At 34.6% G+C, this 57,671-nt stretch carries 34 protein-coding genes (2 of these 34 only partly in view); 20 read left to right on the forward strand and 14 right to left on the reverse strand.

Annotation, left to right across the window (positions count from 1 at the left end):
- The 9 genes from GQ47_RS17665 to GQ47_RS17705 all read right to left on the reverse strand — a co-directional run.
- A protein-coding gene (locus GQ47_RS17665; RefSeq protein WP_035651184.1) for a glycoside hydrolase family 2 protein crosses the window boundary here: on the reverse strand, window positions 1-1,572 show its 5' portion. It extends 261 nt beyond the left edge of the window; only the first 1,572 of its 1,833 coding nucleotides appear in the window; the start codon lies at window positions 1,570-1,572; the stop codon falls past the left edge of the window.
- 115 nt (window positions 1,573-1,687) lie between these two features.
- The gene (locus GQ47_RS17670) at window positions 1,688-4,102 is read right to left on the reverse strand and encodes a glycoside hydrolase family 2 protein (protein ID WP_035651187.1); all 2,415 of its coding nucleotides are present in this window, start codon (window positions 4,100-4,102) and stop codon (window positions 1,688-1,690) included.
- 99 nt (window positions 4,103-4,201) lie between these two features.
- Window positions 4,202-5,380 (reverse strand): glycoside hydrolase family 88 protein, encoded by a 1,179-nt coding sequence (locus GQ47_RS17675; RefSeq protein WP_035651190.1) that lies wholly within the window; start codon window positions 5,378-5,380, stop codon window positions 4,202-4,204.
- A 396-nt stretch (window positions 5,381-5,776) separates the two neighbouring features.
- Window positions 5,777-9,886 carry a two-component regulator propeller domain-containing protein gene (locus GQ47_RS17680; RefSeq protein ID WP_035651193.1) on the reverse strand — a complete coding sequence of 1,370 codons (4,110 nt, stop codon included), beginning with the start codon at window positions 9,884-9,886 and terminating at the stop codon, window positions 5,777-5,779.
- 115 nt (window positions 9,887-10,001) lie between these two features.
- Window positions 10,002-11,633: a hypothetical protein gene (locus GQ47_RS17685; protein ID WP_035651195.1), complete on the reverse strand. Its 1,632-nt coding sequence runs from the start codon at window positions 11,631-11,633 to the stop codon at window positions 10,002-10,004.
- 100 nt (window positions 11,634-11,733) lie between these two features.
- Complete coding sequence (uxuA, locus tag GQ47_RS17690; protein ID WP_035651198.1) at window positions 11,734-12,918, reverse strand: mannonate dehydratase; 1,185 nt, start codon at window positions 12,916-12,918, stop codon at window positions 11,734-11,736.
- A 17-nt stretch (window positions 12,919-12,935) separates the two neighbouring features.
- Window positions 12,936-13,748, reverse strand: a complete 813-nt coding sequence (locus GQ47_RS17695; protein ID WP_035651201.1) for an SDR family oxidoreductase — start codon at window positions 13,746-13,748, stop codon at window positions 12,936-12,938.
- Between the two features lie 8 nt (window positions 13,749-13,756).
- The gene (locus GQ47_RS17700; protein WP_035651203.1) at window positions 13,757-14,422 is read right to left on the reverse strand and encodes a bifunctional 4-hydroxy-2-oxoglutarate aldolase/2-dehydro-3-deoxy-phosphogluconate aldolase; all 666 of its coding nucleotides are present in this window, start codon (window positions 14,420-14,422) and stop codon (window positions 13,757-13,759) included.
- Between the two features lie 2 nt (window positions 14,423-14,424).
- Window positions 14,425-14,874, reverse strand: a complete 450-nt coding sequence (locus GQ47_RS17705) for a NanQ anomerase/TabA/YiaL family protein (protein ID WP_035651206.1) — start codon at window positions 14,872-14,874, stop codon at window positions 14,425-14,427.
- A 438-nt stretch (window positions 14,875-15,312) separates the two neighbouring features.
- On the opposite strand from GQ47_RS17705, the gene GQ47_RS17710 reads away from it, so the two are divergent.
- Window positions 15,313-16,434 carry a LacI family DNA-binding transcriptional regulator gene (locus tag GQ47_RS17710; RefSeq protein ID WP_081909376.1) on the forward strand — a complete coding sequence of 374 codons (1,122 nt, stop codon included), beginning with the start codon at window positions 15,313-15,315 and terminating at the stop codon, window positions 16,432-16,434.
- A gap of 121 nt (window positions 16,435-16,555) precedes the next feature.
- Here the strand turns inward: GQ47_RS17710 and GQ47_RS17715 are convergent, their stop codons facing one another.
- Window positions 16,556-17,725, reverse strand: coding sequence for a DUF4861 family protein (locus tag GQ47_RS17715; protein ID WP_035651209.1), 1,170 nt, complete (start codon window positions 17,723-17,725; stop codon window positions 16,556-16,558).
- A gap of 330 nt (window positions 17,726-18,055) precedes the next feature.
- Here GQ47_RS17715 and GQ47_RS17725 point away from each other — a divergent pair, with 330 nt between their 5' ends.
- The 9 genes from GQ47_RS17725 to GQ47_RS17765 all read left to right on the forward strand — a co-directional run bounded on the left by GQ47_RS17725 (window position 18,056) and on the right by GQ47_RS17765 (window position 37,585).
- The gene (locus GQ47_RS17725) at window positions 18,056-18,976 is read left to right on the forward strand and encodes a YybH family protein (protein WP_035651215.1); all 921 of its coding nucleotides are present in this window, start codon (window positions 18,056-18,058) and stop codon (window positions 18,974-18,976) included.
- Between the two features lie 48 nt (window positions 18,977-19,024).
- A complete protein-coding gene (locus tag GQ47_RS17730) occupies window positions 19,025-19,489 on the forward strand; it encodes an NUDIX hydrolase (protein WP_035651217.1) in 465 nt (154 codons plus the stop codon).
- 92 nt (window positions 19,490-19,581) lie between these two features.
- Window positions 19,582-20,229 carry an HAD family hydrolase gene (locus tag GQ47_RS17735; RefSeq protein WP_035651221.1) on the forward strand — a complete coding sequence of 216 codons (648 nt, stop codon included), beginning with the start codon at window positions 19,582-19,584 and terminating at the stop codon, window positions 20,227-20,229.
- A 299-nt stretch (window positions 20,230-20,528) separates the two neighbouring features.
- The gene (locus tag GQ47_RS17740) at window positions 20,529-23,456 is read left to right on the forward strand and encodes a triple tyrosine motif-containing protein (protein ID WP_035651224.1); all 2,928 of its coding nucleotides are present in this window, start codon (window positions 20,529-20,531) and stop codon (window positions 23,454-23,456) included.
- A 207-nt stretch (window positions 23,457-23,663) separates the two neighbouring features.
- On the forward strand, window positions 23,664-27,620 hold the full coding sequence (locus GQ47_RS17745; protein ID WP_035651226.1) for a family 16 glycosylhydrolase: 3,957 nt from the start codon (window positions 23,664-23,666) through the stop codon (window positions 27,618-27,620).
- 114 nt (window positions 27,621-27,734) lie between these two features.
- Window positions 27,735-30,392, forward strand: coding sequence for a beta-1,3-glucanase family protein (locus GQ47_RS17750; RefSeq protein WP_035651229.1), 2,658 nt, complete (start codon window positions 27,735-27,737; stop codon window positions 30,390-30,392).
- 185 nt (window positions 30,393-30,577) lie between these two features.
- Window positions 30,578-32,218 (forward strand): glycosyl hydrolase family 18 protein, encoded by a 1,641-nt coding sequence (locus GQ47_RS17755; RefSeq protein ID WP_035651232.1) that lies wholly within the window; start codon window positions 30,578-30,580, stop codon window positions 32,216-32,218.
- Window positions 32,219-32,356: 138 nt separating this feature from the next.
- Window positions 32,357-35,218 (forward strand): carbohydrate-binding protein, encoded by a 2,862-nt coding sequence (locus GQ47_RS23795; protein ID WP_238568008.1) that lies wholly within the window; start codon window positions 32,357-32,359, stop codon window positions 35,216-35,218.
- Between the two features lie 441 nt (window positions 35,219-35,659).
- The gene (locus GQ47_RS17765) at window positions 35,660-37,585 is read left to right on the forward strand and encodes a metallophosphoesterase family protein (protein WP_035651235.1); all 1,926 of its coding nucleotides are present in this window, start codon (window positions 35,660-35,662) and stop codon (window positions 37,583-37,585) included.
- A gap of 236 nt (window positions 37,586-37,821) precedes the next feature.
- On the opposite strand, the gene GQ47_RS17770 is transcribed toward GQ47_RS17765, so the two are convergent.
- The gene (locus GQ47_RS17770) at window positions 37,822-38,877 is read right to left on the reverse strand and encodes a phosphatidylinositol-specific phospholipase C1-like protein (protein ID WP_035651238.1); all 1,056 of its coding nucleotides are present in this window, start codon (window positions 38,875-38,877) and stop codon (window positions 37,822-37,824) included.
- A gap of 266 nt (window positions 38,878-39,143) precedes the next feature.
- Between GQ47_RS17770 and GQ47_RS17775 the strand changes: the two genes are divergently transcribed.
- The 7 genes from GQ47_RS17775 (at window position 39,144) to GQ47_RS17805 (ending at window position 48,256) form a co-directional block, all read left to right on the forward strand.
- Window positions 39,144-39,668 (forward strand): RNA polymerase sigma-70 factor, encoded by a 525-nt coding sequence (locus GQ47_RS17775; protein WP_035651241.1) that lies wholly within the window; start codon window positions 39,144-39,146, stop codon window positions 39,666-39,668.
- Between the two features lie 83 nt (window positions 39,669-39,751).
- Window positions 39,752-40,675: a FecR family protein gene (locus GQ47_RS17780; RefSeq protein WP_035651243.1), complete on the forward strand. Its 924-nt coding sequence runs from the start codon at window positions 39,752-39,754 to the stop codon at window positions 40,673-40,675.
- A 74-nt stretch (window positions 40,676-40,749) separates the two neighbouring features.
- Window positions 40,750-44,031: a SusC/RagA family TonB-linked outer membrane protein gene (locus tag GQ47_RS17785; RefSeq protein ID WP_035651246.1), complete on the forward strand. Its 3,282-nt coding sequence runs from the start codon at window positions 40,750-40,752 to the stop codon at window positions 44,029-44,031.
- A gap of 6 nt (window positions 44,032-44,037) precedes the next feature.
- A complete protein-coding gene (locus tag GQ47_RS17790; RefSeq protein WP_035651249.1) occupies window positions 44,038-45,807 on the forward strand; it encodes a RagB/SusD family nutrient uptake outer membrane protein in 1,770 nt (589 codons plus the stop codon).
- A 690-nt stretch (window positions 45,808-46,497) separates the two neighbouring features.
- Window positions 46,498-47,151, forward strand: coding sequence for a porin family protein (locus GQ47_RS17795; RefSeq protein WP_035651252.1), 654 nt, complete (start codon window positions 46,498-46,500; stop codon window positions 47,149-47,151).
- Between the two features lie 30 nt (window positions 47,152-47,181).
- Window positions 47,182-47,670, forward strand: a complete 489-nt coding sequence (locus tag GQ47_RS17800; RefSeq protein WP_035651258.1) for a hypothetical protein — start codon at window positions 47,182-47,184, stop codon at window positions 47,668-47,670.
- 214 nt (window positions 47,671-47,884) lie between these two features.
- Window positions 47,885-48,256 (forward strand): SpoIIAA family protein, encoded by a 372-nt coding sequence (locus GQ47_RS17805; protein WP_035651260.1) that lies wholly within the window; start codon window positions 47,885-47,887, stop codon window positions 48,254-48,256.
- A 101-nt stretch (window positions 48,257-48,357) separates the two neighbouring features.
- Here the strand turns inward: GQ47_RS17805 and GQ47_RS17810 are convergent, their stop codons facing one another.
- Genes GQ47_RS17810 through GQ47_RS17820 form a run of 3 tightly spaced genes read right to left on the reverse strand, consistent with a single transcriptional unit; the run spans window position 48,358 to window position 49,562 of the window.
- Entirely contained in the window at window positions 48,358-48,627 is a 270-nt protein-coding gene (locus tag GQ47_RS17810; RefSeq protein WP_035651261.1) for a hypothetical protein, read from the reverse strand.
- A gap of 37 nt (window positions 48,628-48,664) precedes the next feature.
- Window positions 48,665-49,063 carry a hypothetical protein gene (locus tag GQ47_RS17815; RefSeq protein ID WP_035651263.1) on the reverse strand — a complete coding sequence of 133 codons (399 nt, stop codon included), beginning with the start codon at window positions 49,061-49,063 and terminating at the stop codon, window positions 48,665-48,667.
- Between the two features lie 16 nt (window positions 49,064-49,079).
- Window positions 49,080-49,562 carry a hypothetical protein gene (locus GQ47_RS17820; RefSeq protein WP_035651446.1) on the reverse strand — a complete coding sequence of 161 codons (483 nt, stop codon included), beginning with the start codon at window positions 49,560-49,562 and terminating at the stop codon, window positions 49,080-49,082.
- Window positions 49,563-49,929: 367 nt separating this feature from the next.
- Here GQ47_RS17820 and GQ47_RS17825 point away from each other — a divergent pair, with 367 nt between their 5' ends.
- From GQ47_RS17825 to GQ47_RS17835, 3 genes are all read left to right on the forward strand, one after another.
- A complete protein-coding gene (locus tag GQ47_RS17825) occupies window positions 49,930-50,334 on the forward strand; it encodes a hypothetical protein (RefSeq protein WP_035651447.1) in 405 nt (134 codons plus the stop codon).
- A 231-nt stretch (window positions 50,335-50,565) separates the two neighbouring features.
- On the forward strand, window positions 50,566-50,955 hold the full coding sequence (locus GQ47_RS17830) for a helix-turn-helix transcriptional regulator (RefSeq protein ID WP_035651265.1): 390 nt from the start codon (window positions 50,566-50,568) through the stop codon (window positions 50,953-50,955).
- 130 nt (window positions 50,956-51,085) lie between these two features.
- A protein-coding gene (locus GQ47_RS17835) for an HYR domain-containing protein (protein ID WP_193745233.1) crosses the window boundary here: on the forward strand, window positions 51,086-57,671 show its 5' portion. Its footprint extends 32 nt past the window's final position; the window shows 6,586 of its 6,618 coding nt (coding positions 1-6,586); the start codon lies at window positions 51,086-51,088; its stop codon lies beyond the right edge, outside the window.

Here is a 57,671-nt window from a genome sequence, read left to right on the forward strand (position 1 = left end):
CTCATTTTTTTCTCCGTGAAAGCCTGCTTTTGCATCACCTCCAAATTCAGAAACAACTACGGGTTTGTTATAAGGCGTTTTCCAAAGATTCTTTTCTGCATCTTCAAGTTTTCCACCATACCAACCTAAATATTGATTGAAGGCGATAATGTCAAGTGATTCACCAATTTTATCATCAATTACTCCAAAACCGTCTACATGTCGTGTTAGTAAAGCTGCACTGATTAATCTTGTGTTATCTAGCGATTTTGTGTGCGTTGCTAAATTCTGGATAAAAGTATTTCTGGCGTCAGAAACGGGAGTTTCATTGGCCATCGACCAAATAATAATACTCGCTCTGTTTTTATCTCGGGTAATTGCTGCCGTCAATTGATCTTGGGCATTTTGGTAGGTATTTTTATTAGCAAAATCCACCGTCCAGTAAACCGGAATTTCCTCCCAAACCATTAATCCCAATTTGTCAGCTTCGCGAATAATGTTTTCGTTATGTGGATAATGCGCCAAACGAACATAATTACAGCCTAATTCCTTTGCCCAATTCAGTAAGCGTAAAGCATCTTCTTGCGAATTGGCACGTCCGCCTTTTGCATTTTCTTCGTGAATCGAAATTCCTCTTAAAAAGATTTGTTTTCCGTTTAACAGAATTTTGTCTTCCTGAGTTGCAATAGTTCTGAAACCAATTTTATCGTTTAATTTTTGTCCATTAAAATCAATCGTAACATCGTATAATTTCGGATTTTCAGGCGACCAATAGGAGATTTTTTTAGCAGGAATTTCAAAATTTAAGATTCCGTCAGCGCCAACTTTTCCTTTATAATTGATTTTTAATTCAGGGATTGAAATAGCAACTGCATTTTGTGCGATATCTAAATTATTGATTTTGATGAAACCCGAAATACTATTTGCATTACCTTTCTTAAGTTGAATATTATAATCTTCTATAAATGAAGCTTCTTCTTCAATCAAAGTTACATCGCGTGTTATTCCGCCATAATTCCACCAATCTGTGTTTACGGTCGGAACATCTTCTTTATGGCGTGTATTATCAACCTTTATAACCAAATAATTGCCATTTGGTTTTACGATCGAAGTGACTTCATAATTAAACGGAGTAAATCCGCCTTCATGTGTTCCTAGTTTTTTCCCGTTCAAATAAACATCAGCTTTATAATTTATAGCTCCTAAATATAAAAACAGACGTTTTTTGTCTTTTAAATTATAATCAAAAGATTTCTTGAACCATGCATTTCCTTCATAATATTTTAATTCAGGAACTTGCGAATTCCAATCGCCGGGAATAGTAATTGTTGCCGATTTATCAAAATCATATTCTACCAATTCTTGTTTATTGACAGCATGATAATTACTATAAAATGCCGATTTTGGTGCTTTTTCCTGTTTATCATATTGATCTAAATGGAAACTGTAAAACCCGGTTTGGTAAGGGTCGATAATGTAATTCCAAACTCCATTTAAAGAAGTTGTATTTCGGTTTGGAACGTTTGAAATCAAACCTTGAGCAAAACTGAATAAGGTTGAGGTTAGGAACAAACCTGTAATTAGCTTTTTCATTTTTATTAATTTATTTTTTATTATAAAAAGCGCAGGGATTTACGCAAAGTTCGCAAAGCTTATAATTGACTTTGCGAACCTGGCGAATTTGTATTTGCGTACTTTGTGGTTAAATTTAATTCACGGGAATCTTCAAATATTCTCCCTTAAAACTTTGGTTGAGTGCCGTCATTTCGATTGGGTTGCCTGAACCATCTGGAATTACTTCAATTGAAGCTTTTCCGTTTGCCATTTTGATAGATTCACTTCCCGTTGGTGTTCCTTGATTTTTCAAAGTTTTTCCGCCTTTTAGGCATTGGAAATAAACACTCGCTTCATAATCCAGACAGCGTAAATTATTGTTGTCAATTGCAATTGCAGTTACAAGATAATTCCCGTTTTTTAGTTTTTCTGAGGACAATTGAAGCGAAGTTGCGGCTTCATTTTTCTTAAAGCGATAATTCACTTTTAAAGTATCAGAAACTGTTATTCCTTCTTTATTTTTTCCAATGGCAATCAGAATGTTTTCTCCTTTTTTGAAATTCACATCCCAAGTCAGCCCATTTGCAGGATAAAGAGCAAGATTGCGTTGTTTTTCGCCCAATGACTTTCCGTCGTGATATAAAGTTACTTTCTCACAGTTACTGAAAACATTAATTGTTCTTGGCGTATTTTCAGGACCTTGACGTTCTGTCCAGGTATGTGATTCAATGTAAGTAAATGGCTTTTTAGCCCAATAGCTTTTAAAAACATAATAAGCATCTTTCGGATTTCCATTTCGATCGGTAAGCCCTTTTTGATTCATATACGGAATATCATCTTCTGGACGCAACGGCGTTGCAAAATCCTTGAATGCCCATTGAATATTTCCCACAAAATTTGGGTCATTCTCGGATATATGCAAATGCCAGTCAAACAAATCAACAATGTAATTTTCGCTCCAATCACCAATTTGTGCAATATTGGCAATTTTAGTTTGTACAATAGCTTCTTCCCAGCCTTCGGCTTTAATTACATTCTCGCCATTAACAGGGTTTTCACTATGACGGCCAACATGGCTGTCTCCACCATATTCGGCGTGAATAAAATGTTTGTATTCTTTTTTGTAAACATCAATCGCTTTTTGATAGCTTTTGTAACTTCCTGAATACCAGCCTGACCAGATAGAAGGGGAGAAGACATCAACAATATGTGAGCCTTCATAATATTTTCTGATTGCCGTTTTTCTTGTTGGATCAAGTTTGTGAGCAATATCATTTAATTCGGCTAAAAAAGCATTTGTTTTTTCCGGATTATCGCCATCAGGAAAATCTGGAAGCCAGTTCATTTCGTTTCCTAAAGACCAAATTATAATACTCGGATGATTGTAATTTTGATTGATAATTTCAGCCAGCATATTTTTGGCATTGGTTTTCCAAACCTCATTTCCAATTCCGCCACGGCACCAAGGCAATTCATCCCAAACCAATAATCCTGATTCATCGCAAGCTTTATAAACTTCCGGATCTTGAGGATAATGTGCTAAACGAACGAAATTTGCTCCCATTTCTTTAATCGATTCCATATCAGCACGATGTTGGGCATTTGTCATGGCGGCACCAACTCCGGCTTGTTCTTCATGACGATGTGTTCCGCGAAGAAGCAGGCGTTTTCCGTTAAGGAAAAATGGTCCGTGATCTTTAAATTCAAACCATCTAAATCCAACTTTTTCTGTAACGCTATCTTTTACTTGATTTTTTTCAGATAAAGAAGCAGTTAGTTTATACAAATTTGGATTATCTGTATCCCAAAGTTCTGGGTTTTTGATGTTTTCGAAAGTGATTGTTGAAGTTTTATCCGAAACTGAAATTGTTTTGCTAGCGATTTTTTTTCCTTTTGGCGTTTTTAAAGTAACTGTTAATGATAAATCTTTTGAATTATCTGGATTTACAATTGAAGATACAATTTGTACAGAAGCTTTTTTAGCCGAAACTTCAGGGGTTGTAATTTTTAAATTTTCAATATGGTTTTTGTATTTCGAAACCAACCAAACATCGCGCGTAATTCCGCCATAAATATAGAAATCACTTTTTTGAGACGGAATAATTTCGATATCATAACTATTATCAACGCGAACAAAAATATCATTATTTCCTTTTTTAATAAGATTCGTAATGTCAATTGAAAATCCAATATAACCGCCAATATGAGATCCGGCTTCTTTACCGTTTACATATACTTTTGTGGTAATATTTGAACCTTCGAAATACAACGAATAACGCTGATTTTTATCAATCTGCGGAATATTTAATTTTTTTTGATACCAGCTGGCGTCACGTCTGTAGCCCGGATATAAGTCGGTTGCATCTTCAGCATTCCAGGTATGAGGCAAATTTAAAGAAACCCAATTTTGATTTTTTTGAGCTTCGTTCAAGTTTGAAGTATGGTTTTCTAAATATAGCCAATTGTCATTAATATTCATCTTTGTCTGAGCAAAACTGCTGCTCAGACAAATCTGAAAAAAAACAAAAAGCGCAAAATTTGAAAATGTATTGTTATAGTATTTTTTCATAAATTAAAAAGGTTCAGAGGTTCAAAGGCTCAGAGGCTCAAAGGCAAAGGATGAAAACCTCTGTCACTTTGTACCTTTGTAACTTTGTACCTTAGATTATTACTTTCTTCTGAGCAAAGCTTCCAGAAAATAATAATCAGCGTAAATTATAGGTTCGTCAATTTCATCGTGTTTTGGCCAGTTTCCTGTGCTGTGATCGAGTAGGAAAGGAGCTTTGATATTGGCATTTAAAATATATTTATCAGATTGTACCGAAGTCATTAATTTATCGGCGAAAGCCAAATAACTTTTATTTTTGGTATAACCGTACAATTCATATAATCCTGATGCCATGACCATTGCCGCAGAAACATCTCGCGCAGCATTTGGAATGCTAGGATCTTTAAAATCCCAATACGGAATTCCGTCTTCTGGCAGGTTTTTATTCGTCATAAAAAACTTTGCAGTTGCTTCGGCTTGTTTCAAATAGGCAGGATCTTTTGTATATCGGTATGACATTGTGAATCCATAAACCGCCCAGCCTTGACCGCGAGCCCAAACAGAATCATCATTATAACCCTGAAGTGTAGTTTTCTTTCTGACATTTCCTGTTTTCGGATCGTAATCAATAACGTGGTAACAGCTGTTGTCTTCTCTAAATTGATTTTTTAAAGTTGTATTGGCATGCTGAATTGCAACTTCACGATATTTTGGATTTCCAGATAATTTTGAAGCTTCAAAAAGCAATTCCAAATTCAGCATATTGTCAATAATAACTGGGAAATCCCAGATTTCTTTATTGAAATCCCATGAACGAATCGAACCTACTTTTGGATCAAATCTTGTGCATAAAGTTTCGGCGCCTTTAATAATTACATCTGCAAATTCTTTTTTGTTTTCGACTTTAAGCGCTTCTCCAAAACTGCAATACACTTTAAAACCTACATCGTGAGAATTACGGTTGACACTTTCTTTTTTGCTGAAAGCGGTCCATTTTTCAGCTTGTTCTTTGTATTTAGAATCGCCGGTAAGTCGGTATAATTGCCAAAGATTCCCGGCAAAAAAACCGCTTGTCCAGTCTCTCGACGGCACTTTATGTATTTCATTAGTTTTGACATTCATGCTGCGAGGCATCGACAGAGAATCGATCGGATAATCGAGCAACATTTTATAACGTGTATCCAACAGTGTTTTTGTCGTTGGAGAGACAATTGTTTTTTGAGACTTAATTCCGGATTTGCATGCCGTTGTCAGCGATGCAAACCCTAGAATCAAAGAAATGAAACTAACTTTATTCATATTTACTAATTAATCATTTTTAAAAAACCACAATTACTTGGTTTTAAATTTGGGTTTGGGATCATTTCTATTTTTTTATTAAATGTAATTAAACTATATAAGTTCTTGCGTTTCTATGTGTCAAAAACACACATATCAAAAACACATCATGTGTAGAATTTGATTTTTTGGTTGGTGAACATTCATTGTTTTGGTTTAAGGTTAAGGTTAGATAAAATAGAAAAGCAAAAGACTCATTCCGATTATGATGACGACAAATAAAATTTGAAGAAATAAATAGTTCGGTATTTTGATTTTCATATGGCAAATGTAGATGCCGAAAACGATATAGAAATACAAAAAAGGGTATCTAAAAATACAGATACCCTTTTTTAAGCCCATAAAACAGTGGGATTGCTAAATTACAACAGTAGTTTTGTAAAATTTGTCAGCATATTGTGATGGCGTTTCGCCGTACTTTTTCTGGAAGCATTTACTGAAATATTTCGGATTATTGAAGCCCACTTTATAGCTGATTTCAGAAACAGTTAACTTGTCTTGTTCCAATAATTGAGCGGCACGTTTTAATCGAATTTCATGAATAAATTCGTTTGGCGTGCAATTTGTCCAGGCTTTGATTTTTAAAAACAACATCGTTCGGCTGACACCTAATTCAGTACAGAAAAACGGAACATCAAATTGTTCATTCGAAATATTCTCTTCAACAATTTTAAATGCTTTTTTCAATAATTCTTCATCTATTGAAGAAACTGTAATTTCCGACGGAATAAAATTATCTTCACTTGAAAATTTGATTTTTAAGCGCTCGGTTGTATTCAAAAGATTTTTGACACGAAGCTTAAATTCCATTAAATTGAATGGTTTACTGATATAATCATCGGCACCACTTTCAAGTCCTTCGAATTTATAAACCAATGAAGATCTCGAAGTCAGCAAAATAACCGGAATATGACTGGTTTTAATGTTTTCTTTTATTTTAGCACACAATTCAGTTCCAACCATTTCAGGCATAATAACGTCGCTGATAATCAAATTCGGAACAAATTTTAATGCTTTGTCTAGAGCGATTTTACCATTTTCAGCTTCAATAATATTGTAATCTTTTTTGAGTAAGTTTTTCATGAACTTTCTCAAAACCTTATGATCTTCAACGATTAAGATTGTCTGTTTTTCTTCGTTTACGATTAAATCTTCAATATCTTCATTTTCTATCGCTTCAGAAGATTCAAGTTGAGCGTTATATTGTTCAATATCATCACTGATTTTAAAATCAGAAATAATTTCGCTATCCAAAAGATGTTCGCGTCCAAGCGGTAAAGTCACTTTGAAAATAACACCGCCAGTTGGTTTGTTCGTAACATCGATTTTTCCTTTGTGAAGCTCAACAATGTTTTTCACAATCGAAAGCCCGATTCCGGTTCCTTTATTATAGTTTTTCTGAACTTGGTTATGTGTCGGAACTTCAAAAAACAAATCAAAAATCTTATCAATATGTTCCTCGGAAATTCCAACTCCTGAATCTTCAACAGCTATAAAAAGATGCTGCTGATCGTGATTGATTTTAACATTAATAGAACCGCCTTTTGGAGTATATCTAAAAGCGTTCGAAATCAAATTATAGAAAACACGTTCGAGTTTATATCGGTCAAAATACACCAGCATTTCTTCGTTTTCAGCTTCAAATGTGTAATCGTAACCTCCATCTTTGGCATATTCTATAAAAGACAAAAAGATTTCTTTGGTAAATTTTACAATATTTCCATTTGCCGATTCCAGTGCAACCTGATGATTTTCCAGCTTTCTGAAATCCATTAAACGATTGATTAAGCCTAAAAGATGATTCGCGCTTCCTTCTATAACTAAAAGCTTTTTATACATTTCATTGGTTCCGTTATAATCGGCTAATATTTGTTGCAATGGACCTAAAATCAGCGTTAAAGGCGTTCTGAATTCATGCGAAATATTAGTGAAGAAATCCAGTTTTAATTTGTTATTTTCTTCAATTCGCTGTGTTTCCAGATATTCCAGTTCGAGTTTTTGTTTCAATCTGGCTTTTGATTTCATAATCCAGATCAAACCGTATAATCCTAAACCAATTATAATTCCGTATAATAAAAATGCCCAAATACTGCGCCACGGAGCCGGATTTACAATAACGGTCAGTGTTGTTGGATTTTTGTTCCAAACGCCGTCATTATTCGCACCACGCACTTCAAATGTATAAGTTCCCGGATTTTGAATAGCAAAATTGGCTTCGCTGTTTTTGGTTATTGTCCAGTTGTTTTCCAACCCTGTTAAACGATAGCTATATTGGTTCTTTTTTGATCGAATGTAATTTGGAATCGCAAAACTGATTGAGAAATTAGCTTTGTCATAATCCAAAGTAATGGTTTTGGTATATCCAATGCTTTTTTCTAAAATGCCTAAAGAATCATTTGGGTTTGTCGTTTTATTTTTGATTTTCAAATCAGTAATCAAAACCTGAGGCGCGTATAGATTTTTAGAAATTTTTCGGGAGTCAAAATAAGTTGCTCCTGAAGGGCTTCCGAAATAAAATGTATTGTTATCAAGTTTTAAAGCTGCATTATCATTAAACTCATTATTGGCTATACCATCTTTTTGATCATAACTAACAACTGTTTTTCGGGTCGTACTGTATTTTAAAATTCCCTGATTACTGCTAATCCAAAGGTTTTTATCATCATCTTCCAAAATAGAATGGATGGATGTAACAACCATATTTCCAATTTTCAGGTTGATTCTGTTGAATTTTTTTCCATCAAAATAATGCAATCCTTTTGCTTTTGTTCCTACCCAGATTTTATTCTGAGAATCCTGAAACAATGTTAGAATATCATCTCCGGATAAAGAAACATCATCATAAAAATAATGCTTTACAATATATTTATTGGATTGGAAATTTTGAAGCCCAATAAGATTCAGTCCACTCAGAGTTCCCACCCAAAGCCTTTTTTGCTTGTCAACAAAGACTGTTCGCACATAATTATTGGTTAGATAATTTGCCTTTGTAGTATCATTTCTAATAAATTGAAAATCTTTAGAAACAGTATTATAACGAACTAATCCTTTGCTAAAAGTACCCATCCACAATACACCGTTTCCTTCTGTTTTGATGGAATAAACTCCGACATCTTTTAGCGAATCCTTTAATTGAGGTGAAATTCTGTTGCTTTCAATACTTTTAGTCAGGGTATTATAAGCTGAAATTCCTTTAGAGAAAGTTCCCATCCATAAAATATTATTTTCTGCAACGCACATTGATTTAATATCATTTATTGGCGTTTGTCCAATTTTATTGTTCAGGTAACTCGTAGTTTCTGTATTTTTATTGTAAACGGTGATGCCGCCACCTTCGGTTCCAAAATAAATATTCTGATTTTTGTCGGCCACAATCGAACTTACGACATCATAACTCATCGGAATCTTTTTCGAATTCTGATCGTAATTGAGGAAATTTACACTTGAAATATCCCACATATTTACGCCTTTGTAATAACAACCAATCCAAACGGAACCTTTTTTATCGATGAAAATTGATTTTACTTTTTCGATTCCGCTGTTATGATTACTATTACTGTAACTATTGTTATTGTTTATCTTTTGAATGCTTTTATCTTCTCCTAAAATATAAATTCCGTCATAAGCACCAATCCAGATCGAGCCTTTGCGATCAATAGCCAAAGCACGAATTTCATTGTTGATTTCTTTGCGTTTTTCCTCAGATAAAAACGAAACAAAACTGTTTGTTGATGGGTTAAATTTTAAAAGTCCTTTGTTTTTTGTTCCAACCCAGATATTGCTGAAACGGTCTTCAGCAATTGCTGACACATTCAATACGTCAATATTATTTAACGGATAATTTTTAAAAGAAAATTTTCCATTTTTTCTACCTGTAAATAAACACAATCCTTTTGTAGTTCCAATCCAGACTTTGCCTTTTTTAGTTTTAAAAATACTCAGAATATTATTGCTTGGAATTGATGCAATATCAGTAGCAGAATGAACAGCAGAGGAAAATTGCCCTGTTTTTTTGTTGTAAACAGATAATCCTTTTGAAGTTCCAAACCACATTTCATCACCAATTTTCTTGATACACCAAATAGTATTGCTATTTATGGTATGATTGGTCTTGTCATTTAAGTATCGCTTGAAAGTATTACTAACGGGATCATAACAGTTCAGACCATTATAAGTTCCAATCCATAATTTTCCGGAATTATCTTCTTCAATAGCTAAAATGTCATTACTGATAGACGTTTTGTTGGCAACATCATTCCTAAAAACGGTGAATCGGCTGCCGTCATATTTATTGAGGCCGTCGCGCGTACCAAACCACATCTGTCCAAATTTATCCTGATGTATGGCAATAACAGAATTCTGCGAAAGGCCGTCAGTGGTTGAAAAATTTTTAAGTCGGTATTTATTCTGGGAAAATAAATTTCCTGAAATAAAAAGTAAAACTAGAAAGACGCTCGTGTATTTCATAGCATTTATTTTTTTGGTTAGAGTTATATTTAAGGAGCAAAGGGGCAAAGCTACAAAGGGACAAAGATTTCAATAGAGAAAGCCTCTGAACCTTTGTAGCTTTGGGCCTTTGTTCCTATTTCATGCGTTTACTTAATTGATAATCGTATAATGATGGAATTTTTTCAATTGGTTTATTTAAAAACTCTATATACGGATCGACGTCATATTTGATTTCAAATTTTGCATTTCCATGTACACCGATAATCCTTGCGAAAGCGCCGTCTTTCATTCCGTATAGTAAAACCGGTTTTGATTGATCGGGATTCTCAACCTGAACATTCAGATTCCAAAACGTACTGTAAGGTCCGTGAGAAGGCTTCCAATATTCTGCTCCGCCGCCACCAAATAGGGCATAACTATTATTTTTGCCTGCTTTAAAGTGAACCGTAATATTGTCAAATAAATTTTGATGATTGGCTCCTGAATGCTGATCTAAAACGGGATCTTTAAAAATCTCACAGTTTTGATAGACGTTTTTAGTAGCAAAAGTGTTGAAACTTAACGGATGAACGGCTGAATTATAAATTTTGAGATTCTTAACCAAAATATTATGGACACCGCCTAAAGTTACTGTGTAATGTGCTAAATGCGTTCCATCTGTAGTAATATCCTGAATCGTAGTATTTGCGACTTCTTCGGCTAAAATACCGCTATCGGCATTGGTTATTTTGATATCTTTAACCCAGCTATTAAAAAGGCGAGTCAGGAAAATTCCATTATTTCCGGGTTCAACATGATGTGCGACTCTTGGGATATCTGGAAAAGTAAAACGAAGATGCTCAATCCCAACTTCATTTAAATGTTTCCATTCGATTAATTGCGCCTGATAACTTGGTTTTATTGAAATAGTCAACGGCGTTTTTAAAGTGATTTTTGAGCCAGAAATTTTAGTGATTTCAACTTGTTGTCTCACGATAGGAAGTTTTGGAAAATTCCAATGATGTGAACCTGGTTTTACTTTGGCTCCTTGGTATAAATCTTTGATGATTTCGCCGTTTTCGCCATCTTTATTAAACAACTGCAATTCGACAATATCACCAACTTTCAAACCTTTTATATCAGAAACTGTAATACTATGTTCGCCCATTTTTCCTGAACTGACTTTCGCCAACGGATTAGATTCAGGCTCATATTTATCCAAATACGATTTTACTCTTTCACCCGGAACTTGTGTCCAGATAAAACCGCCAGACCAAGCATATTGTGAAAAAGGCAAATCAATATTGTTTTCTGGTTCGCGCTGTCTTTTGTCTAAAGTTGTAAGATATTCTCGAAGTTCAGCCAAAGCATCTGAATCTTTAAGATACATCATCGGCCTTGGACAGTAGATTTCGGTTCCGTTTTCAGCAGAACCAGCACCGCGAAGCACAAAATTACTTCTTTCGATATACAGAATTTCGCTAAGAATAATTTTTCCTGCAGGCAATTGAAGAATTACATTTCCTTCAACGGCATTAGCCGCTTTGAAAGCTTTTAATAATGCTTTTGAATCATCTAATTCGTCATTAGCTTTTACTCCAAAATCAACTACATTAACTACTTTTCCATTAGCATCAGGAATTTGGCTTTCGCCGAAATGATAGCCAGCATAGCTAAAATCCGGAAGATAATTGGTTTTTGGAGAAGTAATAATGGTAGGTAATTCCTGCGCCAGTACGGTATTTATAAAAAGACTACAAGAGATAAAAATGACTTGGCGAATCATGGTTTTGTGGTTTTATGGTTAGTTAGTTTTTTTTACCACAAAGTCGCAAGGAACGCAAAGTTTAAATTTCTTGCGTACTTTGCGACTTTGCGGTGAAATTTTACACGGATCGCTTAATTCCCAATTCAAGTCCGCGCAATTCTGCAAGGCCTCTTAAACGGCCAATTGCAGAATACCCAGGGTTTGTTTTTTTCTTCAAATCATCCAACATTTGATGTCCATGATCCGGACGCATTGGCAATTTGCTGTTATTTCTTTTTTCGACTTCGAGAATCGCTTTTACAACTTCGTACATATCAACATCGCCTTCCAAATGATTTGCTTCGTAGAAACTTCCTTCTTCGTCACGTTGTGTACTTCTTAAGTGAATAAAATTCATTTTATCGCCATGACGTCTAACGATTCCAGGCAAATCATTATCAGCGCGAACACCGTATGAACCTGTACACATTGTAAATCCGTTTGATTTTGAAGGAGCTGCGTTCATTAACTCAATCAAATCTTCTTCAGTACTAACAACTCTCGGCAAACCTAAAATCGGGTAGGGAGGATCATCAGGATGAATCGCCATTAAAACACCTTTATTTTCGGCAACCGGAATAATTTCTTTTAGAAAATGAAAAAGATTATTCTTTAAAGCTTGTCTGTCAATATGATTGTAAGCGCTTAGCGTTATCAGAAAATCTTCAACACTATACGCTTCTTCAGCTCCTGGAAGTCCCGCCAAAATATTTTGTTGTAATTTGACTTTATCTTCTGCAGTCATGGCTTCAAAATAGCTTTTTGCTTTTTGAATTTGCTCTGAGGAATATTCGTTTTCTGCTCCTGGTCTTTTCAAAATGTACAATTCAAAAGCAGCAAAAGCATTAATATCAAAACGAAGCGCTTTAGAGCCATCTTCAACGGTATAAGACAAATCGGTTCTTGACCAATCTAAAACCGGCATGAAATTATAGCAGACACATTTGATGCCGCATAAAGCCAAATTTCGAATGCTTTCTTTATAGTTTTCAATATATTCCAGATATTTTCCAGTTTGTTTTTTGATGTCTTCATGAACCGGAATACTTTCTACAACCGACCAAGTCAAACCAGAAGCGCCTTTTTTAGGATCGCCGTCTTCGTGTTCGATTTCAACTTTTCGTTTAATGATTTCTTCAATGCTCCAAACTTGTCCGTTTGGAATATGGTGCAATGCAGTTACAATCCCGGTTGCTCCGGTTTGTTTGATATCTTGTAAAGAAACAGGGTCATTTGGTCCGAACCAGCGTAATGTTTGTTCCATTTTCGTGTTTTAAAAAATTAAATACTCGTAGCGGCAAAACCACCATCTACTTTTAATACTGTTCCCGTTACGAATTTTGACATATCACTGCACAAGTATAAAAGTGCACCGTCAATATCTTCAGGTTTTCCAAATCTTCCCATTGGAGTTTGTCCGATGATTTTTTCACCTCTTGGCGTTAGATTTCCTTCTGGAGTAAGCAACAAAGCGCGATTTTGTTCGCCAATAAAAAATCCTGGAGAAATAGCATTTACACGAATTCCCTCGCCGTATTTTGAAGCTAATTCAACCGCCATCCATTGTGTGAAATTATCAATAGCCGCTTTTGAAGCTGAGTAACCCACAACTCTTGTCAAAGGTCTTTGCGCCGATGCCGATGAAATATTGATAATGTTTCCTGATTTCTGTTTAGCAAAAAGTGCTGAAAATACTTGTGACGGCAACATTGTTCCGATGATATTCAAATCAATAACTTGCTGTAAATCTTCGGTTTTCATGTCATAAACCGCTTGATCTGGCTGGATTGTTGCGCCTGGCATATTTCCCCCGGCAGCATTGATCAAAATATCCAGGCGACCATATTTTTCAACAATATAATCTCTTACTTTTTCTACTTCTTCTTTATTCAAAACATTGGCCTGAACCGCAAAAGCCTGACCTCCGTTTTTTTCTATATGTTGTACTGTATTTTCGGCTTTTTGAAGCGATTGCGATACAATCCCAACGATTACGCCTTGTTTAGCCAAAACGTTTGCAAAGTTGCTTCCTAATACGCCGGCACCACCAGTTATAAGTGCAATTTTTCCTTTTAAATTAAATATTGAATCCATATAAATTATTATAGTTTTCTATAAGTCTGAATGATATCTATGACTTTTTCAGTTTCGTTTTTGATTGCGGCATAATCGCCTTCGTTCATGCGTTTTTTAGTAATCAGTTTGCTTCCCATTCCTACTGCAGATACTCCGGCAGAAAACCAACTGTGTATACTCGCTGATGTGGTATCAACACCTCCTGTCACCATAAAAGTTAGATTTGGAAAAACGTCTTTGATGCTGCTCATAAAATCTGGTCCAAGAATGTTTCCTGGAAAAAGTTTTATAAATAAAGAACCGGCATTTTCTGCAGCAATAATTTCGGTTGGTGTCATACAACCTGGAGCGTAGAAGGCATTTTTATTTTTCAGAAAAGCGGCAACTTCAGGAACAAAGCCCGGACTTATGAAAAAATCAGCACCAGCATCGTGAAAATCTTTGGCTTGTGATTCATTTTTTATTGTACCGATTCCTAAAAGCATTTCCGGCATTTCAATATTTCTGATTTCCACCATTTTTTTGAAATTCACTAAAGCTTCAGAACCGCGGTTTGTATATTCGACTGCTCTTATGCCAGCACTGTACAAAGCACGAAGCACTTCAATACTCACATTTTCATCTGTATTGAAATACAAAGGAAGCATGCCTTGCTGCGAAATGATTTCTATTGATTCTGGAATTGATTTCATAACTAAATTTTTACTTTAAAAACTAGCTTTTTCAATGAACCATCACCAATCATAGCGGCGTGAACATCCTCTGGAAATAAAATAGTAAATTGTTTTTCCTGTAATTGAAAAAACATGTCGGGTTTGTCATGAAAAAAGCGAACATCTTTTTCATCACTATAATCTCCATTTGGACTTACACATTTTTCTCTCGGTTTCCATGCATAAGTTTCCGGACCTTTTACTACAATTTGTATGTCAATGTTTTTGTCGTGACATTCAAAACCTTTGATGCTCTCTTCTTTGGTCATTCCTTCGCCAGCAATTACGATTACTTTTAATCCTTCGGTAATTTCCAAAACACCTTCTTCTAATTTGCTAATGTCATTTTGATCTACAAAATCAAAAGCTTTTTTAAAGTTTGGATGCAAACCGTAATATTTTGCGGCATTGTGTAATGAATCTACTATCATTCTTATTTGATTTTATATTTTGTTTTTTGAATAATTCTTCTTTGTCAGAAACACAAAGACAGAGGTTTCATTTTTCATTTAAATTAAAAATTCGTGCCTTTAATTATTTGGTATAAAAATATTTCTATTTTTAATTTAAATGATTGTATTTAAAACACTGGTTATTAATTTTTTGTGATTTATTTTGTTGTTTCGTGTCAGGTTTTGTTTTTTTTATTATTTAACTGCCTGAAAAGGATTGTTTTATCTTTTTACTTTATTTAAATCTTTTATTTAATTGATTTAATTAAAAATGTTGAATATTAATTAAATACAGTTTTATATTGTTAAAATAACTTTCAACTTTTTAAACAATTAAATTCAAAAAATAAACACAAATTGTTATTGTCCTTTTTATCATTTGTGTATTTTTGCGTGTACGCACACGGTGTTTTGCAAATGTATATAAAAAGAGATGTAAAACAACTTATATTTGATAAAAAAAATAATAATTTTATACAGCTAATCCATTCTTTTAACCTAAATATCAGAAATATCATAACAATTAAAAAAATAGCAGAACTTGCTAATGTATCGCCAGGAACGGTTGACAGGATTATTCATAATCGCGGGCAGGTTGCACAGGAAAATGTAGATCGAGTTAATGCTATTATTGAAGAATATGGCTATAAACGCAATATTTTAGCGAGCAATCTGGCATTAAACAAGAAGTTTCATTTTGCTGTTTTTTTGCCTAAATATGAAAATCTGGAATATTGGAAAAGTCAGATTTCAGGTGTAGAAAAAGCGGCAGAAGAGTTTGGGAAATTTGGGGTTGTGCTGGATTATTTTTTCTATGATTTTAACAAGGAATCTTTTCAAAAGCAAATTCAAAATGTAATTGATTTTGATTGTGACGGATTGCTTTTTGCTCCCATTTTTTATGAAGATTCTGTTCGGTTTTTGAATGAATATCAAAAAAAACAGATTCCGATTGTTATGATCGATTCGAATATTTCTGAAGAAAGCGAACATGCTTATGTCGGTCAGAATGCTTTTCAAAGCGGTTATCTTGCCGGAAGACTGATTAGTTTTGCGGTAAAAAATAAAAGAAAGGTTTTGGTTTTTAAAATAACAAGAGAAATTGAAAGTACATCAGTTTATCTTCAACGAATCGATGGATTTTATTCTTATTTTAAAGACCATGATGAACTTACCAATTTTAGTTTTTCTGAAATTACAGTTAAAGATTCAGGTACAGATCAATTGTGTATGGAAATGTTTAAAGACATTCACAGTGTTTTTGTGCCCAATTCAAGAGCTTATATTGTAGCCCGATTTTTAGAAAAAAATAATATAAAAGGCGTGAGAATTATTGGTTTCGATTTATTGAAAGAAAATATCGAATACCTGAATAAGGGTATAATTGATTTCCTGATTAATCAAAGACCAGAGGAGCAAGGCTATATGGGAATTAATTATTTGTACAAAAAACTAGTACTTCAGGAAGAAACAGAATCAACAAATTATATTCCGTTGGAAATTATTTTAAAAGAGAATTATTTTCCGAATAAAAACTAATGGTTTTGCCCACGGATTATGCGGATTTTAACAGATTATCACAGGTTATTTTTCACTCAACAATGAATATTAAAATCTGTGTCAACCGGTTAAAATCCGCATAATCCGTGGCCAGATAAAATTACTTCTTCACCTTAACAACAAGCGGATTATTTATTTTCTCAGCAAAAGAAGTTAAATACGTTTCCCATTCTTGTTTGTTTTGAAACGGACTTCCTTTTTTCCACCCAAAACCGGCGTAGTAGATTGCTTTTCCGTTTTTAACAGTGATATTTCCGTACAAATTGCTTAATTCTTTTTCGTCTGTCACGTGATTATCAAAGCTTGTCATGGCGTTTTTTGGAGCTACTAATCCCATTCCGATTTCTGAATCGTCGATTGGTTCCCAATAACTCAACCAGCCATTTTTTAAGTTAGTTCCAATAGTTCCTTTTTTCTCGTGAAGTGTTATTCCGACAGCAATAGTTGTAGTTCCAGTAACTGATGTTTCATAACGAGAAAGATAACTTCCGTAATCTAAACTGATTAATTTAGATTCTGTTATTTTATTTCCTTTCGCATCCCAATCGGCATAAGTCAAAATAAAACTCGTTCTGATAGGTCCCGTTGTAATCGTTTTCCAGCTGACAAAATTCTTCGAAAAATAATATTTTCCGTCCACATTTACGGCAATTCCGCCAATTCCACGACTGTCGCCAACCTGAAAATTATCTAAACCTTCTCCAGTATCTTTATGATAAGTTCCCTTTCCTGTAGTCATTTTGTCGTACCATTTGTTGATGATTGGATAATCGACTCTTTTTAGCCAAGCATCTATACCGCTTGTCAAAGCACCTCCAGAAACTTTATTTTCGACCATTTTTTGTGCCACTGGACCATACGCTCTAAAAGCAACTTTGTTGTTTTCCCATGCATAATCATCTATTCTTTCGGGTACAAATCTAGAATAACAGCTTGCAACTTGCGAAGCATTCGGATTGGTTCCTACTAAAATTTCAAAATTCTGTTTTGAAGAAGCCTTGATTTTTGGCTGAAATAAAAGCACATCCATCGTTCCGTCGCCTTCATTATCAACTGTTTGGGTTTCTAGAAATAAATTGGAACTTTTATCCTTTATAGTGTAATTTTCAAGTTTAGCATCGGCAGGTAATCCAAGTATTTTTTTAGTTAATTCGACTGTTTCAAATTCTCGATCAACTTTAAGCGAATTGGTAATTGTAATGGTTTTGTTTTGAGAATGCATGGCAAAAGTGCTTGCCAGAATGGTAGTTAGTAAAAGATGCTTTTTCACAATTTGTAATTTAATTTTTTAGGAAATTAGTTTGATAGTATTTTATAAAAGTACAAATTCTAAAACAACTGTAAATACGGAATTGGGGTAATTCTGTACAGAAACCAGGAAATGAGTTTTTCAAAATGAATGTCAAAACTATAGAACCAGATATTTTAATTCAAAAGTATGAAGAATGTTATTTCAAAGTTAATTCAGTAAAATGGTACGAGGTAAAAAGTTTCAGAAATAAACCAATGTACTATATCTCTACATTGTTTAATGAATTGATTTGCAGTTTTTTAAATTTCTTTTTCTACTTTTAACAATCTATTTTAATATTGTAAAAGCATGAAAAAGAGATATTTATCAATAATATTGTTTTCAGTTTTTGTGAATCTACAAGGACAAATCATTAAAAATACGGAACAATTAAAAGAAAAACTCATAGCAATAAATAATCAGTTTGAAGATTCTTTTTTGCGTAATGACAGCAGTATTATTATCAAATACTATGATGATAAACAACCTGTATGCATGCCCGAATATCACAAAGCTTTATATACTAAAGAAGATATAAAATCCTATTATGAGCAATGGTTTTCTAATTTTAAAATAAACGCTTATAAAAAGGTTATTTATGAAGTTAAACAGATTGATAACTACGCAATTGAAATTGGAACTTTCAATATTAATTCGGCAAATAAAAAAGGTGAAGGATTAGTTTACGATGGAAAATATTTGAATGTCTGGAAAATTGAAAAAAATGTAAAACTAACTTTGATATCAGAAATCTGGGGCGCAGATAAAGCAATTGACGGCTCTAATTTTTCATTTATAAAAACAAATTCTAATGAGATTCCAAAACCACAAATTGAAAAATCTTTAGAAAACGAAGTCAATAAACGAAACCAACGTATTGCCGAACTTGTAACAAATAGAGAAGGCGAGAAACATGCAGATGAATTTTTTACAAAAGATGCTATTTACCTAACTTACGATTCTCCAATGTTCATTGGAATGGAAAAGATCAAGCCTTATTTTGTAGAACACGAGAAACCAAATGGAATTTCTATTGATTCGATATCCATAAAAGCTAGCAGAATGATTCCGCTTCATAATTTTGTTATCGAATATGGTTATTATTATGTTGATGTTTCGTGGGATAATAAAAAAGGAAGAGCTATTGTGACCGGAAAAAGCACAAATATCTGGAAAAGAGACGAAAACGGAATTTTAATGCTCTATCGCCAAATGGTAAACCATAATTAAATTGTTGATATTCAAATAGAATCACGATATTTATGTAAAACAAATTAGATGAAACAGAGCGCCGGAATATTATTGTACAAATTCGTTGATAAAACTACTTTTTTCTTTTTGGTACATCCAGGCGGTCCGTTTTGGAAAAACAAAGATTTAGAAAGCTGGTCGATTCCAAAAGGTGAATTTACTGAAGATGAAGATCCCCTTGATGCAGCAATTCGCGAGTTTAAAGAAGAAACCGGTTTTGAAGTCGATGGTGATTTTATAAAACTGGAATATGTAAAACTTAAATCGGGTAAAATTGTTCATGCTTGGGCGGTAGAATTTGACCTTGATGAGACTTTAATAAAAAGCAATGATTTTGAAATGGAATGGCCACCAAAATCTGGAAAATTAGAAAGTTTTCCCGAAGTTGACAAAGGCGAATGGTTTCAAACTGCCGAAGCTTTAAAGAAAATAAATCCCGCACAAGCTGATTTCATTGTTCAAATGATTTCCAAAATTTCAGCTTCACTTTAAAAAACATTCTCGATTTACAGGATAATTTTCGTAATTTACATTTTGTCGTTTGATTGGTTTATCAGACAATTTTAAAAATGTAAATAAAAAGTATGGAAGTTAAATGTATAATTTTCGATTGTGACGGAGTTTTAGTAGATACAGAAAAAATCGGTAACGGAATATTGCTTGAAATGGCATCAGAGCATGGCTTTGAAATGCATATTGAAGATGCCTACCGAAATTTCAACGGACGAAATTTAAAAGACTGTTTTCGTCATATTGAAGAAGCAATCGATCAAAAACTTCCCGATTCTTTCGAAGCAGAATACCGCCAAAAAAGCTTTGAAGCATTTAAAACTCAAGTAAAACCAATGAAAGGTGTTATTGAATTTATCGAAAATATCGAAAAATTAAAAATCCCATATTGCGTGGCTTCCAGCGGTCCGGTTGAAAAAATAAGACTGAATCTTGAAGTGGCAGGTTTATTGGATAAATTCGAAAACAAAATATTTAGTTCCTATCAAATCAACAGTTGGAAACCTGAACCGGGAATATTTTTGCATGCTGCTAAAGAAATGGGTTTTGATGTGAAAGACTGTATCGTTCTGGAAGATAGCAAAGCTGGAGTAAAGGCTGGAATTAGTGGTGGATTCAAAGTGTACGGTTTTGCAAATGGTTTTAATAATGAAGATTTAGAAAAAGAAGGAGCAGTTCTTTTTAATAGTTATGAAGAGTTGAGCGAGTTGCTTGGAGTTTAGTTTTTGTTTCAAGTTTGAGGTTTTGCAAGACGTTTCCTCGACTTATCTCCTAATATTAAAGTTTAAATTTTATCTTACAATTACAAAATTGTTTGATTAAAATGTAATTTGTTGCATTAAAATAAATTTTTATATATTTGAATTTCGACATTCTCTTTTTTAGTTTGATAATAATGAATAATTGTTATTAATACATTTAAAATTGAATGTGTTTTGCCTAAAGAAAAATGACTTTTCCCAAAGAGTTATTTTGAAGTTGTGATTCCAAAATCACAAAATAACCTACAGACAGAAACAAAATGACGAAATTTATAAGAATTTTAATTTTATCAATATTGCTCATTTCTCCAGTTTTAAATGCGCAGATTAAAAAAATTGGTGTTCCTTTTATAATTAATTATAATCCGAAAACGTACAAGGCCGCTTCCGAAAACTGGGATGTTTTGCAGGATTCTAAAGGAATGATGTTTTTTGCCAATCATTTCGGGATTATGCAGTTTGACGGCGTTCGTTGGAGCATCGTTACACAACCGGAAAATAAGAGTATGGTTCGCTCGCTTGCCATCGATAAAAAAGATAAAATGTATGTTGGCGCGCAGGGCGATTTTGGTTATGCAATTCAATTGCCAAACGGACAGTATCAATATACATCTTTAGTAAAATTACTTCCGGAATCAGCTCGAAATTTTGGAGATGTTATACATACCGTTATCCGAAATAATGAAGTTATTTTTTTCTCTTATGAAGAAATTTTTATCTACAACAACAATAAAATCAAGGTTTTAAAGTCTAAAGAGAAATTTGATGATTTCTTCGAAGTGAATAAAGAAATCTATATTTCGCATAATACTAAAGGTTTATTGAAATTAAAAGGTGATAAATTAATTTCGGTTACAAATGGAGAGAAGTTTGCCGGAATGAAAATCAGGAAAATGTTTGAAACTCAAAATGGTTTTTTACTTTTTACACAAAAGAATGGGCTTTTTACTTTTAAAGACAATCAGGTAAAACCATTTTTAACCGAAGCGGACAATTTATTAAAGCAAAATCAGATCTCGGTTGCGGTTGAACTTTCTGATGGATATTTCGGAATTGGAACCCGACAATCCGGGTTGATAGTTATAGATAGTTCGGGACATTTGATTCAGCATATTGATAAAAAAATGGGACTTCAGAATGATTATGTAACGAATCTTAAGGTTGATAAAGAAGGCAATTTATGGGTTACACTCAAAGAAGGAATTTCGCAAATCCAGATTTCTTCGCCATTGTCCAGAGTTTTGGATACTTCAAACTCAGAAACCAAAATTTATTGCAGTCAGATTTATCAGAATAAATTATATATCGCGACAGATAACGGTTTGTTTTGGATGGATTGGCAGTCTTATAAAAACGGAAAACATGAAAACGCGAACTTTCAGCACGTTTCCGGAATGTTTGAAAATGTCTGGAATATTAGCGTTTTTGGAAATTCGCTTTTGGCTTTTGAAAAAAATGGAATCTTTGAAGTTTCCGGTAATTCAGCAAAATTGCTGGCAAAAGTTGATGGCGCGTGGAAAGGAATTTTAGTTCCGAATCATCCTGATTTATTGCTTGTTGGCGGTTATAACGGAATGTATCTTCTTAAAAAAATAAATAATTCGTGGGTTTATCAAAACAAAATAAAAGGTTTTGAGGAAAGCAGCCGAGTTATAGAAACAGATAAAAACGGCAATTTCTGGATTGCCCACGGATACAAAGGAATCTATAAAATTCAGTTTAATAAAACATTCGATGCCGTTTCAAAAGTTGAGTTTTACAATGATAAAAATGGTTTCCCGTCGAGTTTGTTTCTGAATACTTTTAAAATTGACAATCAGATTCTTTTTGGAACCACAAAAGGAGTTTACAAACAAGATGCTCATTCGAAGAAAATGATTCCTGAACCTATTTTTAAAAAATATTTAGGTTTAGAAAATCATATTCGATTATTAAAACCGGATAATCAGAATAATATATGGTACATTTCTGGAGAAAATACCGGGAAAATGGCGAAAAAACCAAACGGAAGTTTTGAAGTTGAAGAATTGCCTTTTAGAAAACTTCGTTACTTATATGTTCCTGGGTTTGAAAATATTCAAACGACAACGAGCGGTGATGTATTTTTTGGAACGCAAGATGGCTTAATTCATTATAATGCCATTAAAAACAAGAAATACAAAACGAAATATAAAGCGGTAATTTCAGAAGTGAAATGTATTTTTCCGAAAGACAGTTTGATATTTTCAAGCCGTTATGATGTGCTTCCGAATAAAACAAAAGATGCAGGAGAAAAAATCTCGCATGTTTTAGCGCATTCTAATAACGCATTGCATTTTTCTTTTTCATCACTTTTTTATGATGAAGCCGATGCAACAAAATACGAATACTGGCTGGAAGGTTTTGAACCGAAATGGTCTGATTATAGTTTACAAACCGAGAAAGAATATACCAATTTACCTGAAAATGAATATGTTTTTCACGTAAGAGCAAAAAACATTTATGATGTGGTAAGCGAAGAAGCGGTTTTTCAATTTGAAGTTTTACCGCCTTGGTACAGAACGATGTGGGCTTATATTTTGTATTTTCTACTTTATTGTCTAGTCATTTATTTGATTATTAAATATCAAAAATTTGTGGCTGAGGGTGATCGTCAGCAATTGATTCTGAATCAGGAAAAAGAATTATTGCGCGCCCGTGCTGAACTTAACGAACAGAGACTGAATTTGGAACAGGAAAATATGGCTATTGTTCGGGAAAATCTCGAAACAACTATTAATCTTAAGAATGCCAAAGTTGCTTCGAATACCGTGAATCTTATTCATTTAAATGAAATTTTGCTTTCGATAAAAGAACTGATCGGGCAAATGGACAAGAATAACGATCCAAATGTGAATTTTAGTTTATTGACCAAAATAAACAAACTAATCGATCACGAATTACAGGGCGACAAACATTGGAACGAATTTGAAGAAATCTTCAATCAGCTGCATGATAATTTTATGCAGAGGATGAAAACAACTTATCCAGAACTGACTCCGCGCGATATGCGATTGTGTGCTTACCTGCGAATGAACTTTAATACAAAAGAAATTGCCCCACTTTTAGGAATTTCTGTCCGTGGTGTTGAAGATACCCGATATAGAATTCGAAAAAAATTGCAACTTCCTTCTGACGCAAATATCACAGAATTCATTCTAAATTTTTAATTTTTTATTATGATGTAAAATCCTAAGTAGTTTTACGCGTTTTTTCTTCATTTTTTTTAAATCACCGTAGTCAAACCGTACTCAAAAATGTAAGTCTAGCCTGATTTATTTGTTAATATTGTCGGATTATTATTAAGATAATGACCTGTTTACTGCAAAATGGGTTTTTATTACGGTAATAAGCTTTACTAACAAAAAACTAAAAAAATGAAACAAAATGACTCTTTTTTCGGCCGACCACCGAAAGATAATTTCTATTATTTTAAACAATTTTTGGCCATAGCTATATTTGTGCTTTTGCCATTTTTAAAAGTTCAGGCGCAATGTAAAACATTGGTTTGGTCTGATGAATTTAATGGTACTACTGTCGATCTAACCAAATGGCAGAGTATTTCAGGAAATGGCTGTCCTTCGCTTTGCGGATTCGGAAATGCTGAAGCGCAACGTTACGATCCAAATCAGGCAACAATTGTAAAAGAAGGAACAAACAGTTACTTAAACATTGAGGCTAAATACCAACCAAACGGATCATTTCCAGATCAGCCTTACGCTTCTTCAAAATTAACTACAGAAGGAAAGTATTCCCTTAAATACGGTAGAGTTGAAGCTCGTATGAAGTTATCAAACGGGCAAGGCGCGTGGCCGGCATTCTGGATGCTTCCCGTTAACGGAAACTGGCCGTATACTGGTGAAATTGATATTATGGAAGCCAAACACAGAAATCCACAATCTGTAGACGGAACGATTCATTATGACGGAAACGGATATCATTTTACAGGAAGAAGTTATAGTTCTCCAACAGATTTATCTACAGACTTTCACATTTATGCAGTAGAATGGGGACCAAATTTTATTAAATGGTATGTTGATGATGTTTTATTTCACACCGCAACTCCAAATACTACAGTAAACGGCGGATGGCCATTTAATGATAGTCAGTTTTATATCATTTTAAATCTTGCTGTAGGTAGTGCAGGAACGCCTTATACAAGTGTGAATGGTGCGGGTGTTGCGCCAATTCCAGGAGATTTTCCGGCAAAATTGCAGGTAGATTACGTTCGTGTTTATGACGGAAGTTATAAATATGGCGTTGCAGGAGATGCAAAAGTGTATCAAAATGAAACTAACAAAACATATTCTATTAATGCTATTGCAGGTGCAACTTACAATTGGACTGTTCCTTCGGGAGCTACAATTACGGCTGGACAGGGAACAAATGCTGTAACAGTAAATTGGGGAACTTCAGGCGGAGATATTTCGGTAACGGCAACAACTTCTGGTTGTACTGCAAATACTTATAAATTGGCTGTAGCGACAGAAGCTGTAATTCCGGTAGAGAAAATTCAGGAAGATTTTCAAACGAACAGAAATGTTGTTTACGGAAATAAAACGGGAGTTTTGACAGAAGCCATTGCAAATCCATCTGCAACTGGAATTAATACTTCGGCTTTGGTTGGAAGATATGTTCGTAATTTTTCTGAATTGTATGATGTTTTCAATATCAAAAATATCGTAATCAGCAATGCAAATGATTATGTTTCAGGAAGAAAACGAATCTCTTTTGATTTGTATACTTCGGCACCGGTTGGAACTAAAATTTCTATGCAGTTAGAAAATAGCAATGTTACAACGGCAACTAATTATCCATCAGGAAGACATAGTGGTTACAAAGCGACTACAACAGTTCAGAATAAATGGGAAACAATTGAATTTGAATTTGAAAAAATTATTGATCCAAACACAAGTGCTTTGACGATTAATAATGTGGCTTTACTTTTTGAATCAAATTCCAATTCGGGAGCAACTTATTATTATGATAATTTGTTGACAAGAGCTACTCTGGAAAAACCAATTGTTGCCACAGATGTATTGCAGAACTACGATGGCATCAATAAAATTATAAAAGGAACTACGACAGGAACTTATACAGTTGTAGCAAATCCGGGCTCAAATTCTGTTAACTCGTCCGCAAATGTGGCGAGATACGTTCGAAATGTAACAGAACAATACGACGTACTTTTCTTTAATACACAAACTTCAATCGAAGATGCTGGTTTATTCAAAAACCAAACAAATAAAATCATGATTGATGTTTATACAACGGCTCCGGTTGGAACAGTTGTAAGTATGAATTTTGAAAATAGTGCGACTTCGCTTCCGGCAAATTATCCAACGGGAAGAAATAGTAATTATGTAGCGATTACAACGAAACAAAATCAATGGGAAACGCTGACATTCTACTATAATTCAAGTCCAGATGCCGGAACTTCAAACCTGGCAATTAACCAAATGGTTCTTTTGTTTAACTCCGGTTCTTATACAAGCGATACGTATTATATTGATAACATCAGAATTGGAGCAACCAAACTTCCAGATACTTATACACCTGGAGTTGTTTATGAAGATTATCAAACGGTTCATAATATTACATTTAGAGATGCTATCGGAACTTATACGGCAAACGTAGCAAATCCAAGTGCAACGGGAATTAACACATCTTCAAATGTTGGAAGATACGTTCGTAAATCAACAGAATTGTATGATAATTTCTCTTTCAATACTACTTTAACCAATATTGGAGATTTTAAAGCCGGAACTAAAAAATTCGCCATGGATGTTTATACATCTGCTCCGGTTGGATCAATTATTTCATGGCAGGCAGAAAGCAGTGCTTCGGTTCCGTCAAATTATCCGGTTGGAAGACATAGTATTTATCAGGGAGTTGTAAAACAAACGAATACTTGGCATACGGTAACTTTTACCTATGTAAGTACACCAGATGCTTCAACTGCAGATAATGAAGTAAACCGTTTTGTTTTCTTATATGAGCCGGGAACAAATTCTGGAAACACGTATTATTTTGATAATCTTAGAGCTTTAAACTTAGTTCATACAGAAACTCCGGTTGGATTGCCTTGGCCGTGGGTTAGTACAGATTTAGGTGAGGTAACACCAGCAGGAGAAGCGACACATTCTAGCGGAACTTTCACAATAAAAGGTTCAGGAACTGATATTTGGGACACAAGTGATCAATTTCAATTTGTAAATCAATCCATTACGGGCGATGCTGAAATTATTGCCAAAGTTAATTCGCTTACTAATACAAATACTTATGCAAAAGCTGGAGTTATGTTTCGTGAAACGCTTACACCAACTTCCAAACATGCGATGACCGATGTGACTCCAGCTGCAGGAGTTGAATTTTTATCAAGAAATGCTACGTCAGGAGTAACTGTAGCCGATGTTGCAGCGGGAACTGCACCAAAATGGGTTCGTGTGGTTCGTTCAGGAAATGTATTTACGTCTTACACTTCTGATAACGGTACAACATGGACACAGCTTGGAACTCCAAAAACAATTACGATGGCTAATACCATTTATGTTGGAATGGCGGTTACATCTCACGCAAACGGAACTTTAGGAACAGGAGTTTTCAGCGATGTTATTGTTCGAAATATTACACCAAATCCGAATGTGAATTTAGCTTTAGCTAAAACTGCAACAGCTTCTACAGAAGAAAATCCGACTTTATCAGCAGGTAAAGCGACAGATGGAGACGGAACAGTTTCAAGATGGGCGAGTTCTTTTGCCAATGCTACAGAATGGATTTATGTTGATTTAGGAAGTAATTATAACTTGAATCGCGTGGTTTTAAAATGGGAAGCAGCTTATGCAACGCAACACAAAGTACAGCTTTCTACAGATAATGTTTTCACCGAAAATGAAACTATCAATACACAAACAGCAAGCGACGGAGGAACTGATGATTTAACTGTAAGCGGAACAGGAAGATATCTTAGAATTTTATGTACGGCAAAAGCTTTAGCTCCTTACGGATATTCATTGTATGAAATTGAAGCCTACGGATCTGCTTCTGCCGCTAAAAAAGCGAATGTCGTAGTTGAAGAAAGTGCACCGGAAAGTGTTGTTTTTGCCATTTATCCAAATCCGGCAAGCGACTATATTCAAGTTGCAATTCCGGAAAATTTAGACAACAAAATCATCACGATTTATGACAATTCAGGAACATTGATTCTTCAGAATAAACCTGAAAAAGAAGCAAGTGAAAGTGTAATTGATTTGAGCAGACTGAGAGAAGGAATTTATATTCTGAATTTCAAATCAGATCAAAAAAGCTGGAGTAAAAAGTTAATTAAGAAATAATTAAAAACAAATTGGGTGTGATGATCCTAAATAGTTACACCCAATTTTTACACATTTTATTTTCTCATTCTTACTAATTAGAAACAAATTTTTATTAATCAAAAAATCTAAACAATGAGAAATTTTAAGTTACAAAAGAAGTTTTTTTTAGCAGTAATGCTAACATTCCTATCTGTTTTAATGTACGGACAAGGCGCTATTCCTTTTACAATTAGTAATAATTCAACTTTCGCCGACAGCGATTTGTATGTAGCGATTGTTGGAATTGATTACACAACCGGAAACCATGTTTGGGTAAATGCCAAAACAAGTCAGGTTTTACCAATGAGCGCATCTTATAACACGGTTACAGGACCAACTTATGGCGGAAATACCGGTCCGGGACAAAACTCAAAATATGCGGCGTGTTTTACAAAGCTGAGCGAAATTCCAAATAAAACTTTTACACTGCCTTTAATTGCAGGCTGTAGGGTTTTTATTTCTAAAGGTTCGCAATTGTATTTCTACTTTTTTGGTGCAAATGGCGCTCCGTCAGGATATGCTTCACCAAATCCGCAAAATGCAACCGATCCGAATCAGGGAATTTTATATGAAATGATCGAATTGACTAATAATCAATATGGTTTCTTCGGAAATCCGACACGTGTAGATTCATATAAATATCCAATGGGATTGGAATTATTTGGTGCAAACGGTTACCAAAAGAAAGTTGGAGATTTAAAGAAACATGCTGGTATCGTTGCGGCTTTTAAAGCGAATGTTCCGGCAGAATTTCAAGGTTGTGTAAACGATGCGACAGGAGAAATTACAGCTCCGTCTAAAACACCAGCTTATGCACCAGGAGGACCATACGAAAACTATTTAAAATCCTATATCGATGCGATTTGGAATAAATACAAAAATGAAGATTTAATATTTTATGCCGGAGATGCCGGAGTTTTTAAAGGAAGAGTTATTGGCGAACAGCTAGAAATGGTTGGGCAATCTGGAGGTTTTGTTGGCCGAACAGGAAGAGTTCAATATAGGCCAAGTACTCAGGAAGCCCTTGAAGGAAAAGGTGTTTTGGACAGAAGATTGGTCGATGGAGATTTGGATCTTGTGATTCAGGCACAATTAACAGCGGCAATTAACCGACATGTTGTAAATGTTACAACAACAAATCCTGGACAACAAAACTGGTACGATGCATCAAAATATTATCAGGTAAACCCAACAAACCATTATTCTAAATTCTGGCATTTACCAGGAATTAATGTTGATAATCTGGCTTATGGTTTTGCTTATGACGATGTTGCTGATCAGTCGCCATCGCTCCATTCGCCGCAGCCAACAAAAGTAATTGCTTCTTTTGGAGGTTATGCAGGAACAGTTCCTTCAGTTCCGGCTTCGACAGATGTAATTACAGTTTATAAAGATTGTAACTACACAGGTTTCTCTGGCGGATTAACAATTGGCGATTATAATTTAGCTCGTTTAAATTCTTTGGGAGTTTTAAATGATGATATTTCGTCACTTAAAATCACTCAGGGTTATCAGGCGATTTTATATCAGGATGATAATTTTACCGGAGCTTCAACCGTAATTAATTCTGATAATTCTTGTTTAAACACAACTTGGAATGACAAAGTAACTTCTATCAGAGTTATTGCAAACGGAACAACAACTTTAGGAAACCAGACTTTCTTTTTACAAAACAGAAACAGCGGTTTATACATGGATGTTTGGAATTCAAGTATGGCAAATGCTGCGGGAATCAATCAAGGTGCATTGAATTCTGGTAACAACCAAAAATTTGTGTTTACACATTTAGGCGACGGATTGTATAAAATCATAGCTAATCACAGCGGACAATCTTTAGATATCAACAATTTCAATAAAGCAAACGGAGCGCGTTTAGAGCAATATCCGTACAATGCAACTACAAATCAGCAGTTTGTATTGGTTTCAACTGGAGACGGATATTACAAAATAGTGGCAAGACACAGCGGAAGAATTGTTGAAGTTGCCGGAGCAAGTACAGCTTCTGGAGCCATTATTCAGCAATGGGATAACAACAACCAAACTTGCGGACAATGGAAATTAATTCCGGCTACAAGTTCTCAAACTTCAGTTTTAATTCAGGCAGAAGATTATTCAGCAATGAGTGGAATCCAAGTTGAAGCAACTACGGATACTGGTGGAGGTTCAAATGTTGGTTATACAGAAACTGGCGATTGGTTAGCATATAACAGCATCAATTTTCCAACAACAGGTTCTTATTTAATTGAATACAGAGTGGCAAGTGCTGTTACTGGCGGAAGATTATCTTCTGACTTAAATGCCGGAGCAATTCTTTTAGGAAATGTTGATATTCCAAATACTGGAGGGTGGCAAAACTGGCAGACAGTTTCTCAAACGGTAAATGTAAATGCAGGAACGTACAATTTCGGAATCTACATTCAGAATACTGGAATGAACATCAACTGGATTAAAATTACTAAAGTTGGTGCGGGCGCTGCGGCAAAAACAGCTTTAGCGAAAGCTCCAGAAGAAGAAGCTCCGGTAGAAACAGTTTTAAATGTTTATCCAAGCCCGGTTGAAAATACACTTTATGTAACTACAGATCTTTCTGGCGGAAGTGTAAAAATTGTCGATTCACAAACGGGATCTACTGTTGCATCTCAAAAAATCAATAATAACAGTTTTGATGTTTCGCATTTGAGACAAGGAATCTATTTTATTGTTTTTGAAAAAGATGGCAAACAAACGATCAAACGTTTCATAAAAAAATAGTTTTAAAAACCGGATTTCTGGCTTTAGATTTTTAGATAATAATTTAGGTAGTGTTAGTTCTACGAAATTAGATTGCGCCAACAGTCAAATCTAAAATCTAAAGTCTGAAATCTAAAATCAAAAAAAATACAACTCAATAACCGTCCCAATATTTACGAGTTTATTAATCTATTAAAACAATTATTATGAAAAACAATTACCGAAGAATGCTGCAGAAATGCATGATTATTTTATTGTTAGGCTTTTTTAATTTAGCTGTAGCTCAGCAGAAAAAAGTTATTGCTTACATTCCAAACTGGATAGACTTGAACGCCTTTTCAAGTACAATTCAGTACAGTAAATTAACGCACATTAATATTGCGTTCGAAAATCCTGATGCCAATGGATATTTAACTTTTAATTCCGGAAGCAATGCTATTATTAATGCAGCACATGCACAAAACATTAAAGTTTTTGTTTCCCTTGGAGGAGGTTCTGTTTCAGAAGGTGGCGCCATTCGCGACAATTATTTTAATTTAATTACACCAGCAAACCGAACGGCTTTTATTCAAAAACTCTACGATTATGTTGTGGCGCACAACTTTGATGGAATCGATGTAGATTTAGAAGGTCCGGCAATCAATGGCGATTACGGCGGATTTGTTATTGCCTTGGCGAATAAATTGCATGCCAATGGTAAACTGATTTCAGCAGCGCTTTCAGAAGGATATGGTGGTGCTAATGTACCTGCATCTACTTTTGCGGCTTACGACTGGATCAATATCATGGCTTATGATGCAACTGGGCCATGGCAGCCAAACAATCCGGGGCAGCATTCTCCATACAGTATGGCTGTAAATCAATTTAATTACTGGACAGGAAGAGGTTTACCGGCAAGCAAAGCCATCATAGGATTACCTTTTTACGGATACGGTTTTGGGGCATCTGCAAATCAGGGAATTTCTTATGCTAATATCGTAGCGCAATATCCGGGAGCAGAAAATCAGGATCAGGTTGGAAACACGATTTATTATAACGGAATTCCAACAATCAAAGCAAAAACAACTTTTGCGATTCAAAACGCAGGCGGAGTTATGATTTGGGAATTATCTCAGGATGCAACTGGTTCTAAATCATTATTAACAGCCATCAATCAAGTAATTACAGGAAGTAATCCTCCAGGAACTGGAACTTTAATTCAGGCTGAAAGTTACAATACAATGAGTGGTGTTCAAACAGAAGCTACTACAGATACTGGCGGAGGATTAAATGTTGGATATTGTGATACAGGAGACTGGATGGCATATTACAACATTAACTTTCCAACATCTGGCAATTATGTTATTGAATACAGAGTGGCAAGTGCTGTTAACGGAGCAAGAATTTCATCTGATTTAAATGCAGGAACAATTCAGCTTGGCGCTGTTAATGTACCAAATACAGGCGGTTGGCAAAATTGGCAAAAGGGTTCTCAAACCGTAAATGTAAATGCCGGAACATACAACTTCGGAATCTATATTCAAGCTTCCGGAGCCAATATTAACTGGTTCAGAATTACAAAATCGGCTTCAGGTTTAGCTGCAAAATCTGCTACTCCAACTGCTGAAACTCCTACAGATATTGCAAGTGTTACTATTTACCCAAATCCAACGGAAGATACACTTTTCTTTAGTTCAGAAGTTTCTGGCGCAAATGTAAGTGTTATCAATTCTGAAGGTGGTGCAACGGTTTCATCTCAAACTGTAAACAACAACAGTATCAATGTTGCTAATTTAAAAAGCGGAATTTACCTGATTTCATTAGAGAAAGATGGAATCAAAACGGTAAGACGTTTTATTAAAAAATAAGTTCTTAACCGCAAAGTTCGCAAAGAAAAACCGCAAGGTTCGCAAGGCAATAAAATACTTAGCGAACCTTGCGTAAACTTAGCGCTCTTTGCGGTTAAATTTTACCACTATTACAACCCCCTTTAACCCCCAAATTATATGAAAAATAGTTACAGATTTCGGTTAAGTTTATTCTTGATTCTCTCTTTTGGTTATTTTGCTTCGGCACAGACTTCTTTAGGATCGAGTAAAACATTCCTGAACAAGATTAAAAATGAATTAGTCACTTCTACTACCGCAAAAGGCACCGAAAAAACAATTCAGCTTCAGGCAGCCAATTCAATAAGCTTTAACGGAAAAATAAATTATAAAGAGTCAAATGCATCAAGCGAATTTTTGATTGGAGAAATTAAAAATATTGCAGAATCTTCTTTTTATATAAAAGTTCAGGATCAATCTCTTGAAGGTCATATTATTTTAAAGAAAACCAAAGAAGCCTACAAATATTACTCTGATGCAAAAGGAAATGCTTTTGTTTCAAAAGTTGATATTAACACTTTGGTTTGTATTGATTATAAAAATGTTCCAACAAATGCAAACACCACAGGTAAAACAGCCGCTGCTGCAGAAATTGCTCCGGCATTGTTAAACCTGCAAAGTTTACCGGGTGCTGTAGGCTGTGTTTTATTAGATTTTGACGGTTACTATATGCCGGCAGGAAATCTTTGGAACAATGGTAACGCCATAAATGCTGCTCCTTCAGGAATGAGTGATGCTGCCGTACAACAGCATTGGGAAGTAGTTGCAGAAGATTATCGTCCGTTTAATTTAAATGTTACCACAAGCGAAGCTGTTTTTAATTCTTATCCAAAAAACAAAAGAATGCGCGTTGTAGTTACGCCAACAAATACTGCAGCTCCAGGTGCAGGAGGTGTGGCGTATATTGGCTCTTTTAATTGGGATAATGACGTTCCTTGCTGGGTATTTATTACTTCAGGGAAATCTGGTGGAGATGCTTCTTCTCACGAAGTTGGACATACCTTTGACCTTGGTCACGACGGACGTACGAATCCTGCGGAAGATTATTTCTTAGGATTAGATGGAACTTCATATGCACCAATTATGGGCGCTGGTTATTACAGACCTATTGTTCAATGGAGTAAAGGAGAATATAATTTTGCTAATAATTTACAAGATGACGTTGCGACAATTGCAAGTTCTAAATTTGGAGTTGGATACCGAGGTGATGATTATGGAAATAATATCGCTTCAGCAGCCACTTTAGATTATAACGGAAGCGGAGCAATCAATCAAAAAGATGGAATTATTTCAAGTGAAGCCGATTATGATTTCTTCACTTTTACAACAGGTGGAGGAAATGTAGTTATTAATGCGAATACTGTTTCAAGAGATGGAAACCTGCATCTTTTAATGAGATTGTATAATTCATCAGGAACAGAAATAGGAACATTTTGGAACTCTGATCCGTTTGCTTTAAATGCTTCTATGAATGCAAATCTGGCAGCAGGAAGATATTACGTAGGTGTTGACGGAACCGGAGCAGGAAATGTTGGAAGTGGCGGTTATTCAGCGTATGGTTCTATCGGAAGTTATTCTATTACAGGAACAATTCCACCTGGTGGAAATATCAATCCGTCAACAGATGTAATAACGGTTTATAAAGATTGTAATTACACAGGTTTCTCGGGCGGATTAACAATTGGAGATTATAACTTAGCGAGTTTAAATTCTTTAGGCGTTTTAAATGATGATATTTCTTCGCTTAAAATTACGCAGGGATATCAGGCAATTTTATACCAAGATGATAATTTTACCGGAGCTTCTACAGTAATTAATTCTGATAATTCGTGTTTGAATGCAACCTGGAATGATAAAGTAAGTTCAATCAGAGTTATTGCAAATGGTGTTACAACTTTAGGCAATCAAACGTTCTTTCTTCAAAATAGAAACAGTGGTTTGTATATGGATGTTTGGAACGCAAGTATGACAAATGGAGCAGGAATTAATCAAGGTTCTCTTAATTCAGGAAACAATCAGAAATTTACATTGACTCACTTAGGAGACGGTATGTACAAAATCATAGCCAATCATAGCGGACAGTCTATGGATGTTAATGGTTTTAATAAAGCGAATGGTACACGCGTTGAACAATATCCATATAACGGAACTACTAATCAGCAGTTTATATTAGTTTCAACAGGAGACGGATTCTATAAAATTGTTGCCCGTCACAGCGGAAGAATTGTTGAGGTTGCAGGAGCAAGTACAGCTACTGGAGCTATTGTACAACAATGGGACAATAACAATCAAACATGTGGACAATGGAAATTGATTGCTACAACAGCCTCTCAAACTTCTACTTTAATTCAGGCAGAAGATTACTCAGCAATGAGCGGAATTCAGGTTGAAGCTACAACAGATACTGGCGGAGGTTCAAACGTAGGTTATACTGAAACAGGCGACTGGCTTGCGTACAACAATATTAATTTTCCAACAACAGGTTCTTATTTAATTGAATACAGAGTTGCAAGTGCTGTTACTGGCGGCAGATTATCATCTGATTTAAATGGAGGAACTATTGTTTTAGGAAATGTTGATATTCCAAATACCGGAGGCTGGCAAAACTGGCAGACAGTTACGCAAACCGTAAATGTAAATGCAGGAACATATAATTTCGGGATCTATATTCAAAATACGGGAATGAACATCAACTGGATTAAAATTACAAAAGTTGGAGCAGGAGCACCGTCGGCAGTTATCGAAGATGAAATAAAAGATGTTGCATTTAATGTTTATCCAAATCCGGTTTCAGAAACGCTTTTCTTTACAAAAGATGTTTCAGGAGGAAATGTTAAAGTAATAGATTCTCAAGGCTCTGTAGTTTCATCAGAAAAAAGCAATGACAATAGTTTGAACGTTTCGCATTTGAGACAAGGAATTTATTTTGTTGTTTTTGAAAAAGATGGAGAAAAAATAATAAAACGTTTTATAAAAAAATAATCCATTCGCCATAATGGTTTTATATACATTAAATTTTAGGTTTTAATGTAAAGGCTGTCAGAAATGACAGCCTTTTTTTGCATTAATTTGTTGTCAATGTTTTATTTGTAGTTAGATGATTTTGTGTATAGTAAAGTCCCTACGGGACATTTTTGGAGGGGCGATAATCTATGTTCTACCAATATTTAACCTCTAACGAGGTAAACTTACTACAATTTAGAAAACTCCGTTAGGAGTTAAATATCGGTAGAAAAAAATGTGAACACAATATAATTGTCCCGTAGGGACTACACAAACTTTTAACCAATCGAAAATCCCCTAAAAATTATCATTCGATAACAATACGATAAACTCATTTCATCATTAAATTGATAAAATTGCTGCATATTAAAAGTTTAAATACTTTTAATAAATTCTTTATTTCCCAAAAGCTTAAAACCTATGAATTTAAAATTTACTTCCCCAATAATTATACTCTTTATACTATTCTTTAATCATACAATTTCAGCCCAAAATCAAAAGAATTTAGAAGGCGTTCAGGTTGCATTTTTATCAGATGTTCACTTGCAGGATTTGTTCGGGTCATTCTCAGACAATGATTTTAAAGGCGTTTTGAATACCAAAACAAAAAAATATGCGTTAATAAGAACGATGGCCTCGCAGTTGCATTCGACGAGAATTTTCAATGAAAATTATTTTGCCTTCATCGCCGCTCTTGAAGATATTGCAAAAAGAAAGATAAAATACGTTGCGCTTCCGGGCGATTATACCGATGACGGTCAGCCAATTCACGTAAGAGGATTACAGAAAATTTTAGATCAATATCAAAAAAAATATGGTATTGAATTTTTTATAACCACCGGAAATCACGATCCGGTTGGACCATTTGCTCAGGAATCGGGTAAAGAAGATTTTTTAGGAAAAGAAGGAAAAAGCCAACCCATTTTTAGCAAAGACGGCATGTATAAGCCAAACATGAATATCGAACAGCCAGTTGTCATAACAGCCGATATTGCTAAAATGGGTTATTTAGGCATAACAGAGGATCTAAAAAACTTCGGTTTTTATCCGAATAAAAAATATAAGTTTTGGGCGACTCCTTTCGCCAATTACACTTCCCAAAATTACGATTTCAAAAAAGCTGAAGAAGCTTCAAAACTTACTAATAGAGTGTATAATGTTGCGCCTGGATTTGAAGTTCCAGATGTAAGTTATGTCGTTGAACCAATCGACGGACTTTGGTTAATGGCAATTGACGGAAATGTTTATATTCCGAAGAAAACCGATGGCGATCCAAAAGATCCTAAAAATTATTCGGAAGCAAGTACAGGTTATAATAATGTGCTTTCGAACAAAAAACATCTTATAAAATGGGTTCAGGATATTTCGGCGGAAGCCAAACTTCGTGGAAAAACTTTGATTGCTTTCAGTCATTTTCCGATGATTGATTTTAATGATGACGCTTCCGCGGAAATAAAAGAACTTTTAGGACCAAATAAATGGCAATTGAATCGAGTTCCGGTTGAAGAAGTAGCGCAGGTTTTTGCCGATGCCGGATTGAAAATTCATTTTGGTGGACACATGCACATCAACGATACAGGATTACGCACAACTGCAAAAGGAAACACTTTGGTTAATATTCAAACGCCTTCACTTGCGGCTTATATTCCAGCTTACAAATTATTGACGATTCAGAAAGATAATCTTGTCGATATTCAGACGATCACGATTGATAATGTTCCGAGATTTGATGAACTTTTTGATTTGTACAAAATGGAATATCAGTTTCTAGAAAGTCAGAATACGAAGGATATTTGGAATAAAGCTATTTTAGAAACCAAAACTTACCACGAGTTTACCGATTTTCATTTGAAGGAATTAGTTCGTCTTCGTTTTCTAAAAGACGATTGGTCTTCTGCTTTCAAAGACTTTATTCTGAATGTTTCGGCTCAGAATTTATTGGTTTTGGCGAATATAAAATCGGCTCAGGATTTTGATTTTATTCTGAAAAACAAATCACAATTCCAGAAAGAATGGAAGGAAGCAGAAACGAAATCGGAACAAATTCTAGCTCAAGATAATCTTAAAAAAGAAGATTTTAACTGGACAGGAAATGATCTTTTAATTGATTTTTACCGTTTTAGAAGTGCCGATGAATTGGCTTTCGCCGATGTTGGTGTTGAAAGAGCAAAACAATATAAAGTGTTGTCGAATTTGTTTTTAGAAAATGCAGCTGCTTCAAATGATACGCCTCTTCAAAAGCAAATGAAATTATTCCTGATTATCTTCAATAAATTTATGCATGAAGTTCCAGCAGATCATTTTACAGTTGATTTGAAAAATGGTGAAATTAGAAGTTTAAAGTAATTTAACCGCAAAGCACGCTAAGGTTTACGCAAAGTACGCAAAGTTTTTTTTAATCTCGCAAAGACGCAGAGTCGCAAAGTTTTTATAATCTTTGCGACTCTGCGTCTTTGCGAGCAAATTTAAGCAACAAAGTCCGCAAAGCTTTATAGATTTAGCTTTGCGAACTTCGCGTTTATGTAAGCAATCTTTGATAAAAAACCTTAGCTCCCGATAGCTATCGGGATTGCGGTTAAAATTTACTGCACATTTACAGGATTCGTTCTCACATAAGTTCCATCATCATATTTAATTTGATAAGGAGAATTGAAGAAAGTACTTGGCAAATAATAATCTGTTGAGATGATTTGCGCTCCTGATTTTTTTGCGGCTTCAAAATGTGAATAATCATTTGCTCTGGCTTCTTTCGTGTCAGAATCGGCGCGGGTTCTTATTAAGTAGCCTTTTTTAACCAGATCCGTAATTGATGGATCTTCAGAATTATTTCTAAATAACCAAGCCGCTTCTGGTTTTCCGGGTTCGGCATTAATAAAAACGGCGCGTCCCTTAAGGGACGGATGATTCAATGCGTACAAATCTCTTTTTGCGCCGTTATTATCTAAAAGAAATATAAATTTTCCTTTTGCATTTTTCAGTGTTGGCCAGTTGTTGTTCAAAACGGCTTCTTCAAGTGTTTTGTATTTTCCGCGAACCATATCTGGCGTGATAATTTTATTTCCTAAACCTTTACGAAGCTCTTTGTCTAAAGCATCAAAAAGTTCCGGTGTAAATTTCTCTGCTTTTGTTCCTAAGTAACTATCGTCGTCTTTTGGTTCTAAAGTGATAAAAACCGGAACGTGATCTGGATTTGCATTCGACCATTTTTTTAGTTCAGCAAGACAGCTTTGAAGGGTGTAACATGAAGTTCTAAAATCGATGTCAATCATATGGAAAACTTTAAAACCCGGTTTTTTCATTTCTCCATTTGGATCATACGCTTCTTGTGATTTTGCAATATCAAGACCTTTTGGGTGTACAAATTTTCCGCCTTGAGGATCGCCCTGAACATCAATTTCTAAATTGCGTAAACCTTTATTTAATTGATCTGTAAGACTAATGTGTGTGTACTGAAGTCCTTTTAGCGAACGCGAAGTATCTTTTGCCTGAATGGTGTTGTATAAATCAGTTTCAATAGCGTGACGGTAACTGTTGTGCGAACCGATAACCTGAATTTGATTGATTTTTAAATTGTCGCTTTGTGCGTGACTCAATTGAAAAGCTCCAGCAAATAATACTGTAAACAAAATTTGTTTCATGTTTTTGATGAAATTAGGATTGTGGAATTAAGAGGACGCAGCAACAGAGAATTGCTTCTTTTAGAGATTACTAAAGTAAAATGGACAATTGTTTTTTGTGTTAGCTAAAGTAAAAGAAATAGCAAACCAAATATCATTTTTGTCTAAAAATAGTAGTATTAATAAAACAAATCAATTCAAAATTTAATTTAAAGATAACTTTCAGACAAAAACTATTGGTGTCGTATTTCATTATTTTACATCACCAAATACTACCAAAATCCATTATGAAGAATCCTGAAATTTTTGAAAAAACGTATACGCAATACTGGAAAAAGCTCAATGCCTTTTCGTATACGATGACTCAGGATAAAGACTTGGCACAGAATATCGTGCAGGATGTTTTTATTGATTTGTGGGAACGAAAAGACGATTTGAATATTAATGCGATTGAACCTTATTTATTTCGTGCTGTCAAAAATCAGGTTTTTAAACATTACCAAAATAATCGGTTTGATAAGACAATTTTGGAAGATCAGTTTGAAGATTATATAATTGACAATTTTGCTTCGATTGATCCCGAAATAATGGATTTGCTTTATTCTTTATTAGATCAGCTTCCGGAGAAAAGAAAAGAAGTTTTATTAATGTATAAATTTCAGGATATGTCAATCGATCAGATTGCAGACGAACTTGGAATTTCGAAACAAACGGTGAAAAACCAAATTTCATCGGCATTAAAACAATTGCGCGAAGGCTTGAAAGATCTAGCTTGGATGGCGCCTTTAATCATTTTTCATAAAAACTTTTAAGATAACTTTCTGTTGATGTTTTCATAATATTTGCGGATAGTACGATTTCAAGATTCTGGTACTTATAGGTAACAATAAGTATTATGATAAAAAGAATCAAACATAGTTTAGAATATCTTATCGATAAAAGTTCAAGAAATAAAACTTCAATTGCAGAAGAAAATCTGCTTAATGATTTTGCCTTTAATCAATATCAAAAATCGAAATGGGATGAAGTTTCGATGGGAAATTCTGATGAAGTTTCTCAGGATATCTACAATAATATTCAATATAGAATAGGAAAAAAGAGAACCTTTAATCCTTATTTAAAATATATGGCAGCTGCCAGTATTCTTTTTCTTGCCGGTTTAGGCTTTTGGCTTAAACCAAAAATTGCTGTCGAAAAGCAATTATCGTTTAAAACGTCATCGATTCCCAAATCTATCCAGTTAAGTGACGGCTCGAAAATTTATTTGGCAGCAAACTCATTATTTCAATATCCTGAAAAATTTGAAGGAGATGAAAGAAAAGTTTCTCTTTTAAAAGGAAATGCATTTTTTGAAGTAGCTAAAGACAAAAAACATCCTTTTATAATTACTTCCAGAGAAATTAAAACCAGAGTTGTAGGGACTTCATTTCACATTCAGCTTTCAAAATCTAAATGTGAAGTGATTGTTGTTACTGGAAAAGTCAATGTGAGTTCGAAAGGGCAGAGCGTTGATTTGGTTCCGAATGAAGAAGCTTTGTTTGAATCAAATAAACTGACGAAGCAATTAGCCGACAAATCATTTTTAGTGAATTGGTATTCAACCGATGTAACGCTAAATGAAACCACACTTAAACAAGTCATTACCATTTTACAATATAAATATGGCGTTTCATTTCAGTACGATAATGAACGTGTATTAGCAACGCCGTTAACGGTATTCATAAAAAAAGACGCAACATTAGAGAATGTTTTAGAGCAAATAAATTATATCACAAACCTAAAATTCAAAGTTTATGGCGAAATAGTAAAAGTGGATTAAAACAAAAAAGCAGTTGCTGAGAACAACTGCCTTTGAATAAATTAAGTATCGTAAAAAAACCAATAACTTAAATCATGTATTTTAAAACTTCTTATTTAAATCTAAAGAGTCTTTTCTTTTTAGTTCTGGCTTTACTGACCTTACAGACAGGTTATAGTAAAACTTTAGTAAAAAAATCAAATTTAGAAAATAAAATAGAAAAAGCAACTCTTGTTTCTATATTTTCAAAATTGAGCCAACAAACAGATTATAAATTCAGCTACGGACAAGCTGTAATTGCTGATAATACTACTTATACAGTGAATTTTGCTGGCGAAACTGTTTCGGCAATTTTGAATGATCTTTCAAAAAAGGCAAACTTCAATTACAACATTAACGGAAAACTAGTTTTGATTCAGAAAACTGCTGCGCCAAAACCTGCAACTACAAAAGCGGTAGACAGAGTTAAAGTAAAAGGAAAAGTAGTTGATGAAAACAGTGTGCCAATTCCAGGTGCAACGATTATGGAAACAAGTTCATCAAACAGTGCCGTTTCTAATTTTGATGGTGAATTTGAAATCACAGTTGGTGACGGAAAAACTATCGAAGTTTCGTATTTAGGTTATAAAACTAAAGTTGTTACTGTACAAAAAACTTTTATGACAATTCAGTTAGAACCAAATACTTCTGAATTGAGCGAAGTTTTAGTTGTAGGTTACGGAAAACAATCTAAAAAAGATGTAACAGGTGCAGTTACTCAGCTTGAAGCAGCAAGTTTTAAGCAAGGTGTAAATATTTCTGTAGATAATTTAATGCAAGGAAAAGTTGCCGGAGTTCGTGTAGTGAATACAAGTGGTGAACCGGGAGCGGGAGTAAACGTAACAATTAGAGGTGTTGGATCTATCAGAAGCGGAAGCACGCCTTTGTTCGTTGTTGATGGTGTGCCTTTGTCAAATGATGATGTGAGTCCGTCTGGAAGTAATGTTGGTTTCGGAAATTCATCGGCTAAAAATCCATTAAACTTTTTAAATACAAGTGATATTGAGTCGATTACAGTTTTGAAAGATGCTTCTGCAGCGGCGATTTATGGTGCAAGAGGATCAAACGGAGTTGTTTTGGTTACTACTAAAAAAGGTTCAAAAGGCGAAGGAACTTTAACTTTTGATTCTTATACAGGAGTTTCGAATGTGGCTCACAAATTAGATGTTTTAGATGCTGACCAATATAGAAAAGCAATTAAAGATCCTGCTTTTGATCACGGAGGAAATACAGATTGGCAAGATGTAATTTTTAGAACTGCGATTACAACAAATAATTCATTGGCTTTTTCAAAACAAACAGAAACAGGAAATTATTATGCTTCTGTGGCGCAAATGAATCAGGAAGGAATTATCAATAAGAGTAATTTCAAACGTATGTCGGGAAGAATTAATGCTGCGGAATCGTTTTTGGATAACAAACGTCTGAAAGTAAAAATGAATCTTACGGCAAGTGAAACTAAAGATAACGGAGTTCCTACAAGTGATGACGGAGGTTCAAACGGACAGTTGATCGTTCATACTTTGATGGCAAACCCAACAAGATCTGTTTTTGATGCAAATGGGAAGTACACAAACTTTAATATGAATGCACATTATAATCCAGCTTATTTGTTAAGCATTTATGATGACGTGACGCGTACATTGAGAGTTTTAGGAAATTTAGAAGCGTCGTTACGAATTGTTGACGGATTGGAATACAAATTAAACATTGGTTTTGACCGTTCTGCATCAGAAAGAAATACTACTATTTTTCCAAACTTAACGGATTTGAATCCAAAAGGGAAATATGTTCAGAATAATTTAGATTCTAGAAACTCTTTGATCGAGCATTATTTGACTTACAATTTGAATTTGGATAAACATAAAATCGAAGCTTTAGGCGGATTTTCATACCAAAAATTCGAAAGATCTGGAACGGCTTTCAGTGTTGACGGAATTTCAAATCAAGGAGTTGGTGTACCGCCAGCAATTAATCCTGGTTTTGCAGGAACACAATCTGGAGTTTCAGGATATGCACAGGAAAATGAGCTTCAGTCTTATTTTGGAAGAGTAAATTATACTTTCAACAATAAATATCTTTTGACAGCTTCGATGAGAGCTGACGGTTCGACTCGTTTTGGAAAAAACAATAAATACGGTTATTTCCCATCAGCAGCTTTAGGATGGAATATCTCTAAAGAAAAATTCTTAGAAGATGTAACGGCAGTAAGCAACTTAAAATTAAGAGCAAGTTGGGGACAAACAGGAAATCAGGAAGTTGAAAATAAAATTACTCAGGCAAGTTATTCACTTTCAGGAGCTGACGGATATTATTTATACAATGATTTGAATTTGGTAAACGGAGTTTCAGTAAACAGAACACCAAATCCTGATTTGAAATGGGAAGTTGTAACACAATACAATTTAGGTTTAGATTTCAGTTTCTGGAATGACAAATTGTACGGAACTTTAGATTATTTCAACAAAACTACTACAGATGCAATCTTAAATGTTCCATCACAAGCTTTAAGTCCAACTACAACAATCTGGACAAATATCGACGGAAAAATCATCAATAAAGGTTTTGAATTTATGGTAGGTTCAAAATTGATTGACAAAAAAGATTTTTCTTGGAACATCGATATGAACGGTGCGACTTTGAATAATAAAATTCAAGATTTGCCAGTTTCAGAAATTTTGACAGGAACTATTTCAGGTCCAGGACAATCTGGAGTTAATGCAAATATCTACAAAAGCGGTTATGCTGCAGGATCTTTCTACTTATTGGAACACATTGGTTTTGACGCAAATGGAGCTAATATTTTTAAAGATCAAAATGGAGACGGAAAAATCGACAACAGCGACAGAATTATTATCGAAGGAGCTTTGCCAACTTTCTATTACGGATTTAATAGTGATATGAGATATAAAAACTTTACGTTCTCATTCTCAATTATTGGTCAAACTGGAGGTTATTTGTTGAATAATACAGGATTAAATGCCTTGAACATTAACAACTTGGCTTCTGACAGAAACGTAGCAACAGGTTATTATGAATCAGGTGCAAATGCAACAAATTCACCAATTTTATCGACACTTTTCTTAGAAAAATCAGATTTCATCCGATTGAATACAGCTCGTATTGGTTATAATTTCGATTTAAAAGGAATCAACTGGATCAATGGTTTGACGCTTTATGTTACAGGACAAAACTTGGTAACAATTACAAATTATACTGGTTTTGACCCATTAATCAATAGCCCGAAATCAAACGGAGGAAACCAGTCAATTGGTATCGATTATGCTGCTTACCCAACTTCTAGAACGTTCAGTTTTGGAGCAACTTTAAAACTATAATTTATTATGAAGACAAATACATTTTTTAGTATAAAATTAATTGCATTGTTCTCGTTTATCTGGCTTTTTGCTAGTTGTACAGATCTTGATGAAGTAGTTTTGGACGAAGTATTAGGTGATAATGCTTCAAATCCGGCCGGAGCACTTGCGGCAGCTTATGACAGATTAGGAGATGGAACTTTTGTAGATCATGGAGGCGTTTTCTCATTACAAGAATATACTACAGATGAGGCAATTTTGCCAACACGCGGAAGTGACTGGGGAGATGGAGGAAAATGGAGAGATATGCACGAGTTTACATGGAAATCGGATAATGCGATTGTCGGTGACAACTGGAATAAACTGACTAACGGAATTACACGTTCGTTGACTGCAATTCAATCGGTTGAAGAAAGTTCAATTCCGGAAAAGAAATTATTTTTGGCAGAAGCGAAAGGACTTTTAGCGTATTATTTATATACCACTTTGGATTTGTACGGACAAGCGCCTTACAGAGATCCAATGAACCCAAATGCACCTTTGCAAATTTTAAAAGCCGATACTCAAATTGATAAATTAATTACAGATGTTGAAGCTTTAATTCCGGATTTGGCAAGTATGGGAGAACAGCAAACGCACCACGGCCGTTTTACTAAAGAAGCAGCTTATGGTTTTTTGGCAACAATGTATTTGAATCGCGCTGTATTTAAAGATCGTTTCAATGCAAATTCAAACTTTAACTTCAGTGAGCCAGCAGTTTCTGGCGGAGGAACGGATATGGATCGTGTAATTTATTATACATCATTATTGATTAATTCTGGAAAATATTCTTTAGAAAGTGATTATTTCAAAAACTTCGCACGTGATAATGACAAAGGAAAAGAGCTTATTTTTGCAATTTCTCAAAAGATAGATTACATCCGTAACGGTTCAAACAGTTTTGCTTATGTATGTATGGAACGTAACCAAAGAACTTCGGCAGCAAACAGAGGAACAAACGCTGCTTGTACAACTCCAGAATTCTTCGCAACATGGGACGGAAATCATGATGATCCAAGATTTCAGCAAAAATACCAATATTCAGATGGAACTTGGTTCAAAAATGACGGAACTGATGTAAGTGTTCCTGCAACAGATATCGTTCCTAAAAGTGCTAATTTACCTTGGTTCCACTTTAACAGAGGAATTGAGTATGGACCACAATACGGACCAATCTTATTATCTTCAGGTTCTTTAGAAATGATCAACGGAAGAATTAAAGTTTCTCCATTGTTTATGGAAAAAAGTACAACGACAAGAATGGATTTTACGCCTTCATTAACGTTTAAAAACCCAGCTCAGGCAGTTTTTGCTCAAAACGAAATTAACCAAGGTGCTCGTATTTTTAAATATGAATTTGATCCAGAAGGAGGAAACGGTAACAGTAATGTTGATATTCCGTTATTCCGTTTAGGTGGAATTTACACGATGAGAGCTGAAGCTTACTTCAGAAAAGGAAGTGTAGGATTAGCAATGGATGATTTAAACAAATTACGTACAAGCAGAAAGAGAGAAGCTTTGTTTGGAAGTGTACCAGGAAAAGCACTTACATCACTTGATGCGACGCAATTATATAATGAAATAGGTTTCGAATTGTATTGGGAATTATACAGAAGACCACAAATGATTCGTTTTGGAAAATTTGATTTGCCTGGAACTGCTAAATCGGCTTCACTGCCATTTAGAAGAGTGTTTCCAATTCCGCAATCAACTATTGACGTAACGAAACAATTTACACAAAATCAAGGTTATAACTAAGTTGTGTTAGTTAGTTTATTTTTTATTTATTTTTTATTAGAAAAGCCTGTCTTGAAAAAGACAGGCTTCTATTTTTTTAATGTTTTAAGTTTCAAGTTTCAAGTTGGAATGCGACTTGGCTTGAGCTGATTTTAACCGCAAAGTTCGCAAGGTTTTTTATCAAGGTTAATGTTTACAATCGCAAAGTTCGCAAAGCTTTGCGTTCTTTTACGTTTGTAAACACAATCTAAGCAAAAAAATCCTTGCGAACTTTGCGGTTAAAATCACAACGAATGGCAAACCTGAAAATTGAAGCAAATTTAAATGTTAAAAAAACTTTGGTTATATAAATTCTAAAGACTTTCCCTGTTGGCAGCTTCTTTATTTGTATCATAATGATATTGTTGCTATTGTAATGTGTGTTTGTAATTATTTGTAAATCAAATAGATGATTTTTTTGTTTTGATGGTACGATTATTTTGTTTTAAGCATTTTTTTGGTTTCAAATTATAATTTGAAACCAATATGAGCCATCAATTTGCGAATGACCTTTCTCAATTGGATAATTTTGGGCTAAATCAAATAACAGCTGAATGCTGTGGGTAAATTATGGAGATATTCTTATAGTGAAGAAGCTTGAAATTCTTCTTATTTTATCTAAAAAAAGTAATAAAAAAAGCAGAGTAACAAACCCATTAAAAAAATCAAATTATGAAAAAGTATCATTTATTAATCGTTGTTTTTTTGTTTTCGCTGACAATGTCAGCGCAAAGTCAAGGTGCATTTTTGCTTAACTTGTACGGAGGTTATACCTTTTCGGACAAAGTAGATTTTGATTCTTCATACGCAAAAGTAGAAGATGGTTTTGAGTATGGTGCAGGTTTTGAATATTTTATCATGGATAATGCTTCTATTGAATTAAAATATAACAGACTTGATACAAAAATGCCTTTATACACAAAGATCCCCTTAAATAATGGAACTATACCTGCAGGAACTCAAGTTAATGCTGGAGATGATGAAGGTGCTATTAATTATATTTTAGCAGATTATACGTATTACTTTGGGTCAAGTTCTCAAAAAGCAGTCCCGTTTCTGGGAGCAGGAGCAGGTATTTCGATTCTTGAATCACCAAAAAGTGGCAGCGGAACTTATTTTGCATGGGAAATTAAAGGTGGTGTAAAAATAAAAACGGACTCAGCAGTGTCTGTTAGTCTTAATGCTTATTTACAATCTATGTCGGCAGCTGTTGGATATGATTACTATTGGGACTACTATTGGGGACCAGTGGCAGTTACTGATTATGCATCAACATTTCAATTTGGTTTAGGAGCAGTTGTAAGTTTTAATCTGAATAAAAAATAAAACGAATACTAAGCCTTAAAAATTTAAATGATGAAAAAAATAATTTTATTAGTTCTCATACTTATTTCAGCACATTCTTTTGCGCAATCTACTTTGAAAGAAGATGTTGAGGTAATTCAATCCATTTATGGAAAGTCTAAAGCAGATTTGGTTAGACAATATATGAATTTGTCAGAACCTCAGGCTTCAGCATTTCAAAAAATATATGATGAGTATGAAGTTTCACGGAAAGCGCTCGGACAGCAAAAAGTCCAGATCATAAATGATTACGGAAATAATTATGCAAATCTTGATGATGTAAAAGCAGCAACGCTAACTGAAGCAAGTTTAAAAAACGTCACCGACTATGATAAACTGTTGACCAAAACTTATGGCAAGGTCAAAAAAGCCGTTGGCGGACGAAATGCTGCAAAATTTGTACAACTTGAACAATATCTACAAGTTACGATTAGAGGTGAAATTCAAAATTCAATTCCTTTTATTGACGAAATAGATAAAACAAAAATCAATAAAACATAATGAAAAAGCGATAATGCCAAACTGTATTATCGCTTTCTTATTTACTGTACTTTTGATATGCCAAAAGGACATCGTTATTTTATAAGAATACCAAGAGATGATATAATTTTTAAAAGGTATTCAGGAGTTATTTTTGATTGGAGTTTTATGTATGTTTTTCACATTTTAATCATAGTAATTTCGAAATTAAATAACATTCAAAAATAATACAATTATGATACATCAAATTGATACCACTGATAATGTTGTTGCTTTTAGAGCTTTGGCAGAAGTAACAAAAGAAGATTTTTTGAGCACTGTAGTTCCTGCAGTTGAACATTTGGTTAAACAGACAAACGAAATTAATTTTTTATTGGTTCTGGATACCGATATTGAGAATTTCACTGTTGGAGCCTGGCTTCAGGATGCGTTGCTTGGCTTAAAACATCTTGGAAAATGGAACAGAGCGGCTATAATTTCAGATTCAGAAGATATTATTTCTTTCACAAATGGATTTAGTTTTGTAGTTCCAGGCGAATTTCATGGGTTTAAGAAAGAAAATTTCAATAAAGCCTTAAATTGGGTTGAAGGAAATATTAATATTTAAATTTTTATTTGTTTTAGGTTTCTCAGCAGAAATCAAATAATAAAAAAGCGCAAATCCATTTGAATTTGCGCTTTTTTATTTAGAGTTAAGCAGAAAAAAAATTAATGATTATATTCAATTCCGCTGCTTTCTGTAAGTTCTTTTTTTGCTTTGTATGATTTTGAGATTTGTTTGTAGCAAGCTGTAGTTAAAAGGGGTAGTGCTATACTTCCAACAACTGCTGCCGATTTATTATGCCCGGTTTTCTTTAAAACTGCACCAACTAAAAGTGCTCCAATTCCAGCACAAACTAAGTTTTTCACTGATAATTTAGAAGCCGGATTTGGCGTTATTCCGTGCAATAAAGGATCTATAAAATTCAAATTTTCCATAATTATAATAATTTATTTAATTAAACTAACTTTATATTTAATTAGACGATTTTTCATTGTCTGTATCATTCTCAATCTTTTCAATTTCGGCTTTTTCTTTTTTAATAGCCTGTCGAAGCAAAGCAAAAAGACTCATGTAAATATTTGCCATAAAAACCAGCGAGAATCCTGCCAAAATGTAGCCACGCCAGTCATTTAACAAAAGTTTATAATCACAAAACACTAAAAATGCAATTGTGACATAATGACTAAAACAATATTCGCAAGTGAAAAGGTAAAACGCTTTTCGTGACAGAATTGTTTTGTCGAATTTTGAATGTCTGACACACCATTCGCGCGGTTCTCTAAAAATTTCCTCGTGCGTTACTGTCCAGCTGATACAAGCGATTGGAACAGCTAAAACAAAAAGCCATATAATTTGCGAGATCAAATCCATATTTTAATGTAATTGATTACGCTCTTGGATGATTTTCAGGATAATGTTCTGCATCAAAATCATTTAAATCTTCGGTATCATCGTGGTCTAAGTCGTGATCATTTTCGAAATCTGTATTGCTTTCATAATCCGAATCAGGTTCAAAATCATTTCTTCTTTCATCATTTGTAATGGCGTCATCTTCATTTACGACACGATCCTGATTTGGAATATTTTCGGCTTTTATAGAATGGCTTTCAAAATCTGGAGACAAATGTCTTGGATCATCAATAAATTCGTCCTGATATTGATACGGATTTTCATTTCTGGAATAATTATCGGTATCAATAATAGTATTTTGATCAATATAATCGGGATCACTTTGGCCAAATTCATGATGTTCCTGATTTTTTAAATCTTCTCTGAATTCGTCTTCATTAAAAGAACCATTAACGATAATATTTTGTTCGATGAAATCAGGATCATGCTGATTATAATCGGGGTTGTGATACTTTTCCATAACGCTGTTTTTTAAGTTGCTGTTATCTTTTTCTGGATGCGAATCGGTATTTTGCAAATTTACGAACTTAGCTGGCATAAGTTCTTATAGGAATCTTAATTATAGTTGCATAATTAACAGTTGCTTATATTTTTATGGCTAAAAAAGCAAATAAAGACATTTTATAAAAGTATGAGTTATTGTACTGAATTGAAATGGATTATAAGTAATATTTTACATTTTTGTACTGAATTATAACTCTCAGTTATATTCTATAAGAGAGATTGTAAGAAAAAAAAGAAGGTATTGCGTAATATTGCGTTTGAGCTTTTTATTTACAGTAAGAGCTCAGAAAAAAAATCCAAAATCTTTTTTACCTTCTAATTTTATGTTCCTTACACTTACCCAGACTCAAGTCCATTTTTGCTACAGTAAAAGGAAATGGCAATATGCTTTTGATGAAATAGCCGAACTCGGTTTAATTCGTAAAAAGAGAAATTATTTTTTAATAAACGGTTTATTTGTTCTCGTTACAGCTGCAACCTATTATTGTATGCTTTTTACAAAAATAGCAGACTTGTATTATGTAATTCCGGCACTTTTATCTTTTACAATTCTAATTATTTTACGATTTCATGATTCGGCAGAATTCGATTATTATGTTTTAGTTCGGGATTGTTATCAAAAAGAAATTATTGTAAAAATTAAAGGAAAAGACAAAAATTATATGAGCAAACAAATTGAAGAATATGTAAATATTCAGTTTGAGCGCATCACAAAGAAAACCGCATAATTTTATAATCTAAAAATGAAAATATCCGGAATTCCCCAGTACGACTTAGCTCTTATCGTTATTGCTGTTGTATACGGGTTTATTATAACTACAAAGAAAAAATAACGATAAAAACTGCTTCATTAACCTACGAATGAAGTAGCTTTAGAATCCATTTTAAATTCGGTTTAGCAGCAATATTAAAATTTAATATTGGGCTGTATTTGCTAAGCCAGATCCCAAATCAAAAATATGGCCACTTCGATTAAAAACAAAATTAAAAGCATACGTGAATTAAAAAATTACACTCAGGAATATATGGCGGAACAACTTGGCGTGACTCAGGCAGGTTATAGTAAAATTGAAAAAGGTAAAACCATTTTATCTTATGTGAAACTGGTCGAGATTGCCCGCATTTTAGAAGTAAGTGTAGAAGATATTTTAAGTTTTGATAGTGAAAGATACTTTAGCAGTTTTAATAAAGTAATAGGAAATAACAACGGAAGTATTTTGATTAATACCGACGAAAATTCAGCGACATTAAAACTTTTGTATGAAGACAAAATCATGCTTCTCGAGAAACTTCTCGCTAAAACAGAAGCCGAGTTAGAGCGCTACAAAGAAAAATTTGGTCCGCTTTAGATTTTAAATAAAAAGATAATTAAAGCAAATAATTCTGCATAGCAAAAATCATTATTTATAATGATGTGAGAAATTTATTCGAATTATAGTTTTGCCCTTTATGAAAAGAGGTAAAACATATAGCAGCAGAATGAAAAATATCACAATTGTTTTCAAAAAAGCAACCAGGTTTCCAATTCTTCTTACCGCGTTTTTTGCAGGAATACTAACTGCTTATAGCCAGAATGGTTGTCCGCAAATTCCGATGTCCGCTTTACAGGGATTTAATGGTTTTTCTGTCGAAGGAAAAGCCGCAGCCGATGATTTAGGAAAAAGTGTAAAAAGCGCCGGAGATATCAATAACGATGGAATTGATGACCTAATGATTGGCGCTCCAAATGTAGATTTTGGAGGAAATGCAAATGTTGGAGAAATTTATGTCATTTTTGGAAAAGCAGGACTTTCAATCAGCACTTTTGAAGTTACAACTTTAAACGGAACAAATGGATTCGTTATAAGAGGAGTTAATGCAAATGAGCGATTGGGAGCAGTAATTAGTGATGCAGGCGATTTAAATAATGATGGTATTGATGACATTATTATAGGAAACAAAATTGGCAATCAAGCAACTGCTTATGTTTTTTATGGTTCTTCTTCGTCATTTTTATCTCTTTATAACCGAACCGATTTAAACACCTCAAATAGTGCCGCTTTCTTAGTTAATTCTGCGACATATACAGAAATCGTCGATGTAAGCAAAGCAGGCGATATGAACCACGACGGAATCAGCGATGTACTTTTAACAATTGACGGCGGATTTTATGTTCATTATGTTATTGTTTTTGGAAAAACCGGACTTACAAATCTAAACACAAATACATTAAACGGTTCCGACGGGTTTATAATTGGCGGTTATCATATTTCTTTTTTAGGCACAACTGCAGTGGGTCGAAACGCAGGCGACATCAATAACGATGGAAGGGATGATTTGATTTTTGGTCTTCCGGGATTTAGCGACGGCGGTTATTCAAATAATGGACGAGTAGTAGTTTGGTTCGGAAAAAGTACGCCCTATGCAGCACTTTATAGTTTAGATACAATGGGCGCTACAGAAGGTTTTGCAATAACCGGAACGGGCGATTATAATTATTTAGGAAGTTCAGTTGCTGGTGTAAAAGATTTTAATGCAGATGGTATTGACGACGTTTTAATAAGCGGATATGGAAAAACGGTTAATGGAGCTGCGCAGGCAGGTGAAGCTATAGTTCTTTTTGGAAGAAGCACAGCATTTCCTGCTATTTTTTCCAACAGTACTTTAAATGCAAGTACGGCTGTAATTTTTCAGGGAAAAAACGCTTATGAATATTTTGGATACAAAGTAAATTCGGTTAGAGATATAAATAATGATGGGAAAAACGATATCATAATTGCCGCCAAAAAAGGCGGACGAGCGAATAATGGTGCCGCGTACGTTGTTTTTGGGGGAACAACAGCGGCAGGCATTATGAGCGGGAATCAAATTACCGGAGCAAAAGGATATCAGGTTTTTAACGATGAAAGTTATTATTCATTTTATAATTTCGGAATTGATGTAAGCGGAATTGGCGATATTAATGCCGATGGAACAAATGATTTTGTCGTTGGAGCAAACGGAACAAATGCAATCTACGGACTTAAAGGAAAAGCCTATATTTTTTATGGAGAAAAAACAGATCGTACAGATGCTGTTCCGCCAGTAATAAATTGCCCTACGGGAATGGAATTGTATGCAAATTCCACTCTTCCAAATTACGTTCATAATCTAGGAATCATTTCAGACAATTGTACTGATATTAATGATTTGGTTTTTACTCAAAACCCGCCGGAAGGAACTCTTTTTACGGCTGATACAAATGTTACCATAACAATTAAAGATGAGTCTGGAAACGTAAATTCATGCACATTTTTAGTAAAACTTAAAACCAACATTCCAGTTTTTGATTGTAAAACGCCTTATCTAAGATATTCCGATTTAGACGGAAAAATAGGTTTTACAGTTTATGGAGAAAAAGCCGCAGGTTCTGCAGGAGCAAGTGTAAATACAGCTGGTGATGTCAATGGTGATGGAATAACCGATTTTATTATTGGTGCACCCGGAACGTATGAAAGTACAAGTGGTCAATACGAAAATATATATAGAACACTCAATGGAGCCGGATATGTAGTTTATGGTACAGCAACAGGTTTTCCGCCAAATGTTGATTTGGCTTTATTGAATGGCACAAATGGTTTTATTATCCGAAATGATTTGCCTCAGACTAATTTTCCGGTAACAGGTTATGATGTAAGCGCCGCTGGAGATATAAACGGCGACGGAATTGGTGATTTTATGATCAGCGATCCTTATCGACATACTACTTATGGAAATGAAGTCGGCCATGTTTATGTAGTTTTTGGAAAAGCATCGGGTTTTCCGGCAGAATTCTTTTTGTCTTCTTTAAATGGGACAAACGGATTTGCATTAATCGGAACAACAGGTTATTCAGCAGTTGGAATTAACGTAACGGCCCTTGGAGATATAAATGGCGACGGCATCGACGACTTAGGAACTGTGGATAATGGAAGTGGTTGGCAGGCAGGAAATGTTTTCGTGGTTTATGGTTCACATTCGGCTTTTCCGGCTGTTTTGCGTACCAATCAAATTAACGGTACAAACGGTTTTCTTATAAAAGGTGACGCGACAGCAGGAACAACAGGAAGGCAAATTTCTGGTTTGGGTGATGTGAATGGTGACGGAATTCCAGATATTGGAATAGGAACGGGAGATGATTCGCCGGCTATCAGAAAGTATGTTGTTTTTGGACGTTCTTCCAATTTTCCTGCATCTCTAAGCACAGCAGATTTAAACGGAACAAACGGATTTATAATTGAGAACTCTGTTGACCCTTTATTTGAAGGTATGGGAATTGACAAAGGAGGCGATATGAATGGCGACGGTATTGGCGATATTTTGATCACCGGAAATTATATTTTGTTCGGAAAGAATTCTTTTCCTTCAAAAGTAGATTTAAAAGATCTGAATGGAACAAATGGAACAAAATTCCTAAACAATGGTTTTTCTGAGGTTTTTAGTGGAGGCGGAGATTTTAATAAGGATGGCTTTGATGATTTTCTTTACAGATTCGGAAATGGTTTTACGATTTACTACGGAAAAAGTACATGGACTGCGACTGTAGATATTAATACTTTGACCCTAAAAGAGGGTATAAGTATGAATTCGTTTTATCCCGATGCATTGAATTTTGCCGGCGATATAAATCATGACGGAATTTACGATATTATCGTTGGACGAGGAATGCATTACTATTCTATACAGCCCAACTATTTGCCTGGTTATGTTTATGTTATTTACGGAAAGAAAATTGAAGACACTGAAAAGCCTGTTATTACAAATTGTCCTGTAAATCAAAATTTGAATATTGGCGATGCCATTCCAGATTATAAAACCACAATAATCGTTACAGATAATTGTGATACAAATCCCTTAATCGAACAAACGCCGATTCCTGGAACTATTTACACAGGAGGAACACAAACCATAACTTTAAAAGCAACTGATGCTAAAACTAATTTTGCAATATGCACTTTTACTATTTCATCTGGTAGCGACATTTTGCCTCCTTCTTTAACTTGCCCTGGCGATCAGCAATTGGCGTGTGGATCTTTGGTTCCAAATTATTTAAATCAGTTAATTGTTTCTGATGATACAGATACAAGTATTGATGTTACGCAATTTCCAGGTGCAGGCTCTACATTTTTTGATGGAATGCAGATTAACTTTACTGCAAAAGATGATGCAGGAAACGAAAGTCATTGCAGTATTACATTAACCGCTTCTGGCGCAGACAATCAACCACCAACTTTCACTTGTCCAACAAATGTAACCCTGAATTGTGGTGATGTAACGCCAAATTATGCAATTGATCCCATGATGAATCTCGCGGATAATTGCAGTGAAACAGTACATTACGAAATGACTCCTGCTGATGGAACACCATTTTATGACGGAATGCCAGTCCATATCAAATACACAGATGAATCCGGAAATTCATCCTTCTGCGATTTTATCATACACAATGCAACGCCAGATGTGACAAAACCAGTAATTGCATGCACAGGAAATAAGACTTTGGCTTGTGGAAATGTTTTACCAGATTACAGAAGTTCTGTAACTGCAACTGATAACTGTGCAGGAACAATCACATATACTCAAAATCCTCTACCGGGAAGCCCTTTTACATCAGGAATAACCGTTACAATTAGAGCAACAGATGTTTCAGGAAATTATTCCGATTGTAGTTTTCTAGTTAACGCTTCCGCAGATGTTACAAAACCGGTAATTACTTGCATTGGAAATCAGACTTTGTCTTGCAACAGTACTATTCCAGATTATAGAAGTTTAATTTCGGTAACAGATAATTGCGATGCTTCGCCAATATTGACTCAAAATCCAGTAGCAGGAAGTCCTTTTACATCAGGAATGACAATTACAATTACAGCAACTGATGCATCAGGAAATTATTCCGATTGTAGTTTTATAATCAACGCTTCCGCAGATGTCACAAAACCGGTAATCACTTGTATTGGAAATCAAACATTGGCTTGCAACAGTACAATTCCAGATTATAGAAGTTTAATTTCAGTTACAGATAATTGTGACGCTTCGCCAATATTGACGCAAAATCCAGTTGCAGGAAATCCTTTTATGGCTGGAATGACAATTACAATTACGGCAACAGACGTTTCAGGAAATTATTCCGATTGTAGTTTTATAATTAACGCTTCCACAGATGTTACAAAACCGGTTATCACTTGTATTGGAAACCAAACATTGGCTTGCAACAGTACAATTCCCGATTATAGAAATTTAATTTCGGTTACAGATAATTGTGACGCTTCGCCAATATTGACTCAAAATCCAGTAGCAGGAAGTCCTTTTACATCAGGAATGACGGTTACAATTACCGCAACAGATGCATCAGGAAATTATTCCGATTGCAGTTTTATAATCAACGCTTCCGCGGATGTCACAAAACCGGTAATCACTTGCATTGGAAATCAGACATTGTCCTGTAACAGCACAATTCCAGATTATAGAAGTTTAATTTCAGTTACGGATAATTGCGATGCTTCGCCAATATTGACGCAAAATCCAGTTGCCGGAAGTCTTTTCACAGCCGGAATGACAATTACAATTACAGCAACTGATGCTTCAGGAAATTATTCAGATTGTAGTTTTATAGTCAACGCTTCCGCAGATGTCACAAAACCTGTAATCACTTGTATTGGGAATCAAACATTGGCTTGCAACAGCACAATTCCGGATTATAGAAATTTAATTTCGGTTACAGATAATTGTGACGCTTCACCAATATTGACGCAAAATCCAGTTGCAGGAAGTCCTTTTACATCAGGAATGACAATTACAATTACCGCAACAGATGCATCAGGAAATTATTCCGATTGTAGTTTTATAGTTAACGCTTCCGCAGATGTGACGAAACCCGTTATTACTTGCATTGGAAATCAGGAATTGTCATGTGGTAGTGTAATTCCAGATTATACACCTTTAGTTACAGCGAATGACAATTGTGATGCCTCGCCAATAATTACACAAAGTCCGGCTGCGGGAAGTGTTTTTACATCGGGAATGACCGTAAAATTGACAGCAACAGATGTTTCTGGAAATTATGCCGATTGCAGTTTCATTATTAACGCTTCCGCAGATGTAACAGCGCCAGTTATAAGCTGCATTGAAAATCAAAACTTGAATTTTGGAACACCACTTCCAGATTATCGTTCAATGATTACGGTTACTGATAATTGCGATTCAGGTTTGACGGTTATACAAACACCAAATCCTGGAACTGCTATCACAAACGGAATGAGCGTTGTAATGTCAACAACAGATAACAGCGGAAATTCAAAAAATTGTTCGTTTATAATCAATGTCGTTGCCGATAATGAAGCACCGGTTTTCACGTGTCTTTCTGATCAAACAATAGCATGCAATACCAAAACAATTCCAGATTTCACCAAAATGATTACAGTGAAAGACAACTTCGATCCAAATCCCGAGGTTACACAATCACCAACGCCTGGAAGCGCTTTTACAGAAGGAATGATTGTAGAAATAAAAGCGGTAGACAAAAGCTATAATCTTAAAAAATGTTCCTTTAAAGTACAGTCAAATCCAGTTGTAGCAGATGCCGGAGAAGATCAGGAAGTCAATGAAGGAGAATTGGTTAAACTCGATGCTATGGCGCTTGAATCAGGAACTTTTTCGTGGTCGCCTTCAAAAGGATTAAGCAATAGCAAAATTGCAAATCCGTCATTTTTTGCTACAGAAACAACAACTTATACTGTAAGTTTTAAAAATGCTTTAGGATGTGAAACTACTGATGAGATCACAATCGTTGTAAAACCAATCGATAAAGACGAAACCAAATACGGTTTTTCGCCAAATAATGATGGAATAAATGATTTCTGGGAAATTGATGATATCACACAATATCCACAAAATCAGGTTTTGATTTACAGCCGTTGGGGAGATTTGGTTTTTGAGATGAATAATTACAACAATACCACAAATGTATTTGCAGGAATCGCCAACCGAAGCAGAAAACTAGGAGTCAACGAACTTCCCGAAGGAACTTATTTCTTTGAAATCCGTGTAAATCAGCCTCATCATTTTAAAA

This window comes from Flavobacterium sp. ASV13 (genome assembly GCF_000745775.1).
Lineage (GTDB): Bacteria > Bacteroidota > Bacteroidia > Flavobacteriales > Flavobacteriaceae > Flavobacterium.

Coding starts and splice junctions, on each gene's coding strand:
- GQ47_RS17670 (WP_035651187.1), bottom strand. CDS start 4,102: ATGAAAAAATACTATAACAATACATTTTCAAATTTTGCGCTTTTTGTT.
- GQ47_RS17675 (WP_035651190.1), bottom strand. CDS start 5,380: ATGAATAAAGTTAGTTTCATTTCTTTGATTCTAGGGTTTGCATCGCTG.
- GQ47_RS17680 (WP_035651193.1), bottom strand. CDS start 9,886: ATGAAATACACGAGCGTCTTTCTAGTTTTACTTTTTATTTCAGGAAAT.
- GQ47_RS17685 (WP_035651195.1), bottom strand. CDS start 11,633: ATGATTCGCCAAGTCATTTTTATCTCTTGTAGTCTTTTTATAAATACC.
- uxuA (WP_035651198.1), bottom strand. CDS start 12,918: ATGGAACAAACATTACGCTGGTTCGGACCAAATGACCCTGTTTCTTTA.
- GQ47_RS17695 (WP_035651201.1), bottom strand. CDS start 13,748: ATGGATTCAATATTTAATTTAAAAGGAAAAATTGCACTTATAACTGGT.
- GQ47_RS17700 (WP_035651203.1), bottom strand. CDS start 14,422: ATGAAATCAATTCCAGAATCAATAGAAATCATTTCGCAGCAAGGCATG.
- GQ47_RS17705 (WP_035651206.1), bottom strand. CDS start 14,874: ATGATAGTAGATTCATTACACAATGCCGCAAAATATTACGGTTTGCAT.
- GQ47_RS17710 (WP_081909376.1), top strand. CDS start 15,313: ATGTATATAAAAAGAGATGTAAAACAACTTATATTTGATAAAAAAAAT.
- GQ47_RS17725 (WP_035651215.1), top strand. CDS start 18,056: ATGAAAAAGAGATATTTATCAATAATATTGTTTTCAGTTTTTGTGAAT.
- GQ47_RS17730 (WP_035651217.1), top strand. CDS start 19,025: ATGAAACAGAGCGCCGGAATATTATTGTACAAATTCGTTGATAAAACT.
- GQ47_RS17735 (WP_035651221.1), top strand. CDS start 19,582: ATGGAAGTTAAATGTATAATTTTCGATTGTGACGGAGTTTTAGTAGAT.
- GQ47_RS17740 (WP_035651224.1), top strand. CDS start 20,529: ATGACGAAATTTATAAGAATTTTAATTTTATCAATATTGCTCATTTCT.
- GQ47_RS17745 (WP_035651226.1), top strand. CDS start 23,664: ATGAAACAAAATGACTCTTTTTTCGGCCGACCACCGAAAGATAATTTC.
- GQ47_RS17750 (WP_035651229.1), top strand. CDS start 27,735: ATGAGAAATTTTAAGTTACAAAAGAAGTTTTTTTTAGCAGTAATGCTA.
- GQ47_RS17755 (WP_035651232.1), top strand. CDS start 30,578: ATGAAAAACAATTACCGAAGAATGCTGCAGAAATGCATGATTATTTTA.
- GQ47_RS23795 (WP_238568008.1), top strand. CDS start 32,357: ATGAAAAATAGTTACAGATTTCGGTTAAGTTTATTCTTGATTCTCTCT.
- GQ47_RS17765 (WP_035651235.1), top strand. CDS start 35,660: ATGAATTTAAAATTTACTTCCCCAATAATTATACTCTTTATACTATTC.
- GQ47_RS17770 (WP_035651238.1), bottom strand. CDS start 38,877: ATGAAACAAATTTTGTTTACAGTATTATTTGCTGGAGCTTTTCAATTG.
- GQ47_RS17775 (WP_035651241.1), top strand. CDS start 39,144: ATGAAGAATCCTGAAATTTTTGAAAAAACGTATACGCAATACTGGAAA.
- GQ47_RS17780 (WP_035651243.1), top strand. CDS start 39,752: ATGATAAAAAGAATCAAACATAGTTTAGAATATCTTATCGATAAAAGT.
- GQ47_RS17785 (WP_035651246.1), top strand. CDS start 40,750: ATGTATTTTAAAACTTCTTATTTAAATCTAAAGAGTCTTTTCTTTTTA.
- GQ47_RS17790 (WP_035651249.1), top strand. CDS start 44,038: ATGAAGACAAATACATTTTTTAGTATAAAATTAATTGCATTGTTCTCG.
- GQ47_RS17795 (WP_035651252.1), top strand. CDS start 46,498: ATGAAAAAGTATCATTTATTAATCGTTGTTTTTTTGTTTTCGCTGACA.
- GQ47_RS17800 (WP_035651258.1), top strand. CDS start 47,182: ATGAAAAAAATAATTTTATTAGTTCTCATACTTATTTCAGCACATTCT.
- GQ47_RS17805 (WP_035651260.1), top strand. CDS start 47,885: ATGATACATCAAATTGATACCACTGATAATGTTGTTGCTTTTAGAGCT.
- GQ47_RS17810 (WP_035651261.1), bottom strand. CDS start 48,627: ATGGAAAATTTGAATTTTATAGATCCTTTATTGCACGGAATAACGCCA.
- GQ47_RS17815 (WP_035651263.1), bottom strand. CDS start 49,063: ATGGATTTGATCTCGCAAATTATATGGCTTTTTGTTTTAGCTGTTCCA.
- GQ47_RS17820 (WP_035651446.1), bottom strand. CDS start 49,562: ATGGAAAAGTATCACAACCCCGATTATAATCAGCATGATCCTGATTTC.
- GQ47_RS17825 (WP_035651447.1), top strand. CDS start 49,930: ATGTTCCTTACACTTACCCAGACTCAAGTCCATTTTTGCTACAGTAAA.
- GQ47_RS17830 (WP_035651265.1), top strand. CDS start 50,566: ATGGCCACTTCGATTAAAAACAAAATTAAAAGCATACGTGAATTAAAA.